Annotated in this window: 47 protein-coding genes (2 of these 47 cut by a window edge); 21 read left to right on the top strand and 26 right to left on the bottom strand. The window is 59.5% G+C overall.

What is annotated here, in order from left to right; translation table 11 throughout:
- From BGE01nite_RS09805 to BGE01nite_RS09795, 3 genes are all read left to right on the top strand, one after another.
- Positions 1-247 carry the 3' end of a 3-keto-disaccharide hydrolase gene (locus BGE01nite_RS09805; protein ID WP_146850270.1) on the top strand. 956 nt of this gene lie to the left of the window's left edge, so the window shows 247 of its 1,203 coding nt (coding positions 957-1,203); its start codon lies off the left edge, out of view; its stop codon occupies positions 245-247.
- Between the two features lie 608 nt (positions 248-855).
- Positions 856-1,986 carry a hypothetical protein gene (locus tag BGE01nite_RS09800; RefSeq protein ID WP_146850269.1) on the top strand — a complete coding sequence of 377 codons (1,131 nt, stop codon included), beginning with the start codon at positions 856-858 and terminating at the stop codon, positions 1,984-1,986.
- 131 nt (positions 1,987-2,117) lie between these two features.
- On the top strand, positions 2,118-3,083 hold the full coding sequence (locus BGE01nite_RS09795; RefSeq protein WP_218032947.1) for a TolB-like translocation protein: 966 nt from the start codon (positions 2,118-2,120) through the stop codon (positions 3,081-3,083).
- Between the two features lie 344 nt (positions 3,084-3,427).
- Here the strand turns inward: BGE01nite_RS09795 and BGE01nite_RS09790 are convergent, their stop codons facing one another.
- Entirely contained in the window at positions 3,428-3,850 is a 423-nt protein-coding gene (locus BGE01nite_RS09790) for a hypothetical protein (protein ID WP_146850268.1), read from the bottom strand.
- Between the two features lie 161 nt (positions 3,851-4,011).
- On the opposite strand from BGE01nite_RS09790, the gene BGE01nite_RS09785 reads away from it, so the two are divergent.
- The 4 genes from BGE01nite_RS09785 to BGE01nite_RS09770 all read left to right on the top strand — a co-directional run bounded on the left by BGE01nite_RS09785 (position 4,012) and on the right by BGE01nite_RS09770 (position 9,339).
- Positions 4,012-5,160, top strand: coding sequence for a vWA domain-containing protein (locus BGE01nite_RS09785; RefSeq protein ID WP_146850267.1), 1,149 nt, complete (start codon positions 4,012-4,014; stop codon positions 5,158-5,160).
- A 95-nt stretch (positions 5,161-5,255) separates the two neighbouring features.
- The gene (locus BGE01nite_RS09780) at positions 5,256-6,458 is read left to right on the top strand and encodes a hypothetical protein (protein ID WP_146850266.1); all 1,203 of its coding nucleotides are present in this window, start codon (positions 5,256-5,258) and stop codon (positions 6,456-6,458) included.
- A 47-nt stretch (positions 6,459-6,505) separates the two neighbouring features.
- Positions 6,506-7,186, top strand: a complete 681-nt coding sequence (locus tag BGE01nite_RS09775; protein WP_146850265.1) for a response regulator transcription factor — start codon at positions 6,506-6,508, stop codon at positions 7,184-7,186.
- A gap of 23 nt (positions 7,187-7,209) precedes the next feature.
- The gene (locus tag BGE01nite_RS09770) at positions 7,210-9,339 is read left to right on the top strand and encodes a sensor histidine kinase (RefSeq protein ID WP_146850264.1); all 2,130 of its coding nucleotides are present in this window, start codon (positions 7,210-7,212) and stop codon (positions 9,337-9,339) included.
- Positions 9,340-9,698: 359 nt separating this feature from the next.
- On the opposite strand, the gene BGE01nite_RS09765 is transcribed toward BGE01nite_RS09770, so the two are convergent.
- The 7 genes from BGE01nite_RS09765 to BGE01nite_RS09735 form a co-directional block, all read right to left on the bottom strand.
- Positions 9,699-10,436 carry an amino acid ABC transporter ATP-binding protein gene (locus BGE01nite_RS09765; protein ID WP_146850263.1) on the bottom strand — a complete coding sequence of 246 codons (738 nt, stop codon included), beginning with the start codon at positions 10,434-10,436 and terminating at the stop codon, positions 9,699-9,701.
- Complete coding sequence (locus tag BGE01nite_RS09760) at positions 10,426-11,178, bottom strand: amino acid ABC transporter permease (RefSeq protein WP_146850262.1); 753 nt, start codon at positions 11,176-11,178, stop codon at positions 10,426-10,428. The genes BGE01nite_RS09765 and BGE01nite_RS09760 overlap by 11 nt, the downstream gene beginning before the upstream one ends.
- Positions 11,179-11,198: 20 nt before the next feature.
- Positions 11,199-11,945 carry a sensor histidine kinase gene (locus BGE01nite_RS09755; protein ID WP_146850261.1) on the bottom strand — a complete coding sequence of 249 codons (747 nt, stop codon included), beginning with the start codon at positions 11,943-11,945 and terminating at the stop codon, positions 11,199-11,201.
- 155 nt (positions 11,946-12,100) lie between these two features.
- Entirely contained in the window at positions 12,101-13,159 is a 1,059-nt protein-coding gene (rlmN, locus tag BGE01nite_RS09750) for a dual-specificity RNA methyltransferase RlmN (RefSeq protein ID WP_218032946.1), read from the bottom strand.
- A gap of 78 nt (positions 13,160-13,237) precedes the next feature.
- A complete protein-coding gene (locus tag BGE01nite_RS09745; RefSeq protein WP_146850259.1) occupies positions 13,238-14,479 on the bottom strand; it encodes a NupC/NupG family nucleoside CNT transporter in 1,242 nt (413 codons plus the stop codon).
- 48 nt (positions 14,480-14,527) lie between these two features.
- Positions 14,528-14,890 (bottom strand): hypothetical protein, encoded by a 363-nt coding sequence (locus BGE01nite_RS09740; RefSeq protein ID WP_146850258.1) that lies wholly within the window; start codon positions 14,888-14,890, stop codon positions 14,528-14,530.
- A gap of 66 nt (positions 14,891-14,956) precedes the next feature.
- Positions 14,957-16,525 carry a glucose-6-phosphate isomerase gene (locus BGE01nite_RS09735; RefSeq protein ID WP_146850257.1) on the bottom strand — a complete coding sequence of 523 codons (1,569 nt, stop codon included), beginning with the start codon at positions 16,523-16,525 and terminating at the stop codon, positions 14,957-14,959.
- A gap of 138 nt (positions 16,526-16,663) precedes the next feature.
- Between BGE01nite_RS09735 and BGE01nite_RS09730 the strand changes: the two genes are divergently transcribed.
- Entirely contained in the window at positions 16,664-17,122 is a 459-nt protein-coding gene (locus BGE01nite_RS09730; RefSeq protein WP_146850256.1) for a hypothetical protein, read from the top strand.
- 18 nt (positions 17,123-17,140) lie between these two features.
- Here the strand turns inward: BGE01nite_RS09730 and murQ are convergent, their stop codons facing one another.
- A complete protein-coding gene (gene murQ, locus BGE01nite_RS09725; RefSeq protein ID WP_146850255.1) occupies positions 17,141-18,994 on the bottom strand; it encodes an N-acetylmuramic acid 6-phosphate etherase in 1,854 nt (617 codons plus the stop codon).
- Between the two features lie 79 nt (positions 18,995-19,073).
- Between murQ and BGE01nite_RS09720 the strand changes: the two genes are divergently transcribed.
- Genes BGE01nite_RS09720 through BGE01nite_RS09705 form a run of 4 tightly spaced genes read left to right on the top strand, consistent with a single transcriptional unit; the run spans position 19,074 to position 21,940 of the window.
- Complete coding sequence (locus tag BGE01nite_RS09720; protein WP_146850254.1) at positions 19,074-20,003, top strand: amidohydrolase family protein; 930 nt, start codon at positions 19,074-19,076, stop codon at positions 20,001-20,003.
- Positions 20,004-20,051: 48 nt separating this feature from the next.
- Entirely contained in the window at positions 20,052-20,549 is a 498-nt protein-coding gene (locus BGE01nite_RS09715) for an iron-sulfur cluster assembly scaffold protein (protein ID WP_246145693.1), read from the top strand.
- A gap of 10 nt (positions 20,550-20,559) precedes the next feature.
- Entirely contained in the window at positions 20,560-21,219 is a 660-nt protein-coding gene (locus BGE01nite_RS09710) for a hypothetical protein (RefSeq protein WP_146850253.1), read from the top strand.
- 34 nt (positions 21,220-21,253) lie between these two features.
- On the top strand, positions 21,254-21,940 hold the full coding sequence (locus BGE01nite_RS09705) for an SGNH/GDSL hydrolase family protein (protein ID WP_146850252.1): 687 nt from the start codon (positions 21,254-21,256) through the stop codon (positions 21,938-21,940).
- 233 nt (positions 21,941-22,173) lie between these two features.
- Here BGE01nite_RS09705 and BGE01nite_RS09700 read toward each other — a convergent pair whose 3' ends face one another.
- Positions 22,174-31,104, bottom strand: a complete 8,931-nt coding sequence (locus tag BGE01nite_RS09700; protein ID WP_146850251.1) for a Kelch repeat-containing protein — start codon at positions 31,102-31,104, stop codon at positions 22,174-22,176.
- Positions 31,105-31,440: 336 nt separating this feature from the next.
- Between BGE01nite_RS09700 and BGE01nite_RS09695 the strand changes: the two genes are divergently transcribed.
- A complete protein-coding gene (locus BGE01nite_RS09695) occupies positions 31,441-31,740 on the top strand; it encodes a DUF6916 family protein (RefSeq protein WP_146850250.1) in 300 nt (99 codons plus the stop codon).
- Positions 31,741-31,832: 92 nt separating this feature from the next.
- Here BGE01nite_RS09695 and BGE01nite_RS09690 read toward each other — a convergent pair whose 3' ends face one another.
- Genes BGE01nite_RS09690 through BGE01nite_RS09675 form a run of 4 tightly spaced genes read right to left on the bottom strand, consistent with a single transcriptional unit; the run spans position 31,833 to position 33,988 of the window.
- Positions 31,833-32,321, bottom strand: a complete 489-nt coding sequence (locus BGE01nite_RS09690; protein ID WP_146850249.1) for a GNAT family N-acetyltransferase — start codon at positions 32,319-32,321, stop codon at positions 31,833-31,835.
- 32 nt (positions 32,322-32,353) lie between these two features.
- A complete protein-coding gene (locus tag BGE01nite_RS09685) occupies positions 32,354-32,881 on the bottom strand; it encodes a phage tail protein (protein ID WP_146850248.1) in 528 nt (175 codons plus the stop codon).
- A 48-nt stretch (positions 32,882-32,929) separates the two neighbouring features.
- Positions 32,930-33,451, bottom strand: coding sequence for a phage tail protein (locus BGE01nite_RS09680; RefSeq protein WP_146850247.1), 522 nt, complete (start codon positions 33,449-33,451; stop codon positions 32,930-32,932).
- A gap of 21 nt (positions 33,452-33,472) precedes the next feature.
- Positions 33,473-33,988, bottom strand: coding sequence for a phage tail protein (locus BGE01nite_RS09675; protein WP_146850246.1), 516 nt, complete (start codon positions 33,986-33,988; stop codon positions 33,473-33,475).
- 277 nt (positions 33,989-34,265) lie between these two features.
- Between BGE01nite_RS09675 and BGE01nite_RS28940 the strand changes: the two genes are divergently transcribed.
- Positions 34,266-34,733: a DUF6916 family protein gene (locus BGE01nite_RS28940; RefSeq protein ID WP_170266699.1), complete on the top strand. Its 468-nt coding sequence runs from the start codon at positions 34,266-34,268 to the stop codon at positions 34,731-34,733.
- A 61-nt stretch (positions 34,734-34,794) separates the two neighbouring features.
- On the opposite strand, the gene BGE01nite_RS09665 is transcribed toward BGE01nite_RS28940, so the two are convergent.
- Entirely contained in the window at positions 34,795-35,850 is a 1,056-nt protein-coding gene (locus BGE01nite_RS09665) for a BPSS1187 family protein (protein WP_174770043.1), read from the bottom strand.
- Between the two features lie 146 nt (positions 35,851-35,996).
- On the opposite strand from BGE01nite_RS09665, the gene BGE01nite_RS09660 reads away from it, so the two are divergent.
- The 7 genes from BGE01nite_RS09660 (at position 35,997) to BGE01nite_RS09630 (ending at position 44,515) form a co-directional block, all read left to right on the top strand.
- A complete protein-coding gene (locus BGE01nite_RS09660) occupies positions 35,997-37,436 on the top strand; it encodes a sulfatase (protein WP_170266698.1) in 1,440 nt (479 codons plus the stop codon).
- Positions 37,437-37,482: 46 nt separating this feature from the next.
- Positions 37,483-38,742, top strand: a complete 1,260-nt coding sequence (locus tag BGE01nite_RS09655; protein WP_146850243.1) for an efflux RND transporter periplasmic adaptor subunit — start codon at positions 37,483-37,485, stop codon at positions 38,740-38,742.
- Between the two features lie 50 nt (positions 38,743-38,792).
- Positions 38,793-39,551 carry an orotidine-5'-phosphate decarboxylase gene (pyrF, locus tag BGE01nite_RS09650; protein ID WP_146850242.1) on the top strand — a complete coding sequence of 253 codons (759 nt, stop codon included), beginning with the start codon at positions 38,793-38,795 and terminating at the stop codon, positions 39,549-39,551.
- 101 nt (positions 39,552-39,652) lie between these two features.
- Positions 39,653-41,182 carry a replicative DNA helicase gene (gene dnaB, locus BGE01nite_RS09645; protein ID WP_146850241.1) on the top strand — a complete coding sequence of 510 codons (1,530 nt, stop codon included), beginning with the start codon at positions 39,653-39,655 and terminating at the stop codon, positions 41,180-41,182.
- Between the two features lie 64 nt (positions 41,183-41,246).
- A complete protein-coding gene (locus BGE01nite_RS09640; protein ID WP_170266697.1) occupies positions 41,247-42,005 on the top strand; it encodes a DUF2334 domain-containing protein in 759 nt (252 codons plus the stop codon).
- Complete coding sequence (locus tag BGE01nite_RS09635; protein ID WP_146850239.1) at positions 42,002-42,445, top strand: nuclear transport factor 2 family protein; 444 nt, start codon at positions 42,002-42,004, stop codon at positions 42,443-42,445. The genes BGE01nite_RS09640 and BGE01nite_RS09635 overlap by 4 nt, the downstream gene beginning before the upstream one ends.
- Before the next feature lie 132 nt (positions 42,446-42,577).
- Positions 42,578-44,515, top strand: coding sequence for an FG-GAP repeat domain-containing protein (locus BGE01nite_RS09630; RefSeq protein WP_146850238.1), 1,938 nt, complete (start codon positions 42,578-42,580; stop codon positions 44,513-44,515).
- A gap of 9 nt (positions 44,516-44,524) precedes the next feature.
- Here BGE01nite_RS09630 and BGE01nite_RS09625 read toward each other — a convergent pair whose 3' ends face one another.
- From BGE01nite_RS09625 to BGE01nite_RS09575, 11 genes are all read right to left on the bottom strand, one after another.
- Complete coding sequence (locus BGE01nite_RS09625; protein WP_146850237.1) at positions 44,525-45,895, bottom strand: neutral/alkaline non-lysosomal ceramidase N-terminal domain-containing protein; 1,371 nt, start codon at positions 45,893-45,895, stop codon at positions 44,525-44,527.
- A gap of 51 nt (positions 45,896-45,946) precedes the next feature.
- Complete coding sequence (locus tag BGE01nite_RS09620) at positions 45,947-46,381, bottom strand: hypothetical protein (RefSeq protein ID WP_146850236.1); 435 nt, start codon at positions 46,379-46,381, stop codon at positions 45,947-45,949.
- A 24-nt stretch (positions 46,382-46,405) separates the two neighbouring features.
- The gene (locus BGE01nite_RS09615) at positions 46,406-47,617 is read right to left on the bottom strand and encodes a right-handed parallel beta-helix repeat-containing protein (protein WP_146850235.1); all 1,212 of its coding nucleotides are present in this window, start codon (positions 47,615-47,617) and stop codon (positions 46,406-46,408) included.
- A gap of 60 nt (positions 47,618-47,677) precedes the next feature.
- Complete coding sequence (locus tag BGE01nite_RS09610; RefSeq protein WP_170266696.1) at positions 47,678-50,212, bottom strand: BatD family protein; 2,535 nt, start codon at positions 50,210-50,212, stop codon at positions 47,678-47,680.
- Between the two features lie 119 nt (positions 50,213-50,331).
- Positions 50,332-52,311, bottom strand: a complete 1,980-nt coding sequence (locus tag BGE01nite_RS09605; protein WP_146850233.1) for a vWA domain-containing protein — start codon at positions 52,309-52,311, stop codon at positions 50,332-50,334.
- Between the two features lie 35 nt (positions 52,312-52,346).
- Entirely contained in the window at positions 52,347-53,372 is a 1,026-nt protein-coding gene (locus BGE01nite_RS09600; RefSeq protein WP_146850232.1) for a VWA domain-containing protein, read from the bottom strand.
- The gene (locus BGE01nite_RS09595; protein WP_146850231.1) at positions 53,369-53,908 is read right to left on the bottom strand and encodes a hypothetical protein; all 540 of its coding nucleotides are present in this window, start codon (positions 53,906-53,908) and stop codon (positions 53,369-53,371) included. Before BGE01nite_RS09595 ends, BGE01nite_RS09600 begins: the two co-directional genes overlap by 4 nt.
- Positions 53,908-54,822 (bottom strand): DUF58 domain-containing protein, encoded by a 915-nt coding sequence (locus BGE01nite_RS09590; protein WP_174770042.1) that lies wholly within the window; start codon positions 54,820-54,822, stop codon positions 53,908-53,910. The genes BGE01nite_RS09595 and BGE01nite_RS09590 overlap by 1 nt, the downstream gene beginning before the upstream one ends.
- A complete protein-coding gene (locus tag BGE01nite_RS09585) occupies positions 54,819-55,247 on the bottom strand; it encodes a four helix bundle protein (protein WP_146850230.1) in 429 nt (142 codons plus the stop codon). Before BGE01nite_RS09585 ends, BGE01nite_RS09590 begins: the two co-directional genes overlap by 4 nt.
- Before the next feature lie 60 nt (positions 55,248-55,307).
- Complete coding sequence (locus tag BGE01nite_RS09580) at positions 55,308-56,318, bottom strand: AAA family ATPase (protein ID WP_146850229.1); 1,011 nt, start codon at positions 56,316-56,318, stop codon at positions 55,308-55,310.
- Positions 56,319-56,481: 163 nt separating this feature from the next.
- Positions 56,482-57,671 carry the 3' portion of a hypothetical protein gene (locus tag BGE01nite_RS09575; protein ID WP_146850228.1) on the bottom strand. 124 nt of this gene lie beyond the right edge of the window, so the window shows 1,190 of its 1,314 coding nt (coding positions 125-1,314); its start codon lies beyond the right edge, outside the window; its stop codon occupies positions 56,482-56,484.

Raw genomic sequence — 57,671 nt, 5'->3', positions numbered from 1 at the left:
GGTCATGTTCGGCGCGGGAGGCAAAGCCCCCATCATACTCGGGCCCGATAAGGTCCAGCCCGGCCGCTGGTATCGCATCAAAGCCACCCTCCAGGGCAAAAAAGCCAAGGTCCTCATCACCGAAGCCCAGGAGAAGAATCCACAAACCTTCGAAGCCGAGGTCGATATGAACCTCAAAGGCCGCATCGGCCTCAGCGATCTCACCCAGGCGGTGAACTACGCGAACATCTTCGTCCGCGATCTGTAAGCCAAGGTCGGATTCACCCGGAGCCTCAAGTGTAGCGGCAGCCCGCGATCTTCGAAGCCTTGGCGGAGGAGATGCGTCAGCCGGCCGGGAGCAGTGTGGTTTGATTACTCGTTAGGCCACTTCCCTTCACGACACGATCCATGTCACAAGCAACACGGCCAGGATGAGGACACCCCCCATCCCACACAGACGCAACAGCCTTCGTTCACGCTCTCTCGTTTTCTGAGCCTCATCCCTTGCCTCCTCATCCGTCCTGGGACGATCCCCAAGAACGCTAACCATGGGCAAATAACCAACAACGAGAACTAGGATGAGAGCACCTAGCAAATAGATCTCGATGGAGGGCTGCATCTCAAAGGGAGGGGTAAGTCACGTGGCTGGAAATAGGCGATGAAAGCGATGCCCATCAAGGGGCACTTTGATTCACAAGGCCCGGTTCACACCTCGGATGCGAGCCCCAGCATTGATTGCGGCAAGCATCGAACAAGCCCCTCCCCCGCAACCTTCCCTTCCCGCCTGGGTTAAAGCCTCGCCATCTCAGGACAAACCAGGGCGAAAGGCCACGTTCATCAGAGCTGGCAAGACCACGCAACACAGCCATCCCCCCAATGAACCTGCATCCTCTTTTTTGTTATGCCGTAATCACGCTTGCGCTGGCAGGTTCAGGGACAACACATGCCGCCGAGCGCACGCCGCCACTCGTTCCCGGCAAAACCTTCATCATCAAGTTTCCGGACATGCCGCCAACTTTCGCGGAGATGTACGACCCCAAAGGCATCCAGCCCATGATGAGCGTGTTTCTGCCGCAGAACTATGATCCGCAGCGCCAGCATCCGCTGCTGATCTTCCTGGGCGGTGGCAGCGGCACTCGTGGCTACGATCCTACCATGGCGCGCAAGATCACGGAAGAGACCGACTTCGTCTGCGTGGACCTCCCGCTGTTTAAAGAGAAGCTGGACCCACCTGCCGCCGGAAATGCCACGTCGCGTCTCATCATCCAGGCGAACGACGGCAAGCTCATGTGGTCTCTGTACAAGACCATGTTCGCCAGGCTGGAGGCGGCGGTGCCAAACATCGACCCGGCGCACCGCGTCATGGGAGGTTCCTCCAACGGCGCGCATGCCACGGCGGCTTTGATTGACCAGTCTGAGGGCGAGATCGCGCGACGCTTCTCGGCCTTCTTCTTCGTCGAAGGTGGCGGTCGCCTGCAGCACTATGAACTGCTGAAGGGAAAAGCGTTTCTCATGCTTTACGGCAGCGCGCAGTCCGGCAAACGAGCGGCTGAAATCCATGAAGCCGCCACGGCAGCCGGGGCGCAGGCCACCCTGCATGAGATGAAAGGTGTCGGGCACGGATTTCCAGAGTCGCAATATCCAGCGGTCAGGAAGTGGCTGGGGTTGGGTTCCCAGCCATCCAGTGAAGAGGAACACCCCGAAAAAACACAGCGCCTCAAGGAAGTCGGTCAGAACAAGACAGGCACTGTGAAGGAGGTCGATATCGCGAACAAACGTCTGGTCGTCTCAGCACCACGTGAACTGACGTTCTCGGTCACCGATACCACGCAGATCACACAGGGTGACATCGCCAGAAAACTGGCGGACATCAAGACGGGTGACAAGGTCTCTGTGGACTACCGCCGGGACGGTGAAGCGCGCATCGCGCACAGGATTGATCTTCAGAGCAGCTCATCCCCGCGCCCTCCCGCAGCCACTGACTCAGCGCCCACTTCATCGCGCTGAGGTGGAGTGGGTCGTCGTGGACAACTGCGGTCACAACTGGCCCACCCAGGTCAACGGATTCCCCGCCAGCGAGGCTCTGTGGGAATTCTTTTCAAAACACCCCCAAATGACTCGTTAAAGGAGTGAACACCATGAAACGAACCCTGATCCTCCTCAACCTGGGCACGCTGCTGTTGTCGACCTTAGCGGTCGCCGGAGGCGAACCAACAACGGGCATCCAAACAGCAGGACCTCGCTCCTCCTATTTCAAGGATGGCGAGATCCACATCACGGTGCTCGGCCAGCCGGAGACGAAGGCTGTCACCACGGGTCATTGGGATTTCAAACCTTCGTGGTCGATCACGGGTGACATGCTCGTGTTCTTCCGCCGCCTGAAAGACGATCCCGAGGTGAACAACTGGATCACCACCATGTGCATCATCAACACAGACGGCACCGGCTTCCACCAGCTCTCTGATGGCACCTTTACCGACTTCAATCCGACATGGACGCGCGATGGCACGAACACGCCCGTCTGGAACCGCAAAGTCCCCGGAAAGGTCAGCTACTACATCATGGCCAGCAAGGTGGGCGGCAAGCCCGGTGAGGAGATCGCACTCACCGACAAGAGCTACCACTCATGGGTCCACTCCGCCGTGCGTGATGGCAGGCTCTTCGTCTCATCCACACCTCCGAAGCTCGGTCGCGGCTACTACCTGATGACCCCCAAGCCAGGTGCCGAACCAACATTTGAGCGTGTCAAATGCGAGCTCGCGCCGAAAGGCATCCTCGACCGCATCAGCGTCTCCCCCAGCGAGACCAAGATCTGCTTCGAGTATCAAACCGGGTTTAAATATGAGTTCCCAGGGCGCACGCTTTACGTTGCCGACTTCGATGTGAAGCAGCGCACCATCACGAACCTGAAGCCCTTCGCCAATGCCGAGGCCAAGCGCGTCTGGTTTGCCTACCCGCGCTGGGTGAAGGACGAAAGCGCGATCGTCTATCACGCCGGCGGCAAACTGTTCCTCTACACCCTCGCCGATGGCAGCACAAAGCAGGTCTCTACCGACGACAAAGCCGACTACCGCTATCCGCACGGCGAAGCCACGCCGAACTGAACGGGCAACCTGGTTAACGCAGTCTTTTATATCCTGAGCAAATGGGGTCAGTGTGCAAAAAATTGATCGCTAAGCAAGCCGATCAACCAACTCGACGAGAGTTCGCGCCAGGAGGCGAAACTCGAATGAACCGCGCTGCTAATCCAAGGAGCCCCTCAAGCGGTCGAAGCCGAGGAAGCGCTGACTCCCCCCTCCAATCCCGCTGATAAACTGTGTGGAGACAGGACTCTCTTGATCATGAAATCTGTCAATTTTTTGCACACTGACCCTATTTCTCCTATTTCTCCATTTCTCGTTAGACCGCGATTTTCAAACAGGACACCGCAGTGTTGCCGTTGACTGCCTCATTTCTCCGGTAGAGAGAACAGCTCTTCGTGAGAAATATCGTCCTTAGTTAGCCATTTGCCATCAGGTCCTGACGAACAAACCTTGATTTGTAATTCTTCGTGGCGATTCGATGCATGAAAATAGAACTGATATGCCACCCCCCACCCATCCCCGTCCGCCAGCCACTCCAGGGATTCGATTCTAGTCGGCACAATTGGATTCAAAGCGGTGAGTATGATCCCGACAGGAACCTTACCGTCAGTTTGGCTTATGTTACTTTTCAGGTAGGCGACTTGTTTAGCATCTAGACCTTGAAGGAGCGAAACTACTGCATGCATTTCCATCCTCGTCTTGTTGGTCGATATCTCATCATGGCTGTGGCATGCACTAAAACCCAGCAAAAGAAGTACACAGGCTGTTCGATGGACAAGGCTATTCATTTAAAGGCAGAGTAAATTTCGACCCTGGTTTAATTACACCTTTTTGACTACCCGGGAAACGGGGGCAGTGTGCAAAAGATTGGCTATTTGAGCCATCCTTTTTGCGCTTTTACACCCCGTTTACAGACGCCTGACCATCCGCCGCGCAGGGTGGGGGTGCCATGAAAGCATACCCCCATTCAATTCGCCCTCTCTTCCTTAGTCTCATCGCCAGCGCTGGTCTGCTGACTGCGGCTGAGCCGGTGAAGGACACCAAACTCTCGGCGGACGAGTCTCTCGTCCAGCTTGCCATCCTGCTGGACACCAGCAACAGCATGGACGGCCTCATCGAGCAGGCCAAAAGCCAGCTCTGGAAAATCGTCAACGAGTTCAATGACTCCAAGCAGGGCGACAAGAAGCCCGTGGTCCAGGTCGCCCTCTACGAGTACGGCAATCAGAACCTCAGCGTCGGCACGAACTACATCCGCCAGGTCCTGCCCTTCACCCGTGACCTCGACAAAGTCTCCGAGCAGCTCTTCAAGCTCACCACCAATGGGGGTGATGAATACTGCGGCGCGGTGATTCGCGAGGCGCTGGACAAACTGGAGTGGGACAAAAGCGGCCAGACCTACAAAGCTGTTTTCATCGCTGGCAACGAGCCCTTCACCCAAGGTCCCATCAATCCCAATGACTCGTGCAAAGCCGCCATCCAGAAAGGCGTGGTGATCAACACCATCCATTGCGGCAATCGTTCCGAAGGTGAGAACGGCGGCTGGCGCACCGGCGCAGCCCTCGCGGAAGGCCGCTTCCTCACCATCGACCAGGACAAGGCTGTCGTACATATCGAAGCTCCGCAGGACAAGGAGATCACCCGCCTCAGCATCGAGCTGAACCGCACCTACGTCACCTATGGCAAGGACGGTGCTCGCGGTGTCGCGAACCAGGCCGCCCAGGATAGCAACGCCGCCAAGTATGAGGCCGCCGGAGCCCCTGTGCAGCGCGCCCTGACCAAGACCTCCAGCAACTACAAGAACAGCACCTGGGACCTTGTGGACGCTAACAAAAAGGATGGCGTGAAACTGGAGTCGATCAAAGAAGAAGATCTGCCAGCCGAACTCAAGCCCATGGCCCCCGGTGCCCGCCAGACCTACATCGACGAGAAGGCCGCCGAACGCACCAAGATCCAGGTCGAGATCAGCCGCCTGAACGAGGAGCGTAAAAAATACGTCGCTGAGAAAGCCAAGGAAAAAGGCGAGGAAGCCACCCTCGACAACGCCATCGGCAAAGCCGTCCGCGAGCAGGCCGCGAAGAAGGCCATTGAGTTCAAATGAGATAGTTCACCCTTCACCGGCCATGGCTGGCTGCCACTCCGCAGCCAGCCATTGGCCCCGTGTTGCAGAGGCTAGAAAACTCAACTCCACCACTCATGAAAAACCTGCTTCTCATCTCCTTGCTATGCTTCTCCGCCAGGGCGCTGCCAGCCCAGGACACACCCCTGAATGCCGTGCATGAGTGGGGCACCTTCACCTCCTTCTCGGGGAGTGACAGCATGCCGATCGCCTGGTGGACGACAGCGCTCACCGGCCCGGCTGAACTGCCCGAGTTCGTGAACGTCATCGGCAGCAAAGGCATCAGGCCTTACCCGCTGCGCATGGAGACCCCCGTGCTGTACTTTTATGCCAGCCAGCCCACCACGGTGAACGTGCGCGTGGACTACACACAAGGGATGATAACGGAAGTCTATCCTCCTGGTAAAATCGAAATCCCCAAGCAACTGATCCCGGATCAACTCTCCACAGCGCACTCATGGACCGTTGACCTTCAGCCGCCTGCCTCAGCCTTGATCAATCCACCGCGCAGCGTGGGAACGCGCGGTGCCCATTACCAGCATGCCCGCAACGTGCCGGATGCCTGGATGGTGCATCACAAGGTGCCTCTGAGCAATGCAGGTCAACCTTCCCTGACTACTGAAAAGTTCATCTTCTACCGGGGCGCAGGCAACGGTGCGCTGCCCATCCAGGCCAGCGTGCAAGAGGATGGCGCATTGACCATCGGCGCTTACGCACCCTTAGCCACTGAGGCCTTTTTCGTCCGCGTCCAAAAAGGCATCACTCACTGGCGGGGAGGCCAGATCGCTCTGAAGAAGAACTCTGAGGGTCATATCCAGGCCGTCAAGATGGAGGCCCCTGACTCGACAGGTTCCGCCGACACGCTGGCTGAGGCTCTGCGGAAATCACTGACGTCCGCAGGGCTGACCCCGGCGGAGGCCGCGGCCATGGTCGCCACCTGGCACGAGGCTTGGCTGGGCGAGGAAGGCACACGCCTGCTCTACCTGATTCCTGAAACCTGGGTGAACCAGCAGCTCCCTCTTCAGATCACTCCGGCTCCCCGCGAGCTGAAGCGTGTCTTCGTGGCTCGGAGCGAGCTCATCACACCCCAGCAGGAAAAGGCACTCGTGGCCGCTTTGTCTGGCAGCCATGACGATGCCCAGCGCTGGAAAATCATCCAGGAGCTCGGCCACGGCCGCTTCACCGAACCCGCCGTTGAGCGTGCTCTGAAGGTCAACGAGCAAGATCTGCGCAATACCTATTACCGGGCCGTGGCCCAAAAGCACAAAGATGTCCGCTGATGGATTTCAGCCTTGTTTGACCGCACCATCCTCACCTACCTTTTCCCATGCCAACCCTCCTCGTCGTCGAAGATGACAGCGCCATCCGGCGCGGTGTGTGTGATGCCTTGCGCTTCGCCGGCCATGACGTGCTAGAGGCCGCGGAAGGAAAGGCCGGCATGGAGCAGGCGCAGAAGGCCACCTTTGATCTCATCCTGCTGGACCTGGTCCTGCCAAACTACAGCGGCTTTGAGATCTTGAAAGCCGTGCAGGATCATCGCCCAGGCACACCCGTCATTATCCTCTCCGCTCGCGGCGAGGAGGCGGATCGAGTGAAGGGCCTGAAGCTCGGTGCCGACGACTACGTGGTGAAACCGTTCAGCGTGCGCGAACTGCTCGCCCGAGTCGATGCCGTGCTGCGCCGCTCTCCGGAGAGACCCAAGCCCGTGGCTCAACTCCCCTTCCCTGGCGGCATCGCCGATCTCGCGCGCATGGAACTGCGCTTTGAGGATGGCAGCCGCGCCGAACTCTCAGATCGTGAGGCCAGCCTGCTCGAGTATCTCAGCGCGCATCGAGGGCGGGCCATCGCGCGCGATGAACTGCTCCGCCGCGTCTGGCGCATCGAGCCACATCACACCGAGACCCGCACCATCGACATGCACATCGCCAATCTTCGCGCGAAGCTTCGGGATGGTGACGCCGTTTTCCTCCTCACGGTCCGCGGAAAAGGCTACATGCTTTCCACCTGACCGAGCTATTGGTTATTCCTGTCATGCGCCCTGCCCTCCGCTGGTTCCTGTTCATCGCCTGCCTCGCCGTCTTCGGCGCGGCCATGGCATGGATCAGTCTGCGCATGCTGGACCTGGATGAACAACGCAAGACCACCGCCAAGGATGCTCTGGTGCAGGAAAAGGTCCGCCTCGCCCTCTGGCGCATGGATTCACTGGCCAGTGCGCTGCTGATCCGTGAGAACTCGCGCCCAGCCTGGCACTACCAGGCCTTCTACGCACCAGATGATCTCTTTGCCAGCAGCACGCAGAGCATCCCGAAAGGCCAGGCGCTCATGCCATCCCCTTTGTTCGGCACCGTGCCGGACATGGTGAACCTGCACTTCGAGCTCGTCTCCGGAGTCACTTGCAGTCCGCAAGCTCCCGCCGGTTCGCAGAAGGATCTCGCGACGAACTGGTATGCCGCGAGCCCGCAGATGAACGTGGCATCGAGCAACCTGCAGAAGCTCAACGCCCTAATCCAACGGCATCCGGAAGTTCAGAAGCTGCCCTCGCTGAGTGACACGCGCATCATCGAGCGCAAACCCGCTCCCGCGGCCCGACAGGAAGAACTCCCCAAGACGACCGCCGCGCTCAATGATGATGTCACCAAGCCTGACATTCAGACGATGAACAACGTGATCGAGCAGGCGCAGCGTGCCCAGGTGTTTAACAAAAGCATGGCCACTGAGAAGGAGGAGAATTACAAGACTCCGCTCAAGAAAGAATCCAAGATCGCGCCGCCCTCCAAACCCGGCGGCAAGCTGGTCGCCACATCTTCAGCAGGTGTCTCAGCAGGTGCACCCCCCGGCGCGCCCGCTATGCCCGCTGCACCCGCAGCTGCTGTAGCCCCGGCTCCGGCCACAGCTTCCCGATCCGCCGATGCCGACACTGCGATGGCCACCGCCGCCCCCAAGCCTGCTGAAGAAGCCGCAGGATCTTCATCCCTGGATGCCGTGACACGTCGCTACCGCAGCACGGCTGAGACCACCGCTGCACCTGGAGCACGACCTGCACCTGTGGATGTCCTGGCTGCTGCTCCTGCGCCCGCGCAACGTCAGTCGCTCCCGGCACTCGCCGGGGATCTGCGTCCCGTATGGGTGGAGAACGAACTGCTGCTTGTTCGTCAGGCCGTGCTCGAAGGCCAGCCGCGGCTCCAAGGCGTGTGGCTGAACTGGTCCCAGCTTCAAGCCAGCCTCATGGAGAGCATTCGCGATCTCCTGCCTGAAGCACAGTTGATCACCATCGCTCCGGAAGCCGCGAAGACAGATGCCACGGCTCTTGTCACCCTTCCGGTGAAACTGCTCACGGGTCGTGTCCGGGTGGCTTTGCCAAAGGAGATCGATACCTTCCGCAGCGCCCTGCACATCGCCTGGGGCTGCCTCATCGCCGCCGCCCTGGCCATCGCTTACGTGCTGCATCGCGCCATGCAGTTGAGCGAGCGCCGCGGTGCCTTCGTCTCCGCCGTCACGCATGAGCTGCGCACACCTTTGACAACCTTCCGGTTATACTCGGAGATGCTCGCGGATGACATGGTGCCCGAGCCTCAGCAGCGGAAAGAGTATCTCAACACCTTGTGTGATGAGTCCACACGTCTCATGCACCTGGTGGAGAATGTGCTTTCCTATTCACGCATCGAGCGCGGTCGCACCGCAGGCCGCCTTGAGACCGTCAGCCTGGGTTCTCTCGTCCAGCGCATCGAGCCGCGCTTGCGCCAGCGTGCCGATATGTGCGGCCTAACCATCAAGGTGGATGTCGATGCCGCCGCTGAACCTGCCCAGGCTCACGTGGATGCCATGGCCGTCGAGCAGATCCTCTTCAATCTCACCGACAACGCCTGCAAATACGCCGCCCCAGACTCTGACCCGCGTGAGCTGCATCTGCGTGTGGAGGCGGAGGGCAGACACATCCGGATTTTGTTCCGAGACTTCGGCCCCGGCCTCTCCAAGCAAGCCTTGAAGAAACTCTTCCAGCCGTTCGCCAAATCCGCCACGGAGGCCGCGCACAGCGCCCCGGGCGTCGGCCTCGGCCTTGCCCTCTGCCGGAGACTCGCTGACGAACTCGGCGGCAAGCTCGAGCATCAGCCAGTCAACGGTCGCGGCGCCTGCTTCCGCCTCACCTTGCCACGCTTGTAGTTATGCCATTCATGAGATCGAAAACCTGTTAGAAGGATGGCCGACTGATATTACCGCCGAGAAAGAACTGCTTGAAGCCTCGAAGAGGCGACACTCCTCAGCCCAGGGCAACGCCCTGGGAACAGGTCAGACCACAAAGCTTCCATGACGCAGAGGCCTGAAAGGCCGACACTCGACGCCCGGGGTTATTTCGGCGCATGAATCCGAGGAGTCGAGTATCGCACCTTCGGCGCTCTGTCTGGGAGAAGGCTGACGACTTCGAGAATCCCAGGGCGTTGCCCTGGGCTGAGGAGTTTCGGGCCGTTGGCCCTCAAACCACGAGCATCCTGTATCGACTCGATCACTTGGCAGCATTCGGTTTACCGATACCTCGAAAGCCCCTCGAGATACTCACGCGCCAGAGGCGATGTAGGCTGCGCAAAAAACTGCTCCGCCGGACAAGACTCCACGACCTTGCCCTGAGCCAGAAAGACCACCCAGTCCGCCACCTTCTTGGCAAAGCTGATCTCATGCGTGGCCAGCACGATCTTCTGCCCGCCTTCCGCGAGTTCACGAATCACATCCAGCACCTCACCGGTCATCACCGGATCGAGCGCTGAGGTCGGTTCATCGAGCAGCAGCAAGGCCGGACGCGGTGCCAAAGCACGGGCGATGGCCGCGCGCTGCTGCTGGCCGCCAGAGAGCTCCGCCGGCCGCTTGTGCTGATGCTCGGCCAGGCCAAGACGAGTCAGCAGTTCCACCGCTCGTGCCTGCGCTTCCGCCGTCTTCAAACCATGAACCTCCTGCAAAGGCAGCACAATGTTCTGCAAGGCACTGAGATGCGGGAAGAGATTGTATCCCTGAAACACGAAGCCGTTTCGCCGCAGAGCCACCAGGGCTGCATCAGGATCATGCGGAAGCGGTTCACCATTCACCAGCACCTCGCCGGACTCTGGCAGCAGGAGACCGCCGAGCACGCGCAGCAGTGTGGACTTGCCGCCACCACTCGGGCCTAACAAAGCCACGACACGCGCTTCGGTGGTGGTTTGAAAGCTCGCCTCATTCAGCGCCATGAACTTGCCATAGCGCTTGGTCACTTGACGAGTCTCAAGTCTCATAGGCGAACCTCCTTTCCAGTCTCCGCGCCCACCAGGACAGCGGCAGCGTGACGATAAGATAGGCCACCGCCAGAGGCAGATAGCCTTCCAATGCGGTGTAGCTGGCGGAGTTCATCACCCGCACCTTTTGCACCAGTTCCTCAATGCCGATCACGGAGAGCAAGGATGACGATTTGATGAGCGAGACCAGCTCACCCGTCGTGCCAGGAAGCGCACGCCGCACTGCCTGAGGGATGATCACATGGCGGTAAGTCTGCTGCGTGTTGAAGCCCACCGCTCTCGCCGCTTCCCACTGCGAAGCGCCGATGCTCTCCACGGCCCCGCGGAAGATTTCCGCCAGATACGCCGCTTCAAAAAGCCCCAGCAGGATTGTCCCCACCAGAACGGGCGAGTTCACATGCAGGGCGGTGGCCACAATGTAGTAACCAATCAGGAGCTGCACCAGCAGCGGCGAGCCGCGCACGATCTCCACCGTGCCCGAACAAAAAAGACGTACAGGCTCCCAGGGCGAGCGACGACCCAGCATGAGCGCGAAACCGAGCAGCATGCTGATCACCATGGCGCCGAGAGAGATGACCATGGTGGCCACCCAGCCCCAGAGAAACTGGGCGCGATACCCCCAGACCACCGACCAGTGCCAGGAATAGTGAACCGTGGCAAAAGTACCGTAGAGGGCCAGCGACACTCCCAGCAGGAGCACGAGGCTCCAGAGCAGGCGGGAGAGAAGCGGTGATCCGGGCATGGCAGCCGGAGAAGCTCAAATCAGGCCATCGGGCAGCTCAGCCAGACAGTCGTGGTGTTGTTTTCAGAGGCGATGCCGATCTGCACGCCCATCTGATGGCAGAGCATGGAGGAGATCGTCAGGCCGAGGCCGAGATGATTGCTGGTCTTGGAGCCATAGAAGGCACGGAAGACCTGCTGGAGCTTCTCGGGAGTGATAGTGCTGCCGGTGTTGCTCACCAGGATGTCCACGCGGCGCTGCTCGGCAGGGGTGATGGCACCTGGACCCGCAATCTTCAGCATGGCGCGACCGCCCACAGGAGCAGCGGCTTCAGCGGCATTCTTGAGGATCTCCACCAGGATGTCCTTCAGCTTGCCCGGATCCACATTGATGGCAGGCAGGCTCTGCTGCACATCGGCATCAAGCTGCACATTGCTTTTCGTGAAGGGCTCCAGCAAGGCCGTCTGCACCACACCGAGATACTCGTTCAGGTTCAGCGCCTGCATCTGCAGCTTGGCACAGCCACCGGCACCGCGCACACGCTCGCTCAGATTGGAAACACCCACGGATGCCTCACGGATGTGCTGCATGTTCTCCGCGATGTTGGCATCCAGGTCATCCGTCATCAGGATGAGGCTGCTGAAGCCCTGGATGACGGCGAGGAGGTTGTTGAGCTTGTGAGTCAGGCCGCGCAGCAACTCCTGGTGAAAGCCATCACTTTGCTCATTGGCAAGCTGGAGATGTGTGGGGAAGACGAACTGCATGGGCGAAAAAAGGTGCGCAGTCATGCACGCTGGCAGGGAGCGAGGCAAGGCTATTTTGGTGCTGTCTTTCGAGGGAAAAGCTCCTCGGGAAGGCTCTCAAATATAATAGGCTGGTCAAACCGGAATTTCTCGCAACACCTCAGGATTTGACTCGCTTGGAGGTCTGACGTCACCCGCAGTCAGGAACGCTTGCGTCTAGCTGCCTTGAGCTGCCCGCAACCCGCCGCCACATCGATGCCACGCCGCTGGCGGATCGTGCAGGGAATGCCCGCTTCCTGAATGATGCGGTGGAACTCATTTCCGGACGATTCAGCGCTCTCATGGCCCTCATAGCCGGAGGTCTCGTTCAGCGGGATCAGGTTCACATGCGCATCCACACCTTCCAGCAGCGTGATTACCCGGCGAGCATGATCCGGAGTATCGTTCACCCCCTCAATGAGGGTCCAGGCAAAGAAGATGCGGCGGCCAGTCTTCTCACCATAAGTCCGGCAGGCAGCCATGAGCTGGCTCAGCGGCCAGCGCTGGTTTGCCGGGATCAGGGCAGCGCGCTCCTCCTCCGTGCTGCCATGCAGGCTCACGGCCAGATTGCAGGGGCGGTTCTCCTCCGCCAGGCGCAGGATGCCCGGCACCACACCGACCGTGCTCACAGAAACCTTGCTCGGGCCGATGTTTGCCCCGCGCGTGTCACTGATGATCTCCAGCGCCTTCATGACAGACTCATAGTTATGCAGCGGCTCGCCCATGCCCATGAGCACCAGATTGCGCAGCCGCTCGCCACGGTGCTTCAGCACACGCCGCGCATGATGCACCTGGGCCACGATCTCCCCCGGCCTGAGGTGCCGCACGAATCCCATCTGGCCCGTGGCGCAAAAGACACAGCCCATGGCGCATCCGGCCTGGGTGCTGATGCAGGCGGTGTGGCGACCCGTGTAACTCATGACCACGGTCTCGATCTCCTGCCCATCCTGAAGCCGCAGCAGGAACTTGTGCGTCAGGCCATCACCGCTCGGGATGTCAGACGAGACCGGCGGCACATCCACCTGGTGCTGCCCCGGTTCCGTGCCCACGCGTTCCGCCACCCAGCGCTTCAAAGGAGGCAGGAAATGCTCACACGCCGCCAGATCCGTGACCGCCCGAAAATGCAGTGCATTCCAAAGCGTGGCCCCATGCGCCGGACGCAGCCCTTCCTGCACCAGCAGGGCTTGCAGTTCATCAAAGGTCAGGTCGAGCAGGAACATGGGGGATGCGCAGCCTCTCATCAGTGACCGGGTGATGCAAGTGGCGCGATGATTGAGGGCGCTCAATCCCTCTCATTCTTACCTGACCAGCAATCCCGCCACGCAGGCCGTGCAGTAGCAGGAGAGCAGTCCGGCCAGCATGGCCTTGAATCCGATCTGTGCCAGATCAGCACGGCGGCTCTCCGCCAGGGCGCCGATGCCTCCGATCTGGATGGCAATGCTGGCGAAGTTGGCAAAACCGCACAAGGCATAGGTGGCGATGACCACACTGCCGGGCTGCACGCCCTGCACCTTGCTGAGATTGAGGTAGCCGATGAACTCATTGAGCACGATGCGCTCCCCCAGAATGCTGCCGATGGTCTTGCAGTCCTGCCAGGGGATGCCCATGAGCCAGGCAAAGGGCGCGTTGGCCCAACCAAGAATGGTTTGAAGAGGCTTGGGATCCACATAACCAGCAAACGCCAGGGTGTAGGAGAGCAGGTAGTTTGCCATGGCCACCACGGCCACGAAGGCGATGAGCATGGCCATCACATTCATGGAGAGCTTGATGCCATCACTGGCACCCTGGCAGATCGCATCCAGACCATTCACGGTCTCGCGCGGGATCTCGCGGACGGAGCCGTCCGCCGTGTCACTCACCCCGGTTTCCGGGATGATGATCTTGGCAAACATCAAGGAAGCCGGAGCGCTGATGACAGACGCGGTCAGCAGGTGCCCGGCCGAGATGCCGAACTGAATGTAAGCCGCCATCACACCTCCCGCGATCGTGGCCATGCCGCCGACCATGAGCGCCATGAGCTCGCTGCGTGTCATGGTGGGCAGATAGGGCTTGATGACCAAGGGCGCCTCCGTCTGGCCCATGAAGATGTTTGCCGCGGCGGCCAGGGTTTCACTGCCGCTGGTGCCCATGACACCACGCATCCCCCAGGCCACACCGCGCACCACGAGCTGAAGAATGCCGTAGTGATAGAACAGCGAAGAGAGAGCCGAGACGAGCACGATCGTGCCCGTCACCAGCACCACGAAGAGAAAGGCATTTTGCTCGCCAAAGGTCCGCGAGAGCAGGTCCTTGCTCGCCAGGGGTCCAAAGACCATGGACACCCCTTCCAGGGAGAATCCGAGGAGGCGGTTAAAGGCAGCGTCCAGACGCCCGAAGAACCACGCACCTGCCTCCGTCCGCAGGATGGACCAGCCTAACAAAAACTGCAGCAACAACCCCGAGATGACCACCCTCCAGGGAAACTTGCGCCGGTTCTCGGAAAGCACCCAGGCCAGAGTGACAAAAGTCAGGATGCCAAGGAGACCGATGCCGTGATTCATGAAGGAGGTGGGAGAGAAAACCTTCGGGAATCAGGGAGGTTTCCCTCCTCAGTTGATGCCCGCCCGGCCCTGAGCAGGGGACGCGCTTTGGATCTTGTTCTGCTCTTGCAAACGATTCCAGTCCTCAGCGGACATCTGCTTGGCATGCATGCGCTCCTTGTAAGTCACCATGGCCACAAAGCAGCCCACGTCTGCCACGAGAATGATCATCGCAATAACGATGCCATATCGCTTCAGCGTTTCGTCGATGACCTTGTTTTTATTGACGGAGAACTGCTCGCCCTTCGAAAACATGGACTGAAAGAGCCTCCTCCACTGCCGCGGCTCGCGCGCGATGCTGAACGACCACACAAAGAGTGCGGTGAGCACGATGCAGGCGATCTGGTAATGTAGGGGGAAACGCTCGTCCATGAGGGTGCCGCATAGCGACGACCTACGAGATAGAGTGCTCCGCCAAGGATGGCAATAGCGATTCGATCAGACCTTGGCAAAAGAATCTGCCGCCGGGGTGGCCCCGAGGGTCACCTTAGCGCGACCGTTCGCCGCCAGATGGCTCAGCATCTGCCAGGCGTCCTCAGCATCGATACCCACCTGGGCCGCGAGAGCCTCGGCAGTGGCACCACCTGCAGGCAGTGCGCCGATGACGGAGGCCATCTGCTTGAGGAAGTCGGTGGCGGCCTTCTTGCCAGCCTCCACACCGGGCTGATGATAGGCGTTCACGTTTACCAGGGTGGCGTAGAAGCTGACCGTGCGCTCGAAGAGACCGATGAGCAGGCCCAGCGTGAAGGCGCTGACCTCAGGAATGGTGAGAGTCACGGACTCACGACCGCTGCCAGCCAGCGCCTTGCGTGTGCCACGCAGGAAGCCCTGGAGGTAGTCGCCACTGGTAAAGCCAGGCTCGACCTCGAAACCAGCGGTGTCGCGGGCCTTGGCCACCTCGATGAAGGTGACGAAGAAATTGTTCACGCCATCACGAAGCTGCTGCACATAGGCGTGCTGGTCCGTGGAGCCTTTGTTGCCGTAAACGGCGATGCCCTGGTTCACGATCTTGCCATCGAGATCATGCTCCTTGCCGAGCGACTCCATGACGAGCTGCTGGAGATACTTGGAGAAGAGCACGAGGCGATCCTTATAAGGCAACACCACCATGTCCTTCAGGCCCTTGCCCTTGCCGGCGCTATACCACATCAGGGCCAGCAGCATGGCGGCGTTTTCCTTGGCCGGACGGGTGCGCGTCTCCGCATCCATGGCGGCAGCGCCAGCCAGGAAGCGGCGCACATCCACGCCCTGAAGCGCTGCGGCGATGGTGCCCACGGCGCTCATCACGCTTGTGCGTCCACCCACCCAGTCCCACATCGGGAAACGGGTCATCCAGCCTTGAGCGATGGCATATTTGTCCAGCTCACTGCCGACACCTGTGACGGCCACGGCATGCTTGGCGAAGTCGAGGCCCTGCGCCTTGTAGGCTGCGGCAGCTTCCAGCATGCCATTGCGGGTTTCCTTGGTGCCGCCGGACTTGGAGATGACCAAAGTCACAGTAGTAGCCAGTTCAGCACCGATCTGCTCCACAATGCGGTCCATGCCATCCGGGTCGGTGTTGTCGAAGAAATCAATGGCCAGCGGTGGATTCGCCGGGGTGATGGCCTGCGCCACCAGCTGAGGTCCGAGCGCCGAACCACCGATGCCGACGACCAGCACGCGGGTGAACTTCTGACCGTTCGGAGCCTTGATGGCACCGCTGTGGACGTCTTCGGCGAACTTCAAGGTGGAGTCCAGAGTGCCATCGATCTCGGCACGCAGCTCAGTCGGAGCCAGGGAGGAATCACGCAGCCAGTAGTGGCCCACCATGCGGCCTTCATCCGGGTTGGCAATGGCACCCGCTTCCAGTTCCTTCATGGCGGCGAAAGCCTTCTCAATCGAAGGAGCCATGGAGTCGATGAAACCGTCCTCAAAAGCCATGCGGCTGATGTCGATGCTGAAGCCAAGCTTCGGATAGCGGACGAAATACTGCTGAAAACGATTCCAAAGGGAGGAGGAGGTGCTCATGAGATGGATGCCGGAAGAAGCACACCCCCTGCCAGGACGCAACCCGCGTTTGCCGGGAGCGTCTCAACCATCCATGAAAAAACTGAATGGTCGTGATGAGCCGGGAGCGCCTACAATGCGAGGGCAAAAATAAGCGATATGAAAATCAGACTCTTATCTCTCGGTGTAATCCTGCTGAGCCTGGGCTCCCTTTTCTCCCAAGGAAAGGACCACCTGAAATTCAGCTCGTATTTTGGCAAAGGCTTTGGCGTCATGATTGCCGAGGAAGTGATCATCCGAAAGCTGGTGCCGCCGCCGGACGTGAAAAAGCAGGACCCAAGCTGGCGGGCCTACAAGGTAGCAGGCAGTGGTAGCCCCCAAGAGGGTCCTGGGATTGAAGTCGTCTTTTTCACGACCGAGGTGAAGCAAGAGTATGAAGACCTGGCCAAGACGGCACCAGCGGGCCGCCTCAAGGTGATCGGCTACGAAAGCATCCTTGCCGATGGTGAGGCATCCCTCACCCCGGAGGTTGACCATGAGGACGTCGAGCTCATTACTTCCACAGGATGGAATGCACAGCGTGTTTTTGTTTTGAGAAGGACACTTCTGCCGAAGTAGTTTCCCACTCCGTCAGGCTCAGTTTTTCTTCAGTTTTAGATAGGCGGCCTTCACCACCCAGCCGCATTCGACCAACGCATCCCGGGCGGCTTCGCGCGAAGCCCCGGTCAGTTCACTAATGATGCGCACCGCCCGGTCCTGCAGCTTCACGTTGGAGGGATTCAGGTCCACCATGAGGTTGCCGATCACCTTGCCCACCTTCGTCATGGCCAGCGTCGTGATCATGTTCAGGATCAGCTTCGTCGCCGTGCCTGACTTGAGGCGAGTGGAACCTGTGAGAATCTCAGGGCCGGCATCGGGAGTGATCATGACCTGGGGCTTCCAGGCTTTGTCACGTAGTTTGTTAACCGCCTGGCGCATCGCCGGATTGAAGCAAAGCAGCACCGTGAAGGCACCGCGCTTGTTCGCCTCATGCAGAGCTCCCCAAACAAACGGCGTGCGTCCGCTCGCCGCGATGCCGATGACCACATCCTTGGAGTTCACCGCACGATTGCGAATGGCCACTGCCCCTGCCTGCACATCATCTTCCGCGCCTTCCACCGCGCTCCACAGTGCTTGGCGACCACCGGCGATGATGCCTTGCACCTGCTCACGCGGAGCACGAAACGTCGGCGGAATCTCGCTCGCATCAAGCACACCGAGACGACCGCTCGTACCTGCACCGACATAGAACAAGCGGCCACCGCTTTTAAAGGCCTTCACCACCTGCGTGATAACCGTGGCGAGATGTTTCCGCTCCGTGCGGATGGCCAATGAGATGGCCGCGTCCTCGCAGATCATGAGGTCGATGCCCTGAGCGATGGGCATCTGATCGAGCTTCAAGCTTCCCGGGTTACGCTTTTCGGTAGGCGACTTCGCCAACACGGCGAGATCCGCAATCTCCGCCGGCAGCACGAAGTCAGAAGCCGAATGCACAGGCCTCGAAACGGCAAAGGTCCCAGCCTCACGAGCCAGTGCCACGGCGCCCCACACGGACGAGCCTTTCAAAGGAGTCACCTTGGCGCCTGCCCAACCTTCGCGAATGCGTCGCGAGATATCCCGCATGAAACCGAGGTTCTTCAAAATCACCCCGCCATTCAAAACGAACTCCACCGGCCCAGCGTGAGCACCCGTAAGCTGGTGCGCGCACACGATGGCATCTTCCGCCAGCATGGCCGCGGAGTCTGAGAGGATTTTCTTCGCCAGCTTGTCGCCCTTTGCCGCGATGGCAAAGACTGTGACCGCGAGACTGGCGATCTCCGTCTTCCCGGCATGCACAGACCAGGGGATGAGCTGCTCGACATCATTGAAGGCCAGCGCATTCAACATGGCCACACCTAGCGGGCCCATCTTCCCATGATGATCCATGTCCGCGATCACGGCGCGCAAGGCCCGCAGGCCGATCTCACAAGCTCCTGCGCGATCCCCGATCACATGTCCACGGCCACCCACCTTCGCCGTGCGACCATCCGGTGCGCGACCAAAGCAGCAGGAGCCTGTGCCACTGAGCACAAGGACACGCGGCAGCGGCGGCTGAGGCGCAGGCGTGGTCGCGAGCGCTGTCTCCAGATCATTCGTGGCCACACAAGGCACCGCGGGCCAGATGCGCGATGCTGCACGATGCAGGCGATCCTTGTCCATGTCACTGCGCGCGCCAGCCATGCCGATGCCAATTGCGGAGGGACGATAAGGAAGCCGCGCGGCGATATCCCGCAGGTGCCATTGCAACTCACGATCGGACAGCAGCGGCAGCACGGCTGGGTCCGCGCTAAAAGAAATGAGCTCGGTGTTCTTGTCATCCACCAGCAGGACACTGGTCCTGGTGCCGCCGGCCTCGATGCCGAGAACGCAGGTTGGATTTGAGGTGACCTTGGACGCGCGACGCTGTTTCATCGGAGGGAAGCTAGAGTGTATTACGCCGCTGCTCAATGCACGATCTTACTCTCGTTTGCGTTCTGAACCTAGGATCATCATGAATCGCCGCCACTTCCTGCAAACCGCTGCCGCCACAGTGCCAGCTGCCTTCGCCACACCTTCTCAGGCAGCACCTGTCGCCACACGCATCATCGACACGCATACCCACTTCTATGATCCGACACGCCCGCAAGGCGTGCCGTGGCCGACCAAGAACACACCTCTCTACCGCAAGGTCATGCCCAGTGACTGGCGCGCTCTTGCCGAGCCTCATGGCATCAAGGAAACCGTCATCGTTGAGGCCAGCCAATGGGTGGAGGACAACCAGTGGATCCTGGATCTCGCCTCCCAGGAAAAGTGCATCGTCGGCTTCGTGGGAAACCTGGATCCCACCACACCGGAGTTTGCCGCGAATGTGAAGAGGTTCGCCGCCAATCCCATCTTTCGAGGCGTGCGCTGGCGTGCTGATCTGGTGAGGATCGATGCCAACAAAGAGGCAGCTTTGGCCGGAGCCAAAGTGCTGGCCGATCACGGTCTGGAGCTCGACCTCAATGGTGGTCCTGATTTGCTTCCTCATGCGGCCAAACTCGCCGCCGAGGTGCCGGACCTGCGCATCGTCATCGACCACCTCGGTGCGAGCGGTGATCCCAAGAGCCTGAAGCCCGAGTGGAAGGATAACATCAAGGAAGTGGCGAAGCCCAAGAACGTCTGGATGAAGGTCTCCGCCCTCGTCGAGCAGGTGAAGGGCGCCGAGGGCCAGGCTCCTCGGGACGTCAGCTACTACCTGCCGATCCTGGATCACCTGTGGGAGAGCTTTGGCCCGGACCGCCTCGTCTACGGCAGCAACTGGCCAGTCAGCGACCGTGGTGCCCCCTACGAAGTCGTCTTCGGGCTGGTGCGGGACTACTTTAGCACCAAGGGCAGCGATGCCTGCGAGAAGTACTTCTGGAAGAACTCCAAGGATGTCTACCGCTGGATCGAGCGCTGATCTCCGGAGGAATCGAGTCCCGTCCTTGCAGGCAGGCGTATTCTCCGCATGTCTGACACCATGGACGAAGCCACCCTCCAATCCGCCCTTTCCAACCCGCAGAATCTCGGGGAAATGCCCGATGCCGACGCCGTTGGCACCGTGGGATCACCCGACTGTGGCGACATGGTGCGCATGTGGCTGAAGTATAAGGAGAAGGATGGCCGCAAGGTGATCGACAAAGCCAGCTTCCAGTCCTTCGGATGCCAGACCGCCATCGCCGTGGCATCCCTGGCCACCGAACTGATCCGCGGCAAGACCAAGGAGGAAGCCCTGCAACTGAGTGCCGCCGAACTCAGCGCTCCTCTGGGTCCCCTGCCCCCCATGAAAATCCACTGCGGCCAGATGGTGGAAGGTGCGCTCAAAGCTGCCCTGGAAGCCGAGCAAGGCGCACCTGCCCCTACGGCTCCGGCATCAGCTCCCGTCGCCACCGGCCCCACGCTCGCCGATGCGCTGAACGCTTCCGGCAAGAGCGCTGGCAAGATCAAGATCGTCCTTCAGTCCTAACCTCCCCTTCATGGCCCGCGTCGAAAAAGTCCCCGTCTCAGGTTTCAGTCCGTTTTATGGCTGCCTCATCATGGTCATGGCCGCCCTTGTTTTTGGCGGCATCATCGCTTGGAGCGCCTACTCACTCTTCCAGCAGGACAAGGCCATCGCCGTCTTCGCCTCTGACCAGCCGCAGAAGTTTGCGCCCATCGAACTGAGCGCGGAGGCCCGTGCTGCCTTGGAAAAGAAGCTGGCGGATTTCAAAGCAGGACAAACGACCGAGCTCACGCTGAGCATCGCCGAGCTCAACGGACTGCTGCTCATCGCGCCAGACACCGGCTACGGCACCTACACCGAGATGCTCCGTTTCGAGCGCACAGAGCCGGAGAAGAACCGCCTCATCGCCCAAGTCTGCCTGCCGATGAATCACATCAAGTTCTGGGAGGACAAGAAGCGCTATCTCAATGGCGAGGCCGCCTACGAGGTCCTGGTGCATGAAGCCGGTGTGGATGCTCAGGTCGCCGATGTGAAGGTGCCGGGCAAGGTCGTGGCTGAAGGCTTCGTCACAGGCATGGCCACCTGGACACTGCTGGCCCCTTATGCAAAACTCGATGCTATCGGCCCTTCGCTGAAGCTGGTGAAGAAGGCCACGGTCACGGCTGATGGCGTGACGCTGAGCACAAAGGGATGAAAGGCCGCGAGGGCGCAGGCGTTCCCTGCCCCTCATGAAGCGCTCCACCTTTCTCACCAGTCTCCTCGGCCTCGCCACCGTTCCAACCTTCGCGGCTGATGCCGCCGCGAAGAAACGCCTGCTCATTCTAGGAGATTCCATCTCCATCGGCTACACGCCCTATGTGCAGAAGATGCTGGCGAACGAGATGGTGGTGATCCGCCCAACAAAAGATGGTAAACCGGAGAACTGCAGCGGCACCACCTCAGGCGTGGCGAACATCGACCGCTGGCTGCAGCTCGATGGCGGCAAGTGGGATGTCATCCATTTCAACTGGGGCCTGCATGACCTCAAGCATGTGAAGGCTGGCGATGCCAAGGGAGCGGCCTCAGACCTCGCCACCGATCCACCTCAAGCCACCGTGGAAGTATATGAGAAGAACCTCCGCGAGATCGTGGCCAAGCTCAAGGCCACCGGCGCAAAGCTCGTCTTCGCCGCCACGACTCCCGTGACCGACGAGCCGATGAAGGTCTACCGCAACAACGCCGATGTCATCCGCTATAACGAAGCCGCGCTGCGCGTGATGAAGGACAACAACATCCCCGTCAATGACCTCTACACCTTCGTGAAACCACGCATGAAGGAACTGCAGATCCAGCCTGCCAACGTTCATTTCGTTCCCGCAGGTTCAGAAGCTCTGGCCGCTGAAGTGGTGAAGACGGTCAAAGCCGCTTTGCAGTAACTCAATCAGGGCAAGAGGGTCAAGCCTCCGTCAATTCAGGATACACCAAAGGGTCAAGACAAGGCGCTCAGCCTCATCTTGACCCTTTGACGGCTTGATCGCAGCCCTCGGCATGACAGGCGACAGAGAACCCAATAACTTTTGGTTAGGCTAACCATCCTCCCGCCAAATCAAAAGGGTCAAGACAAGGCATTCAGCCTCATCTTGACCCTTTTTGATTATATAACCGCTGTTTACGGCACCACCAGTGCCGGAGTCGCCTCCAGGCTCATGCGATAGAACCTCGGCGCTCCTGTGGCAGGCGTCGGATCTTCCACCGTGGCGCTGCCAGACACATCGAAGGTGAAGGTGCCGATGCGAGTCCAGGCATCCAGATCGGAGCTGGTTTCGAGATGGTAGTTCACCCCTGGGCGGACATGGTTGAGATTCAGCAGGACATGGCCGTTCGTGCTCGTCGTGCCGCTGACCGTCGGTGCGGTGACGAGGGTCTCGTTACCATCCAGCGGGTTGGTGCCGGCGAGGAACTCGAAGTAGTTGCTCTGACCATCGAGGTCGGCGTCACCGTCACCATCAGCAGCAGCGAGGCTGCCCCAGATGCTCTGCTCGTAGCTGTCAGCGATACCATCGCCATCGCTGTCCGCAGGGTTCGAGCTCACACTGATCACCAGGGTCTTCACGGCGCTTTCACCACCGTAGTTGTCAGCCGCCTTGAACTTAAAGCTGGCCACGCCGGTGAATCCATACGCAGGTGTGTAGGTCCAGGTGCCATCCAGGTTCAGGGTCAGAGTGCCCTGGCTGATGGTGCTGCCAGCCGCACTGAACAGGAGACGGTCACCATCAGGATCAGAGCCGGTGAGCTTGCCGCTCACAGGGACGTAGGCCATCGTGCCAGCGGTCGCATCGCTCGCGCTTGGTGCGTCGTTCACGATCAGTTCGCTTGGGAACGGATCTGGGAAGAGCTCATCATACGGAGCAGTGGCTGGCTTCGGAATTCCGTAGCTCCAGAGGTCACTCAGACGCCCGGTGTTGCCGAAGGCATCTGCGCCACCGCCACCGAAGATATACAGGTTGCCATTGAGCGTGACCCAGGTGCTCGGTGTGAAGCGACCACCAGGCTTGTTGGCCGCATTGATCTGGCCCTGATTGCCATAAACTCCAGACTGACCCAGGAGGCCCTGGCTGCCGAGCCTATGAGTCCACTGCTGACTGCCGACGTCAAAGACCCAGACATCGTCAAAGGTCAGGTTGCTGTCCTTGAAGCCACCCACCAGCCACAGGTCGCCATCCACAGTGACCCAGCCGCCGCCGGCACTGCGTGCTCCAGGTGTGTTCCCAGCGGCAAAGGTCCCCTGCGTGCCATAGGTGGCCGTGCCGTTGACAGTGCTCGCCCCCTTGATCCAGGTCCAGTCGCCTGTGGCCGGGTTATAGCGCCACAGGTCGTTCATGTCACCTGCGGTTGCACCGCTGGCGGGCAGGCCCAGACCACCGAAGAACCAGAGGGTGCCGTTGTCAGCAGCCCAGCCGGTCGCATCACGGCGGGAGCCGGGGACGTTGGCGGCATTCGGCGTGCCCTGCACTCCGTAGACGCCATTTTGGTTAGGCACATTGCTGCCCTCTACCCAGGCCCAGTTGCCGGTGGCGATCTCGAACCTCCAGAGGTCGTTGTAGTAGTTGGTGCCGCTGTAGCCGCCGAAGAGCCACAGGTTGCCATTGCGGAAGACACCGGTGGCGCTGCTGCGCGCACCAGGGGTGTTACCCGCGGCTGGAGTGTCCAGCACACCATAGGTAGCGGCTCCGCCCGTGGCGGTGCTGCCCTTCATGTGGGTCCACTGCCCGTTGGTGCGGTTGAAGCGCCACAGGTCGTTCAGCCAGGCAGGAGCGCCGCTGGCACCGATGCCATAGCCACCGAAGAGCCACAGGTTGCCATCCGCATCCGTCCAGGTCGTGCCAGTGTGACGTGCACCAGGTGCGTTGCCTGGGGCCTCCACGCCGATGGCTCCATAGGTTCCCGGAGAGTTAAAGGTATTGGCACCACCGCGCCAGACCCACTGGCCGATGTCGCGACGATACTGCCAGATGTCGTTCAGGTAGCGCGGAGGATTCGTCACCGCAGTGGCATAGCCATAACCACCGAACATCCACAGACTGCCATCTGGCGCCTGCCAGTTCATGGCACCCTGGCGGGCGCCTGGATTGTTGGTCGGCGCTGCGACTCCGAGGTTGCCATAAACACCCACGCCGTTGCGTGAGTTCGGACCAGAGACCCACGTCCAGGCTGGAAGACCATCTGGCGTGAAGGACGTCAGGAAGACATCATTCGGACCATAGGTCGCCTGGAAGTAGTAGATGACTCCGTTGATCGAGAGAGCGATGACGCCATTCGGTGGCAGGTCATTGAAGTTGCCGGTCACACCGCCATCAGCATGAACAAGGGTGTATTGCTGCGGGATGGCTGGCACGAAGCCCAGATCGATATCCAGCGTCAGGCCCGTGCAATTAAAGGAGCCAGCCGTGGTGATCAGCGGCGCGCCCGTCCAGGTGCCGGTGATGATGGTGCCAGAGTAGATGGTGACGGTCGCTGAGGTCGGGGCACCCAGAGTGATGTCAGCATCGTGGGCACCGAAGCTCGAGAAGGTGATGATGACAGTCTCCGGCGGCTCGCTGCCGACATCGGCCTGAACGATGACATCAACATCCACGAAGGTATTGCCCGCCAGGATGGTGGCTGTGCCAGACAGGGTGGCGTAGTCATTGCCTGGGCCCGGGACAGCAGAGCCGCTCACAGTGTAGTTCACCACGGTATTGGTGGAGGATTGCGCCGTCTGGGTGATGCGGAACTTGCCGTTCACGATCGGAGGACCTTCGGAGCCGTCAATGATCTTGGAGAAGCTGACTGTGGCTGTGTCGTCGTCGAGGATCGTGGTCGTGTGGGCATTGGCAGCGCCAATGGTCACCAGAGCCGTCGGATCGGTGTTGATAACCAGACCGAGGTTCACGGTCTCGCTAGCTTCCACGATGGCGTCATTGGTGATGCCCAGGGAAGCTGCCTGAGTGGCGGCATTCAAAGAGTTTGCCGGGAAGGTGACCAAGGCTGGCAGAGTGTAGTCCACACCTGCGCCAGTCGCCGTGCTGCCGCCAGTACCGGTGACATTCACAGACACCGCCGAGGCAAGCTGAGCGGTGCCGGTGCCACTGCCGGTGATGGTGAGCACCAAGTTGATCAGATCAGGACCTGCATTCTCCGCCACGTTGCTGGTGGCTGCTGCAAAGGTGATGGTCGCCGCCTCGTTGTCAGTGATGGTCGTGGTATGGGCATTGCCCGCACCCACCGTGACCTGACCACCAGTATTGTCGGTGTTCAGTGTCAAACCGAGGATGGCCGTTTCCGAACCTTCCAACAACTGATCATTGGTGATGGCCAGATTGAAGTTCGTCACAGCCGCACTGAGCGTGGTGGCGGGGATGCTGACAGCTCCAGGCAGGGTGTAATCCGTGGTGCCATTGGTGGCTGAGCCACCCGTGGTAGTGATGTTAAAGGAAGCAGAGCGCTCCAGCACCAGAGGTCCGGCGCCGTTGCCCGTCACCGTCAGTGTCAGGCCAATCGAATCATTGCCGGCGGCTTCACCAATGCTGCTGGTGCTCGCCGCATAACTGACGGTGGCCGTGTCGTTGTCCGTGATCGTGGTGGTGTGGGTGGCGGCTGCACCGACGGCGATGGTGACTGCGCCACCCGTGCCGTCCGTGTTGATCGCAAGGCCGAGGCCAGCGGTTTCACTGCCTTCAACCGCGCGATCATTGGTGATTGCGATGCTGGCAGCCACCTGGGCCGCATTGAGCGAGTTGGCCGCGAAGGTCACACCTGTAGGTGGCGTGTAATCCGTTCCGTTGGTGGCTGTGCCGCTAGGTCCCGTGACATTCACACTCACAGCATAAGCCAGGGTGGGTGTGCCAGCGCCGGTGGTGGTAAGGGTAAGCACCAACTGCTGCACATCGTTTGCCGTGGCTTCACCGACCGTGCTGGTCGTGGTGACAAAGCCGATGGTGGCGGTGTCGTTGTCCGTGATGGTGCCTGTGGCAGGAGAGCCTGTGGCGCCATAGCCAGAACCCGCGGCCACCGTGAGGATGGCCGTCTCGGAGCCTTCCACCATCGCGTCTTCCAACGGTGTCAGGGTGATGGTGACTGTGGAGGATCCGATCGGAATGGTCACGGTGCCCGCCGCAAAGTTCATCCCGCCGTCAGAGGAAGCAGCGCTAAAGTCGCTGGTGGCAATGGAGGCCGTGCCGCCCTTGGTGAAGTTGATCGGCAGAGCCGCCGTGGTGGGGCCTGTGCGGCTGAAGGTGTAGACCATGCCCGTGCCGCTCGCTTCGCCCACAGGTGTCGGGGCGACAGTCACGCTGACCTGCGTGTCGTCATTCAGGATCGTGCCGGTGCCTGAGGGCGTTCCGCCCACGGTGTAACCACCGGTGACGTCTGGTGTGCCATTCGCCGCGACGGTGAGGATCACGGTCTCGTCAGGCTCATTGGTGACATCGCTGCTCGGAGTGATGGTCACAGTCTTGGTCGCGGAACCACCCGCGAAGGTGATCGTGGCCACACCGGCGAGGTTGGTGGCGAATCCGCTGGTGGTGTAATCACCCGTGAAGCCAGCAGTACCGCTGACCGTGACATTCACCGTCAGCGCGTTGGCCGTGGAGCCACCACTGCGGGTGAAGGTATAGACCATGCCCACGCCGCTGTCTTCCACCGAGGTGGCGGGCACGACGCTGGTGAGGGAGACATTCACGTCATCATCGACGATGGTCGCGGTCTGCAGAGCCGTGCCTAGCACGCTGTAGCCGGTGCCCGTGCCGAGGGTGAGCGCGACGGTTTCATTGCCTTCCACGAGGTTATCCGCCGTTGGATCGATGGTCACGATCTTCGTGATATCTCCAGGAGCGAAGACTACCGTGCCGACGCCGACACTGAACGTTGCCGCACCGGAACGGCTGTAATCAGTGCCTTCCACGGCCGAACCTGTCGTATAGGTAAAGTTCGCCGTGGTGCCGCCGCTGACGTTGCCGGTGCGGGTGAAGGTGAAGGCAAAGGTGTTCGTCTGGTCTTCAAACAGTGAAGTGTCTGGCAAGGTCAACTCGATGCCCGTGTCATCATTGGTGATCGTGCCCGTGGCAGAGACGGGAGCGACGATGTCATAAAAACCACTGGTGATGCTGACGATGACGGTTTCGTCCGGTTCGACAGTTGCATCCACTGATGGGTCAACGATGGCAGTCGCGGTGGACGAACCAATCGGGATCACGATGCTGCCAAGGCCGGTGCCTGCGGTGAAGTTCACAACACCTGTGCCGTTGGTGACGGAGTAGTCGGTGGTGGTGGAGGCCGTGCCAGTGGCGGCAAAGTTGACGGTCATGGCCGCTGTCGTGGCACCCGTGCGGGTAAAGGTGTAGACGAGATTGCCAGCACCATCTTCAGCGGTCGAGGCAGGAGCGACGGTCACAGACACATCAGGCAGGTCAATCTGGGTCACGGTCGGATCAGCAGCACCAGGAAGAAGAGGATCACCGCCGGTGACAAGGTCATCCGTCAGCACGTTGGAGAAATTGCTGCCTGAGACTGTGGCCTGGCTGCTCAGAGTGGAGGTGGTGGCCGGGTTGTTGATGATCACGTCATAGGTGATGGTGATCGACTTGCCTGGAGGCAGAACGCCGATGCTGACAGCACCGGTGAGGAAGTGAGTTTCACCATGCTTATGGTCATGGGAACGGGCTCCAAAGGCCTGACGCTTGGCGGGAAGGCGGCGCTCACCCAAGGTGAGGAAGCCATACATGAGGCTGTCACGGTCTTTTTCCAGATAGGAGTCTTCAAGCCCCAGGGTGTGTCCCATTTCATGCAAGAGGGCAGTCAGCAAGTCCAGACGGCCTGCCGGAGCAGCGCTGGGGCTGGTGGAGAAACGTGTGGCCGATGAGGCGGTGAAATGCTTGTCGCTGGCGTCAACATACCAGCCGCTGCCACCAGCATCCGCATCGATGCGGATGATGTGACCATCTGCCTCACCCAGACGGATGCCGTCCAGGCTGGAAACCTCAAAGGTCAGGCTGCGCAGATGCTCTTCCTGCTCAGGGGTAAGGCCGGAGGCTTTCCAGAGAGCCAAGGCGGAGGAGACCATCGAATCGAGGTCCGTCTGGGCCAGCCTGGCGATTTCAGCAGAAGGAGCACGCGAGGCAACTTGAGTGACCGCTTCCAGGCTGGAGGAGGCTGGATTGGGTCGGATCTTGCTGGATTTAACTGGAGCAACCGGGAGAGCGGAGGTGAAAACGGAAGCGATGGAGGCAGCAGCCTTCTCAACGCCGCCAGGAGCAAAGAGCAGGGGTGGCGCGGTCGGCAAGCCCTGGTTGTAAGTGATGGTGCCAGAGATGGAGAGGTCAGCGAGTGTCAGACCGTTCACCGTCGCAAGATTGGTGTCGGCGGTTTGGTTGAGCCTAAAGACACCGCCGTTCGCCGCGAGCTGCCGGAGCCGGATCTCAGTGCCATCGGCCGCCTGACCAATAATACCACTGAAGGTGTTGGAGGCAATATGGGCGTGAATCGTGCCTGCGGAAGTGCCGTTGGTATTGTTGTTCTGCTGGATGGTGATCGCACGGGCGGCGCTGTTCTTGAAGTTGTTGTTCTGAATCGTCAGGTTGGTTGTCTTGGTTGACGGGATTGTGTTCAAGCCCGCGTTCACGTTGAACGAGTTGAAATTGAGGGTTTCCTGCACGGTATTGCCGCTGACCAGGAAGTTGGCGGCATTCGCACTCCCGACAGCTTCATTCTGAATACGGATGCCGAAGCCAAGCTCCGAACCCGACCCGGCTGTACCCAGCGTGCCAACGACGTTGTTGCGGAATTTTCCATTGACCAGCCCAGTGGCGTCCGCAGCGAGGAAGCAGTTCAAGCCATGCGAGCGGTTGAGGGTGACGGAAGGATTGTCATGCACGTCAAAGGTCAGCGTGCCGGCCCCTGAGGCGGAGACGTTGACCGCCGCATTGTTGTTGTTGAACGTGGAGGTGCTGATATTTGCCGTCATCACGCCGCTGCCGCTAACATCACAATGGGCGCCAGTGGCGGTGGTGCCGCCGGGGGCTTGGGCATTGCCCGTGAAGGTGCTGCCCACTACATTCGTGGTCATGATCGCCGTGCCGGAGGCCAGGAAGCTGAACAGATTGCCATGTGGGGCGACCAGGCTCGCATTATTGCTGGACATGGTGCAGCTATTGACCTGGAAGTCAGTCAGAGTGCCGCTCGAATTATTGATCTGCAGTTCAAACTCCATGTTGTTCTGAATCACACAGAAGTTGATAGCGGTGGGGTTGGCACCAGCGATAGCAGTGCCGGTGAGATTCGTGATGTCCACACCCGTTTCATCCGGGTTGGACACAAGTTCATTGCCATTGGTGTTGATGTTGCAACGTGACAGGACAAAGCCGTTGACGGTGCTGCCGTAGATACCGCTGTGGTTGCAGCCGGTGATGTTCATGTAACCCAGCCTGAGGTTGGCGGTGCTGATCGCCACGACACCTGGCGTGCCGGTGGTAAGAGTCGAGCCTGTTTTGTTGGTGATCGAACCACCGGAGGCGTTGTTCGTGCCACCGCTGTCGCCGGTGACAAACAGGCCGCCACTGTTGCCAGTCGTGTTCAAATTGATGCCCGGGGAAGTGCCCCCGGTTGAGGTCAGGCTGCGGATGATGAAATTGGAGGCACCAATGTTAGTGCTGGCAATATTGACACCGGTGCCGCCTGTGACGTTGTTGATGATGTTGGCTTCGTCGGCTTCGTCGGTGCTGGTATCGCCATCGTTATCAATGCCATCAGACTCCCCTTGCGTGGCATTCACCGTGCCGCCGCCGGTAGCGGAGAAGGCTGTGTTGGCCCCTGTGGCCAGCGCGAAGCTGCGGAAGTTAAACGTAGCGCCGGCGTTGCCGCTCAGCGAAACGCCTGCTCCCGTGTCCGTGAGCTTGCCGATCACACTTGTCGTGCCACCCGTGCGGCCTGAAACAGTCAGCGAGCGGCCGGCGGAGGCGGAGTTGGCCAGCAGGGCCAGGACATTCACCGAACCATTGCCGCCACCCGAAAGATTCAGACAGCCCGAACTGGCGGACGAAGCAGTGACGCTGGTATCCGAGGCCGTGCTGCCGCCGCTGCTGCCGAGTTGCAGGCTATTGATCGCGCTGCCTGTCACTGCATAACCCGCAACCGTGCTGTTGATGGAGACACCACGGATCGTGTTGTTTTCAGCCAGTGTGATCACACTGCCGGACGCTGCGGTGATCGTCGGCAGAGTTCCATTGATCAAAGGACGAGCTACAGAGTCCGCACCTGCGGTTACACCCGCGACGACCAAATCAAAACTCACCCCCCGAACGCCCTGGCCGATGATCTGCTCGTTCGCTTCCATTGTCATCCCGGCGCTGTAGGCACCCGCGAGGACAAAGATGCGCTGGCTGGTGTTGGCGTCCAAAGTCGCCACTTTGGTGAGGGTCTTGTAAGGAGAGGCAAGCGTGCCCTTGCCATTCGTGTCATCGCCCGTCGAATCACTGACGAAAAATATGCCCGGGCCGCTCACGGTGACAATGACCGTGGCAGTGGAAGTAAATCCGGTGTTGCTGATAGTGTAGGTGAAGCTGTCGACACCCGTAAAGCCTGCAGCAGAAGTGTAAATAAACTTGCCGATGTTTGCCCCACTGGTGGTCATGGACACCGTGCCTCCATTGGCGCTGGTGGCGTCGAAAGCCGTGATCGTTAGCACTCCAGCAGCATTGTTGTAAATGCCGACATAGTCGTTGGCTGTTACGCTGAAGTTGGTGGCGGTCGCTGTATTAACGGTTACGCCAGAGAGGATGGTGCCTGAGTAGTTATCATCGAAGGCCAGGGGTGAAACCTTCAAGGTGCTCATCTGCACGGCAGAACCATTGACATCAGGATCCGTGAAAGTGACACCCGTGGCATTTGCAGTCCCCGTGTTGGAGATGGTGTTGGTATAAGTGACAGTATCGCCCGGATTTTTCTTCGTCGCGGCTGGCGTGCCGTCCGACTTAGTAGCGGTAATATTGGGTGCCTGGGCTGACAGACTGCCGCTGATGGCCAGCGCGGCGAAAGAAAGGGCCATCGGGATAAGACGAGTCATCATAACTTCTTTAGGGGAGCTGGGGACTTGAGAGAGAAAGCAGAAAGGCTGCAAAGGCTACTTATCGTCAACAAAGGCAGTCATCACGTAGCGGACACCGTGGCGAACTCATGTAGCAACCGACTACTCGTTTTAGACGCACCCACACATTGTTCAATATTAATCAGAGACTAAAACACCATTTTTCAAAAAACATCGTCACTCGTTTTCATCTTAGGCCTGACCGGGACCAACAAGGAGTTCGTGCACAGGAGTTCATGCCTGTAATACCAGAAAAATCTATGGTTGTGACAATATATTTCGCTGGCATTCCCGGCCACCTCATGACAAGACCAGTCCATGATTGATTTGGCCACTCTTGAGAGCAGCGTCTTCACCCCGCTCGTAGGACAGTCCATGATCATCCGTAGCGGTGACAAAAGCGCCACACTTGAGGTGGTAGACGTGAGCATCCATCACCATAAGTTTCCAGGCTCCACGCGTGAAGGTTTCACCATCTCTTTTCGGGGGCAGCAGGGGTTAAGAATCCCGCAGGCCATCTACTCGCTGGAACATCCCGGGGTGGGGGTGATGGATGTTTTTATTACTCAGACAGGAGACGGGCCAAAAGGATCAGAGTTTGAGTCGGTTTTCACCTAAGATCGAAGGCAGCACGAGACGCCAAACTGGCATGTTGTAGACGCATCAATCGGGCCCCTAATAAGGGTAAGAACGCGCACCAAAAACCATTGCTACCTGGCTGGAAGCCACTCCATGAGGTAATAAACTCCGAGCTCCTCCACATGCCGGTAGCCGAGACGCTGATAAAGCTTCAAGGCAGGATTAAACTTCTCCACATAAATGGTGACCTTTTTGCCCTCTGCAGCCGCCTCATCCATCAGTTCCTTGAGCAGGTAAGTCCCGAAACCTGACCTCTGATGCTCAGGTAGCAGAGCAATATCTATGACATGAATTTCCGCATCCCGCCGCTCCATGTAAAGGCGGCCGGCCGGAACGCTCTCCCGCTCAATCACCCAATATTCTGCCTGCGTGAAATTGGCCCGGTAATGGGTGTCTTGCGCGGTAAACTGCATATCACAAAAAGCAGCTTTTTGCTCAGCAGACCACGGCACCTGCGCCAGCTCGGTGGCCCGTGTGCTGGCATAGACTTTCCGGAGAAAGGCTTCGTCTTCGGCGGCCACAGGACGCAGGCGCAACACCTCAGCAGGAGCTTTTGTCATGAACAAAGGTGTTCCACGAAAATCCAAGAACCTCAAGGACGAGCCGGGAAGACTCCTTGCATCGCGATGCAGAAGTTCACGACGAGCGTGGGCTGCATATTGTTGTGAGGAAGGCTGCTTCCCTGCACCGAAAGCGCCTGGAAGTTCATGGGGGCAAGATTCGCGGACGTGTTGGCTTGATAGAGTTTTCCACCGACGGATCCAGCCAGCGCTGTGCCCTGCGTGAAAGAACCCGCCTCACCATTTTCCGTGGTGCATTTCATGACGTGTGTGTGCACCGGCATCTCACTAGTCAGCAGAGTGACAGTTTGGGACCCTGACATTTCCCCCAAAAAGCGCTGAGAGAGACCGTTGCCCTGCCCCCATTGCATGGGAGCGTTGCCCTGCAGATCTGGCAGGGCGAAGGTGGACTTGCCATCTCCGCCGTAGGTGGTCCCCAGCAGCGAGAAGAGCGCGGTATTCTGCGAAATGGGCAGCAACTGGCCATTGCAGAATGCCCACCCAGTGGGGGCAAAATTGAATCCAAACATGCGAATTTCAGCAACGAACGGAGAAGACATAAGACAGGAAGATCTCGGGGTTGATTTGTAAACTAGGTCTGGCTCGGATCAGGTCTGGCTCGGGAAGACGCCAAACAAGGAAATAATGAAACTGATGCAGAGAAAAGGCTGCATGTTCTCATGAGGCTGGCTGCCCCCGACCTGCTGAATCGCCGACGCAGCCATGTTAGTCCCCGGTGTCTCCAGAGAGTTATAAGGGGTAACGAGCGTTGATGTAGCCAGGATATTGCCAGAGGGTCCGGCGTTGTTGCCAGCCGCCGTCGAACCCAGGAAGGCGTGCGTGTGCACAGGAATTTGCTGGGTGTTCAGCGTTACCGACTCCACCCCGGCAGACTCACCAATGACGTAGGTTTGCAAACCGCCGCCGGTGCCTTGATGAATCGGCACGCGGCCCTGGAGATTGGGGAGGTTGAAAGTCTCCTGGCCATCACCGCCATAGGTGGTGCCAATCAAATTGAAAAGCACCTCATTCTCAGAAATTGGCAGCGTCTGGCCATCACAGAACGCCCAACCATTCGGGGGAAAGTTGCCGCCGAACATCCGAATTTCACCAACATAAGGATTAGACATAAGTGTTCGAGAGAGAGAGAGTTAGTTTCTAGAAGGAAAGATACCCTGGAGTGCCACAATGAAATTCAGCACTAGGAACGGCATGAGGTTGGTGTGAGGCTGACTGCCCCCGACGTTACTCACTTCCGCAGGACTAAAGGTACCCAGCGCTGCAAAGTTCGAAGTATAGCAGTTACCAGGATCAGAGGCTAGGATATTGCCTACCCCTCCAAAATTCGGGTTTACCTGATTGCCCACTGAGTTACTACCCATGGCGACATGATTGTGCGCAGGCATCTCAGAAAGCGTGATCGTATGGGCCTCCTGGCCGATCCTCTCGCCCTGGGACAAACCGCCGCCCATGTGAGCTGCCGTTCGGCTCCTGAAGTCTGGAAGAGCGAACGTAGTCTGCCCGTTGCCACCATAGGTCGTCCCGAAAAGAGAAAACAGGGCCTGATTTTGGTTAATCGGCAGGAACTGACCATTACATTGAGCCCAGCCTTTGGGCGCGAAGTTGAACGATACAATCTTAATTTCGCCAAGGAAAGGATCTGCCATAATAGAAAAGAGATAGAAGGTTAACGGTTTAGACTCCAGGCAAGGTGAGTAAAATTAGATAAGGAACTAATTTAGCAAATTATTTTTTTACCTATTTCCATTTTATTTTTATGCCTTCTCATAGAGATTTGAAAGAAAATTTCAGCAACGAAATCTTGTCACTTCGTGATGGCAATGAAGTGCCAGCCATGACATAAATGCAGCGGTGATCCTCTCATCATGATCATCACACCGTGTTATGGATTCTTCATCTTCCCAGGCGTGTTCTCGTCGCCGCATGATTTTAGCCGGCCTCGGAGTCGGTCTTGGTGGCACTCTCGCTGGCGTACTGGGCTGGCAGTGGGCCAAGGGCAGAACTTTTTTTGCGAAAGCTCCCCTATCCTCCCGCCACACTTCTCCGGTCGCTCCTGCGGAGGATCTTGATCCAGCCAAGCCCGCGCATTACATCCGGGAGTGGTTTGAACCCCATCTCAACACCCATTTCCAACTCAAAGTCGGCGCATTGACAGCCGCAACCATGAAGCTCACTGAGATTAGCCCGGCAAAGGTGGTCAACAATCATGACAAGCTTGTGAGTTATACGACATTCTCGCTGACTTTCACGGGACCCAAGAGCCTGCCAGAAGACTCCCAGATCTACCGCGTGGAGCATCCTGAACTGGGAGCCATGGATTTGTTCCTGACGTCTGTTGGCAGATATCCCACAGAAAGACACCTGGAGGCCATCTTCACACAGCGCATTTAGTTAGGCCGTCGGTTCGGCATGAAAAAAGGCGGCTTTAAAAGCCGCCTTTTTTATTGTTCATTCACTTCTTCAGATCCATCTCGCAGTTCGCATCAGCGGGAACAGGTGAGCCGACCTCTTCAATCGGATGCGTGTAGAGGTAGCGCCACACGTCCTCATAGAGCAACGCGCCGCTCGCATTCTTCGGAGAAGCACTGCCCGGTGACACGCTGGAGTGCGCGCGCTTGGCATCGCCCTTCACATCCGCAGCACTGATGAGCCGGCGTGTGTTGCCATAAGGTGGCTTGGCCTCATCCACATTCACGATCGGGCCAAACTCAGCCAGGCCCAGCAACTGCCAGGAGCGGCAGTAGTGATCACCACTCCAGCCGCTGTCCAGCACATGACTGAAGCCAAAGTAGCGGTTCGCCGGTGTGGCAGAGGGCAGGCCCTGCCACTTCTCCATCTGATCACGCGGTCCGCAGAGCATCACCACACGATCCACTTTTTGCTGCTTCGCAAAACGCGCCGCGGTGGTGCTGCCATGAGAGGAGCCTGAGAGGATCACACGATCCCAGCGCAGCGCCGAACCATCCTCCGTGAGGAAGTAGCTCCAGCCACCCTGGGGATTCTCCTTCGCCAGATGCTTGACGAACTGATACGCACGCTCGGCGATGCCATCCGGCTTTGGAATGCTGACGTCAGGACTCACATCTTCTCCCGTGGCTGCTTCCAGACGAATCTTGCCCAGCAGCATGCCATCATCACCTGGTGATTGATTGCCAAACTTGCCGAACCAACTATTCGCATAATGCACCTGGATGGCGTGGATGCCGTAGCTGTTCAGCCGCTCGAAGAGTCCGCCGCTGTAACCCATGAGCCAGATCACCAGACGTCCGCGCGGAGCCACGCGAGTGTCCACAGAGGCATTCTCCTCATCAGAAGGCTTGCCCTTCTTCTCAAACATGAACTCAAGCTCGGGATGCTCCTTCGCACGTGGATCAATGACACTGGAGCGAGCCTTGAGCTGGTAACGCTGCGGATTCGGGTCCGAAAATGTGAGCGGTGCATCTGCGGCATGAGTGAAGGCAGACCATGTGCCGAAGACGAAGAGAGCTGGAACGAGAGAACGGTGCATGAGAGAAAATGAACGAGTGAGCTAAACACGCGCAAGCCCGCCGATTCTTCATGTTTCGTCATGGCTGGCAAACTTTCTCCGCCTTCGTTTCCACGCTAAAATGAATGATAGTTCACCGGCTGCGGCATCGTGATGAGCACACTTCCATGTTCCGCAGCCTTTCCCTCCTTTTCCTTGGCGCCGCATCACTCTCCGCCGCCAAGCCCAACGTGCTCTTCATCATGGCAGATGACTTTCGTCCCGAGATGGGCTGCTATGGCTCTTCAGCGCTGACACCGAACCTCGACAAACTCGCGAAGCGCAGCGTGCAGTTTGACCGTGCCTACTGCCAGCAGGCGGTGTGCAACCCCTCTCGCTCCTCCTTGCTCACAGGGCGACGTCCGGACACCCTGAAGCTTTGGAACAACGGCACGCATTTTCGCGAGCTCAATCCTGACGTCACCACCCTGCCCCTCTGGTTCAAAGAACATGGTTATACCACACGTGGCGTGGGCAAGATCTTCCACAACTGGCACACGAAGGAAAAGGGTGACCGCCGATCCTGGAGCGCAGACGAGTTTCTGCACTATGAGAGCCATGGTCATGATGCTCCGAAGGTGTCTGGCGAACTCCCACCTAACCTCGCCACCACGACCACGGGCCGCACCTACACCGATGTCCCGCTCGTTGAATGCCGTGACGTGCCGGATGAAGCTTACTTCGATGGTCGCGTGGCTGCGGAAGCCGTGCGAACACTTGCCCAGGTGAAGGATGAAGCGTTCTTCCTCGCCGTCGGATTTTGGAAGCCTCATGCGCCCTTCAATGCACCGAAGAAATACTGGGACCTCTATGATCGAGCCAAGCTTCCCGCGCTGAATCCAGCCAGGCCCGAAGGCGCTCCAGACATCGCCTTTCATCAGAGCACAGAGATCCTCGGTCCGCCCGCGAAACAGCAACCGCTGACCGCCGAGCAGAGTGCCGAGATGCGCCACGGCTACTTTGCCAACATCAGCTACATGGATGCCCAAGTCGGCAAAGTGCTCGCTGCGCTTGAAGCAAGTGGCGCCGCCAAAAACACCGTCATCATCTTCTTCGCTGATCACGGTTACCACATCGGCGAACACTCGCTCTGGGGTAAAACCTCCGACTTTGAGTTCGATGCGCATGTGCCGCTGCTGATCAGTGATCTGCGTCCTGAGAACCATGGCAGGAAGACCAGCGCGCTAGCCGAGCTCGTGGACATCTTCCCCACCCTCGTGGACCTCTGCGGACTGCCGAAGCCCGACGGTCTGGACGGCAAAAGCCTCGTCCCCGTGCTGGCGGATCCAGCAAGGAAGCTCAAACTCGCCGCCTTCACCCAGCATCCACGTCCTGCCTACTATGATCGCGAGCCTGACAAGCAACCCAAAGTCATGGGTTACAGTGTGCGCACCGCCGATGCCCGCTATACCGAGTGGCGTGACTGGAAGACCAAGGCCGTGACAGCTCGCGAGCTGTATTTGACCGAACAAGATCCCGCCGAGCTGAAGAACCATGCGGACGATCCAGCGCAGGCGGCTACGCTCGCCACCGCTGAGCGGTTGCTACTAGAGAAGTATCCGCGATGAAGGCTCGGGGTTGAGATCGTGGCAGGCTGCGTTAGGGGGTGTCCCCATGGAAAGCACTGCGACTCCCCCCTGGGAGAATACGAAAAAGAAGCCGACACGCGGCTTGCTGCGAAAGCTCGTCTTATGGGGACTCGGGCTCGGTCTGGTGACCTTGGTGGCCTCAGGATTGCGCACCAAGCCCATCCCGGTGGAAACGGCGAAGATCAGCCGTGGACCGCTGACCGTGCATGTGGTGGAGGAAGGCAAGACCCGGATCCGCAATCGCTACATCGTGGCCGCTCCAGTCACCGGCAACATGCGTCGCGTGTCTTTGAAAGCAGGCGATGAAGTGAAGGCCAATGAAACGGTGCTCACGGTCATCGAACCTGGCATCTCTCCCCTTCTGGATGCCCGTGCTCAAGCCCAGGCCGAGGCTCGTGTGCAAGCCGCTGAGGCGGGTCAACTCCGTGCCCAGGAAGCCGTGGCCATGGCGCGCACATCGGCCCAGTTTGCCACGGCGAACTGGGATCGCGTGAAGAAGAATGTCGCCGAAGGCAGCATCTCCACCACGGATCGCGAGCGCATCGAGCTCGAAGCGCAGACTCGCGCACGTGAAGTCCGGGCCAGCGAGTTCGCCATGAAGGTGGCCGAGTATGAGGTCACCACGGCCAAGGCTGCGCTGCTGCAGATCACCGCCCCAGGCGCTGGTTCAGGTGCCACCATGGACGTGAAGAGCCCGGTGAATGGCCGCGTGCTCAAGGTGCAGCAGGAAAGCGCCATGATGGTCACCGCAGGCACTGCTTTGGTGGAGGTCGGGGATCCCGCAGACCTGGAGATCGAGGCCGAGATCCTCTCCCGTGACGTCGTCGGCATGAAGCCGGGCGCTGAGGTGCTGGTGGATCAGTGGGGCGGCGACACCGCGCTGAAGGCCCGCGTGCGCCGCGTGGAGCCTGCTGCCTTCACCAAGGTCTCCGCGCTTGGCGTGGAAGAGCAGCGGGTCATCGTGCTGAGCGACCTCGAGCCCCTGCCTCCCGAGGCCAAAGGACTCGGCGACCGCTATCGCGTGGAGGTCCGCGTGGCCGTATGGCATCAGGAGGACGTCCTGCTCGTTCCCGGCGGCGGCCTTTTCCGTGAAGGCACAGAGTGGATGACCTTTGTCAAAGATGGCAACCACGCCAAGAAAGTCAAAGTGCAGGTCGGCCGCACAGACGGCAAGATGTCCCAGGTGCTCGGCGGTATCGAAGCAGGAGCCGAGGTGCTCATGCATCCCCCGGACTCCGTGGTGGATGGCGCTGAGATCGCCCTCAAAGATGTAAAAGTTCCGTGATGAGGGTTGAATGGAAGGCTTTGCCGTCCAGTCTCCCCTCCCCCCGAACCATGACTTTCCGCGACAAACTCGAACAACGCATCGCTGCCACCGGCTCCAACCTCTGTGTCGGCCTGGACATCCGTGCGGACAATGCGCTCGAATCCACCAAGAAGCACATCCTTCAGATCATTGAGGAAACCCTGCCCTATGCGGCTGCCTTCAAGCCCAACTCGGCCTACTTTGAAGCCCTCGGCTGGCGTGGCATGCGCCTGCTTTCCATGATCCTGAAACAGATCCCGAAGGAGATCCCCATCGTGCTGGACGTGAAGCGCGGAGACATTGGCGAGACCCAGGGTTACTACGCCAAGGCCGCCTACGATGAGCTGGATGTGGATGCTGTGACGCTGAATCCCTACATGGGCCGCGACACGCTGGAACCCTTCCTCAAATACGCGGACAAAGGCATCTACCTGCTCGGCGTGACCTCGAACAAAGGCGCTGCCGACATCGAGCTGCAAAAGCTCGCCGGTGGTGACAGGCAGGTCTTCGAAATCGTCGCTGACATGACCCAGGCCAGCCCGCAGGTCGGCCTCGTCATCGGCCTAACCAATGCCGCTCAAGAAGTGCTCTCCCGCACCCCGGACGTGCCTCTGCTCATCCCAGGTCTCGGCGCCCAGGGTGGGGATCTCGCCGCACTCAAAGGCGCAGGCCGCAAGGCCCCGCTGCTCGTGAATGTCTCCCGCGGCATCCTCTATCAGGACGACGGCAAGACCTACGCCGAGCGCGCCGCCCACTGGGACCAGAGCATCCGCGCCGCACTGGCTTAAGACCAGCTTCACGATGAAGGGCCGAGACCGCTTATTCACAAGAATGAGCGGTTCTTCAGATTGTTTTAACAATCGTTCCAGGCCCTACTCCGCTGCCCATCATGGCCGAGTCCGCTTCCACTCTCATTCCAGCCGCTGCCGCCTCGGGCGATCTACCCGCGCGTGACGCGGCCAAGCCTGCCCAGGCGAATCCGTTTGGAAAGAAGAAGGGAGAGCCAACGGCCGAGGAGTTGCTGGCGAACATCAACCGTGCTCTGCCCTTCTCGGATGAGGCGGAGAAGAGCGTGCTTTCCAGCCTGCTGCAGGATCCAAATGAGCGCTTGAGCGAAAGCCGCGTGAACCTGCCTATCGCGGCCTTTTATCACGAGGCGAACCGCACCATCTACGAGAAGCTTCTCGAGTTCTACGACAAGAACATCCCCATCGACCCCGTGATGGTCACGAACGTTCTTCGTGATCAAAATATGTTAGACCGCGTGGGCGGACCAGCGGCCATCACCGAGCTTTTCACCTTCGTCCCCAGCCCGGCGCACTATCTTCACTACAAGAAGATCGTTCTCGACAAATACCTGCTGCGCCAGCTCATCCACGCCTGCTCCATCAACATCCACACGGCCTACGAGTTCGGCAAGGAGCAGATCGATGGCGATGTCGGCACGCTCGTGGACCAGGCAGAGCAGCGCATGCTCGCCGTGCGTGAATCCACCGGCAAGGAGGACAACATGAAGTCCCTTTCCTCCCATGTGGCGGAGGCCATCGACTCCATCCAGTACATGCTGGAGCATCCCGGGCAGCTTCGTGGTCTGTCCACCGGTTACAGCGTGCTGGACAAGCTCAGCAGTGGCTTGCAGGGTTCTGAAATGTTCGTCATCGCAGCCCGTCCTTCGATGGGTAAGACCTCCTTCGCGATGAACCTCATTGAGCACATCTCCGTGGACTGCAACCATGCGGCGGCGGTGTTCAGCCTGGAAATGAGTGCCACCATGCTGGTGCGTCGTCTCCTCGTCTCCCGCGCGCAGCTTTCCATGCAGGACCTCTCCCGCGGCCTGCTCTCCCGTGCCCAACAAGAAGCGTTGGCGAAAGCCACACGCGATCTTCAGAAGGCGCAGATCTTCATTGATGACACGCCAGGCCTGGATGTGCTGGAGATGCGCGCCAAGGCGCGACGTCTGAAGAAGCAGCACAACATCCAGGTCATCATGATCGACTACTTGCAGCTTGTGACCAGCAGCAGCCGTCGAGCCAAGGACAACCGCCAGATCGAAATCGCGGAAATCTCCGCCGGCATCAAGGGCATCGCCAAGGAGCTGAACATCCCGGTCATCGTGCTGGCCCAGCTCAACCGAGCGGTGGAAGGCCGTAAAGGCCAGCGCCCCGTGCTCTCTGACCTGCGTGAGTCTGGCTCCATCGAGCAGGACGCTGACATGGTGGGTCTGCTGACTCGTGAAGACTATGCCGGTGGCAAAATGGAAGTCGGTGACGAGGAAGAGGAAGCCAGGAAGAAGGGCCAGGCCCTGCTCATTCTCGCCAAAAATCGTAACGGCCCCACTGATGACGTGCCGCTGCGCTTCATCGACTACGCCATGCGCTTCGTGGAGCGTTCGCCGGAAGCGGAGCCTGATTCGCCATAATGCTTCGCCATTTGGAGCTTCACTCTTGAATGAAGGCGCGGCAAGATGCGGGAAATTCTTCCCCATGAAACGCCTTCTTTGCGCTCTGTTCCTTTCCATTGTCGGCTCTGCTCTCGCGGAGCCTCAGGTCATTCTCCTGAAGCTCGATGACGTGGTGGCCCGGAAGATTGGCAGCAGCCCGGTCTCGCTCCGCTGGCAGAAGGTGCATGACTATCTCATCGAGCAGAAGATCAAAGGCTCCTTTGGCATCATCACGGAATCCTTGGAGAAGGACAACCCAACCTACTTTCAATGGCTCAAGGACGTGCAGGCGGCAGGTCAGATCGAGTTCTGGATGCATGGCTACCACATGAAAAAAGCCAGCGAGCCCGGGGAGTTCGAGCAAGGCACCGCAGCCGAGCAGCAGGCCATCTTGGAGAAAGGCGCCAAACTCGCCCAGGAGAAGCTTGGCTTTCCTCTCGTCGCCTTTGGCCCTCATTGGAGCGGCACCACCGAGGCCACGGATGAGGCCCTTCAAGCCGTGCCGAGCGTGAAGATCTGGCTCTATGGACCGAAGCAGCCGAAGCACTTCAAACGCCTCAGCATCGAGCGTGTTCTCGCTTTGGAGAACCCGACCTTTGTGCCCGATCCGGAGAAGTTTAAAACCGTCTACGAGAAGAATGCTGCCACACGCGAGGTGCTGGTTTTACAAGGCCATCCTGATCAGTGGGATGACAAGCGCTGGGCAGGCTTCGTGGAGATCATCGAGTTCCTGAAGTCCAAAAATGTGGTCTTCATGACGCCTTCTGAATACCTCAAGAAAGTCCAGCCTAACCAACCATGAAACTCCTCTCCATCCTCCTCATCTGCCTTGCCACCGTTTTCACCGCCCACGCGGATGATGCCCAGCTTGCGGCGGTGAAAGCAGCGGACAAAGCCCGTGTTGCGGCCATGCAGTCAGCAGACAAAGACAAGCTCAGTGCCATCTTTTCAGATGAACTGCGCTATGCGCACTCCAGCGGTGTGGTGGACACAAAGCCCTCCTTCATTGACATCCTCACCTCCGGAAAGACCAAGTATGTGGGCTACGACTACGAGGAGCAGAACTTCACCTTCCCTGCCCCTGGCATCGCCCTGATGACAGGCCGCGCGCACATCAAGGCCGTGACGGCCACCGGCGAGATGGACAGTGTGCTGAGCTTCCTGGCGGTGTGGCGTCAGGAGAACGGCGAATGGCGCTTCCTTGCCTGGCAGTCCTGCAAGCTGCCGCCAGCGACCAAGTAGGCCCACATCAAGAAGCCTCATGCGGGTTCAAGATTTGGCATCAAGTGATGGCCAAAGCCGGATAGATCGTGACCTGCCTGCCACGTTTGCGGTTCATTCCAGTCACCTCATCTGACCATCGACTGCTCCTGCATGAAGCCGCTTCTCTTTCTCCTTTTCCTCGTCACAGCTTGCAACGCGGAACCGCATCTACCGCCCGGTACCAAGGCGCTTCCGTCCGCCGCCGAGAAAGGCCGGGGACCTCTCGCCTTGGTGAACTTGACTCATCATGTGCTGGGACATGCGAAGGTGTTTGGCGGCAAGCAGCCCGACCTCTTCGTCGCCGGCTATGGCGGGCCTAAGGCGGTGCATCTCTTCCGCTGGGTGGACACGGCGGAATCAGGAGCGCCAGTGTTTGCGCAACCTGCGGAGGTGAAATGTTCCTTCACAGAAAAGGGCGCGGTCTTTCAGGCCGAGGACGGCAGTGTCACCGGCCTTTGGATCGACAAGGCAGATCTGGTCACGACCCATTTTGACACGAAGAAAATGGAGTTCCGCGAGACGAAGCGCGAGAAGCTCCCAACCGAGGTCAAATCAGCATCCAGCCTCGGCGTGTGGATGAATGAGGATGGCAGCCATGACCTAGCCTTTGAGGTCTCCAATGGAGCCAAGAGTCTCGAGGGTCATCCGTGGACTGAAGAGTGGCGGCCCTACAACTCATCCGGCATCTCCAACGGGGAAATGCGCTATCGCTACCTCATGGGTGTCACGGCCAAAGGCGAGGTGAAGCAGATCACGGCCACCAAGAACGAGGTGTATTTCACCATGCACAACGTCACGGCGGTGAATCTCGGCAAGGAGCATGAACGCGATGTCATGACGGGTTCACGCCAGGGAAACCTCGTCTTCTACCACAACAAAGCCTCCGCCGGCTTTGACCTGGAAAAAAGACGTCTGACCGCTGGCCCGGATGGCAATGCGCTGAGGCACCCGAGCATCAGCCCGAGTGTCTGCGCCTATCCAAATGTGCAGAATGGACTGTCGGACATCATCGCCTGCGGTGAGGGCTCGCTCTACTTCTACCGCTTCACCGGAGAGTTCACTCCGGCTGGAGCGCCGGTGTATGAGGACCCCGTTTCCGTGCTTCAGGAGAATGCCGATCTCTATGCTGGCACACTGCCATCGCCGACGACTGTGGATTGGAATGGTGATGGGGTGCTGGACATCCTCGCCGGCAATTCGGAGGGCTTTGTCCTGTTCTTCCAGAACATCGGCAGCAATGACGAACCTAAGTTCCTCCCCGCCACGCGCGTGCAGGCAGGCGGACGTGACATCCAAGTCCAGGCCGGTTATGCCGGAAGCTTGCAGGGACTTCAGGAAGCACGCTGGGGCTACCTCTCGCCCAACGCCATCGACTGGAATGGCGACTCGCTGCTCGATCTTGTCACCGGTGACATCACGGGCGACTACATGATCTACATCAACCGGGGCACCTCCAAGGAGGCAAAGCTTGATCCGGCGCATCCGATCTACTGCGATGGCATCGACCTGCACGGCATGTGGCGCTGCCGCCCTGCCCTGGCGAAGATCGGCGAACGAACCGCGCTCGCCATCATGGACGGCGACGACCGCATGCATCTCTACTGGCGCATCGATGACTACAACGTCGAGGATGGCGGCTTGCTGAAACTCGCGGATGGTAAGCCCATCGGTGCGAGCGGCGGCGTCGGCGGCATGAGCGGACGCTGCAAACTGGACTTCTTCGACTGGAATCAGGACGGGCACCTCGACCTCGTCATCGGCACGGGCCGTGTGAACTCCATCCCCGATCGCGAGAACGGCTCGCCCATGCCGAAGATCGGCAAGAAAACGCTCGGCACCCCATTGCTGATGCTGAACACTGGCAAGAACAGCTACGCCATGCCGGTGCCATTCCGCGACAAGGACGACAAGATCGTCCAGCCTGGCGGCGCGCATGAAACGGGAGCCGTCGGCACCATGCTCGGCGGAGACGGGCCTAACCTTTTAATCTGCAATGAAGCTGGCCGGATGTTCCTGCTTCCCGGGAAAGAGCTGCGGACAACACCGTGACCGGAGTGCTCAGTTCCCAGCCTTGGCCTTGCCCAGGAGCTTGATCGCGACCTCGACCAGCTTCTCTCCGCTGCCCGCTTCACCGCGAGCACTCACCACCTCATAGTTGCCCTGCGGATAGGCTTCGCGGTTCGGCACGTAGCCGATGCTGCCATTGGCTAGCTCAGCAATGAAAGTGTGCTTGAAGGGTGAAGCCTTTTTGATGGCCAGCCCCAACTCCACAAAGATCTCTCCAGGCATCGAGAGGATGGCGACCTCATCACTGAAGCAGATGACCTGCACTTCAGCGATCAGCGGCACGTCCTTCTTGGCCACCGTTTCCAGCGTGGAGACAGCCTCCGCCATCGGCACTGTGCCCAGTTTTTCTGTCATCATGCGCGAGGCCACCTCCTTGGCCTTGGCAATCTGCGCCTCCGTGAACTTGCGACGCTCCAGGGTGACCTTCTCGGCGTAGATGCGCGGGGAATGTGTCGTGACCTTGCTGAGGTTTGGCCATACCGCTGTGGCGGCATCGGCAAGAGCCGTGCCGAGTTCGAGAGTGGTCCTGCGCTTCCCGGAGATATAGTCACCGTGATTGATGTTCCCGCAGCAGCCGTTGGCAAAGAGACAGACCATGCCAGGAGCATGACGCTCGCTCACCAAGCGGGAGAACACGCCAGGATAGTCTGCGGAGATCTTCAAGCCGCCGCCCACGCTCGTAGGATGCATGGCGAAGTTTAGGTAACCCGCCACCGGCTTGCCTTCGGCTTGAAAAACCAGCACACCGAGCTCGGGATCAATCGGGCCCGCAGGCTTCTCTCGGGTTAGGTCAATGCTCTTCGGCTGCCAGATGGCCTCGCTCTGACCTTCACGAAGCACACGACGGTTGAAGCTGATACCTTCGCATTGGCCCCTCGCCACAGTCGGGCTGGCTGGTGCAAGCCTGGCTTTCGCCTCTTTGACGGACTGAGCGATCAGTCCGGGCAGCGCCTGCATGTATTCCAGGCCCGGACCCGAGTTTGCCTTGGTGATCTCGTCAATCAATGAGCCGCGGGCCAGCTGCGGCCCGGTGTGCGTATGTGTGGCCGAGATCATCACATGATCGCCTTCGATCCCGCACTGCTCCTGCACGGCCTTTCTGGCGGCTTCCACGATTGGCTTGGTCGTGCCTGAGAGATCAATCACCACCATGGCCGCGTGCGTTCCGTCCTGCTCGACCACGATGGCCTTCGAGAAGATAGGATCCAGCACACCGCCGACCGCGCGAAAGGCATAGTAGCCGGCCATGGGCGTGCCATTCTTGGGAGTGATCTCCACCTGGGCGGCTCCGACGCGGAACTCACCGGCGCGGGAAGAGGCAAAGGAGAGCAACAGTAAGGCGAAAGAGAGGCTGAGGCGCATCCCTTTGATACGCGATGACAAGCCCTGCTCCGTCAGCGAAGATGGCTACGCCTACCGGAGCTTGAAGCCAATGCCCGCCGCCTTGCGAATACGCACACTGCCCAGCATCAAGATGCCCCCGGCCGCATAGGCCAGATTCGCCAGCCCCAACCAAATACGTAGAACTGAATGGGGGAGAAGTGGAGGATGCTCAGGCTTCAGGCCTGGCATGACCTGGCTGAGAAAAAAGACACCGGTCACCGCAAACAGCAGGAAGCAGACGCCCAGGGCCCAGCGGCAGGCTGAGTGGCCCGTGATCAGGCCTCCGACCAGCATCACCGTGACGAAATACCACCCCGCCGCGATGGCGGCCCAGCCGAACACCTCATGCAACAGCAGCAGCAGGACGACGAGAGTGCCTAACGCCAGATGCGTCCACAAAACAACCCGGGTGAAGTGGACCTCCAGCCTGAGGGTGTTGCCTTTGTAACGTTGCGCGTCGAGCATTTGACGAGCGCAGACTGCGGCAAATCACCTGCGGGTCAAATTATCTTTAACCAAGGATTCGATGCTGGAGTTCACGTCAATCCACAGGCTGTCCTTCGGCAGTTTGCGACCACAGTCATGGCACATGTTGTTAGTCACCAGCAGACCGGCGCTGCCCTGCGTGCTCCAGACGGCCATGGCGCTGAGTCCGGTAAAAGTGTTCCCCGTGATAGCGCAGTCCTGCCCGCCGTCCACAAAGATTCCGGCTCCCTCGTCGATGTGCATCGGGGTCGGGCCTTCCTTCGGGCGCTTGTCCACCCCCGCACCGATGTAGGTGTTGGTAAAACTGTTGGCAGAAATCGAGTTCCGGCCGCTGTCCTTGCTGACCCGGACACCGAACTTGTGCGCGATGACAAAGGTGTTCGCGCTCACCGCGCAGCCATGGGCATCCCGCAGGTCGATGCCGCCATCCAGGTGATGGGCGATCACGTTGGCACTGAGGGTGATGCCATAGCAGTCGCGGTCCAGAATGACGGCGATTCCATTGCACTCCTCGATCATGTTGCCACTGACCACTGAGCCATAGGTGTTCTCGATCACCACACCATGGCGGAGGTGGTCGTCCACATTGTTGCCATTCATGCAGAGATTGAAGCTGTCGATGCAGTGCAGCGCATCCAGGTTCTCCTCGAAGTGATTCGCGTTCACCACGATGTCGTGACAGTCAAAAATCTCGACACCACACTTTTTGTTATAAGTGAGGATGCAGTCCGCGATGCGCGGATCCTCAAAGCAACCCACCAGATGAATACCGCTGGCACCATGATGATCGATGCTCATGCCCTCGAAATAGATCTCCTGGATGTACTCTGCCAGGACACCATCACCACTCTTCTCCTGACCTTCGATGCGAAAATCCGCAAGCTGCACGCGCCAGAGGCGGGCCTTCTTGTCTTTATCCAGTGTCGGCGGGCGGATGATGATGGCAGGCTTGCCCTCTTCGTTGAGGTTTTTGATCCAGGTGGAGGCACCGGCACCGATGACACGGGTGTCCTCCGTCTTGATGACCAGCGGCTCGCTGATCTCCACCTTTCCAGGTGGCAGTTTCACCACCCCACCCGTGACAGGCACCGCATCGAATGCCGCTTGGATCGAGGGGAACTTCGCCGCGTCGATCTCGACGGGAAGTGGAGCCGGGTCAGCGGCATGAAGGGAAAGAGCAGCAACGACGAGGCAGCCAAGGAAGAGAGTGCGCATGCCTTACCAACGGACAGCCATCGGCCTTTTTCCGCACTCTCGGGATGGTCACCTATACTCTTATGGCACAAGGCTCGCATCCCAGGCCCACAGCGGGGTGATGGATCCTGACTCCACCCAGCCGCGCAGATTCTCGGGGCTGCTCGGAATCTCGACGTAGAACCAGGCGCCGCGCTTCTCCAAAGTGCGCACCTGAGTGCCGGGAGGCAGGGCGATGACACTGCCGCTGGTGACCGTGGCGGAGGTGTAGGAATTCACATCCGGAAGAGTCACCACGCTGATGTCCTTCACACGCTCAGGTCCCAGCGGGCGCAAGGCCGCGAAGGCACCGGCTGGCAGGGCCACCATGATGCTGACCACGCAGACCACCACCGCCCAGGGAGAGGAGCGGAACACGCGCCAGGTCAGCGCCAGCAGAAACAGCCACGCACCGGCAGCGGCGAGGATGAGCCACTCATTCGTGGTGAGCCAAAGGCTGGCCAGACGCAGCGGCGAGCTCTCTCCAAAGGTCAGATAGCGGGTGCGCTCAAAGATATGACGCAGGTTCTGCTTCAGCTCAGGATTGCGACCGTCCAGCAACTGTGCGCGCTGATACCACAGCGCCGCACGCCCCATGTCTCCCTGACGATAACGGGCATGACCGATGACTTGAAACAGCTCCGCGCTGAGCTGCGGCGGTGTCTTCTTGGTCAGCGACTCAGCCAGATACTGCGCGCGGGAGAAGTTGCCCTTGTCCAGTTCAGTGACGGCATCGCGATACACATCATCCGGTGACGCCGCCACGGCTTTGGGAGCCTCAGCGCCTTGCAAGACTGAAGCAGAGAGGACAAAGGCCAACGCGATGACACTCAGCTTCGCCAAGGTCTGGCGCATGAGCGCAGCGAGGGTGCTGTGAATCTCACGACGTGCCGCAGGCTCCAGGGAAGGCGTGTTGGATGCAGTGAAATTGGTCGCCTCATAGCGGTCCAGAATCGCCTGTACAGGTCCGGTGGCGCGCTGGCTGCCATTCACCTGCTGGATGAACTGGGCGGCTTCACGCAGGAATTCTTTGTCACTCGTTCCAGAGCGGTTGCTGGCCGCCTCAAACTCCTCCCAAGCCAGACGCAGGCTGCCCGCGTTTCCGGCGAGAGCCTCAGCGCGGCGGCGACGAGCCACGGCGAGCAGACAGGCAAGCACGAGCAAGCTCACGGGCACAGCCTGCAGAGACCAGAAGGCGCGGCTATGAAGCAGCAGCACACTGGTCGGAGCCAGCCAGTTCGAGCGATCCGGTGGCCTAACCAGAATGTCCGTGATGTCCGCCTGCGGATCCGCGACCGGCGGTGGTGCCTGCACATCGGTGACTGTTGTCGCGGTTCCCGCACCTGCGGATTCCACGCCAGCAGTCGCTGGTGCAGGCTTCATGTTCAGCGGGATAGGCTCGGTGCGCAGAACCACATACTGCTTCTGGGAAGGACTGAAGTAATTCAACTCAAAGGCCGGCAGAACGGGATGCACCGCCTCAGGCACCAGCACCTGAGTATAACCAATCTTACGTTCAAGGGTGGGTGTCTGGTTTTGATCCATCGGCCCTTCGATCACATAACGCTTGGCGGGATATAGCTTCCAGCCGCCATTGGACACAAGCGAAGGCGTAGTCAGCGCATCAAAGTTCCCTGCCCCGGCAACGGCGATCTCAGCGGAGATGGGATCACCCACCGTCAGGTCGGTTGGAGAAGCTGACGCAGTCATCTGGAACTCACCCACGGCGCCGCTAAAGTTCGCGGGCTTGCCCTCCGCTGGCAGAGGCAGGACCTTCAGTGTGACTTGCTGGCTCTTGACCTCCAGCTTGCGGGGTTCTGACATGCCCGGGAAGAATCCGGGCGGGAAGTTTTGCCCGAAGCCTGGCGGGAAGTTGCCGCGCTGCTGCTGCCCTTCCATAGGCACTTCCACCAGGAGTTCCAGATTGGCCGGACCCACCTTCAAATCTCCAGTGCGCAGCGAGGAAAGAGTGCTGCGGAAGGTCAGCACGTAGTAGCCAACGCCATCAATGATGGTGCTGCTCTGCTCATTCGTCTGAGGGAAGCGGGCGATGGCGAAGTCACTCTTCTCCATCTCAATGAGTCCGAGACGGCGAAGCTGCACCACGCGTGGCATGTATAGACTGACGTTCACCGGCACGACCTCGCCCTGATAGATCTCCTTCTTCCCGAGCTCGATCTGGAGGATGGGCTTGTTCGGGTCATCTCCGGCATCCTGGCGGAAATCGCCGCCGCCATTCTCGACCGTGAGCTTGACCTCGTTCGTGGTCAGATTCTGCCCGTCCACCACCAGGGTCTGGGTGGGAATCACGAACTCCCCAGGCTCGCTAGCCACGATGCCCCAGGACAACTGCAGAGAGACTGACTGGCGGCCGTTGACGATCTGGATCTGCTGGGAGCTGCTCACACCGCTCTGCTGCTGGATCTGCAGAGGGAAACGGAGATTGGGCAGGCTCTGCGCCTGACCGTCCTGCACGGTGATCACGTAGTTAATCACTTGGTTGGGCCTGGCGGTGGCCGGCTGCACGTAGGCACGGACTGTGGCGGCATGCCCCGCGACGGCGGAAAACAGCGCCATGGCCGCGGCGAGGAGACCAAAGAGTGATGTAGATCTGGGAGTTAAAAAATGCATGAAACTTGGACGCTTGGATGCCGGTGGTGCGACGTGAGGAAGCTGGAAACTCATGAGCATCAGATTCACCAGTCCTTGCCTTTCACGGGTTGATCTCGGGGACGGACAATCATGGCCTTCTTCTGATCGTCAGCATAAGTGCGCAGGAAGGACCGGGCCTCATTGCGGCTGAAACCAGTGGCTTCATTCTCCTGGTTTTCCGCCATCTCGGCCTCACGGCGTTCACGGGACTCCCGAGCTTCCGGACTCTCGTCCTTGCCCTGCTCACCTGCCTGGAGCTGGCCTTCTTTTTCCTTCTCTTTGTCACCAGCGCCTTTGCCCTCTTCTTCACCTTCTTTTTTGCCGAGGCTCTCCTTGCGCGACTTGTCTTCATCGCCTTCGCCCTCGCCTTCTTGCTCGCCGTTTTCGCCCTTCTCGCCGTCCTGGTCCTCACCGTTTTCGCCCTTTTCCCCCTTCTCGCCTTTCTGGCCCTTCTTCTTGTCGCCTTTGTTGCCCTTGCCGCCCTTTTGCTGCTGCTGGTTCAACTGCTGCTGGAGCTGGTCCAGGCGCTTCTGCACGAACTCGCGGTTCTCCTTCACCTCTTTGTTAGCCGGATCGATGGCGAGGGAGGCATCAAAATGCTTCACGCTGTCACGCCAGGCTTTGAGGCTGAACTTGGGCTGCTTGGCCAGGGCTTTGTCCCCCTGGTCATAGAGACTGTGCGCCAGACCGCGGTGGGCGTGGTTTTGAATCGTCGAGTCCGTGCTCTCCAAAGCCTGGCTGAAACCTCCGACCGCACGATCATAGTCCTTCAACTGGTGCGCGGAGGCTCCCAAGCCAAACGCATACTGCTCATGCTGGCGGGCGGGCCCCTTTCCCTTGAGCAGCTCGTCGTAAAGCTTCGCGGCGTCCTCGAAATCACCTTTCTCAAAGGCTTGGTGAGCGGCGGCAGGCTCAGTCTTCTTTGAGGAAAAGATGGCGCTCAGCCAGGAGCCTTCGGCGGCCTGGGCATCAGGCCCGAGGGCCATCGTGACCAGAAGGGCAAACACGGGGGCGGAGGAGGTGGTTTTCATACGAGCGGAGGGGCGGATGAACCAGGCGAGGAGAAGTAACAATACACCAATAGACAACGGCCAGTAAAAACGCTCAATCGGTTTAACCAATTCACGGGCGGCATTGGTCTGCGCCTGGAGAGAGGTCACCAGATCACGCACCACCCCCTCGGCCAGGGGCTGGGAACCCAGCTTCAGATACCGTCCGCGAGTGACCGTGGCGATCTCCTGGAGCGCGCCGGGTTCGAGCTTGGTCTTGACCACATTTCCCTCGTTATCGCGGACGAAATCCCCTGTGCGCTCGGGATCAGGGTCAGGAATCAAGGCTCCTCCCTCCGTGCCCACGCCGACGGTCAGCACCAGGATGTTCTTCTTGGCGGCCATCTGGGCGTAAGCAGCAATCTCGGCATCAGGCTCGCCACCATCGCTGAAGAGAATGAGGCCGTGATTGCGGGCCGGGCTTTTCTCAAAGGTGTCGATGGCCAGTTTGAGAGCACGGCCAAGCTCGCTGCCCCCACGTGGCACGGAGGTGAAGTCCAGAGATTGCACCGCTTCAATGACGGCGTCATGATCCGTGGTCAGCGGCGCCTGGAGGTAGGCATTGCCAGCGAAAGCGATCAAACCCACGCGATCGTTCTTCAAAGCGGGAAGCAGGTCCTGGATGGCCAGCTTGGCGCGAGTCAGGCGGTCAGGCACCACATCGTTCGCCAGCATGGAGCGGGAAGTGTCGATGGCGATGATGATGTTCCTGCCGGACTCCTGCTGGACCACCTTGTCCTCGCCCCAAACAGGCCGCGCCAGGGCCACGATGAAGGCCGCCAGGGAGAGAAGCTGAAGCGCGAAGATGAACCAGGTCCTGCCACTGGACACACCCGTGATCAACTCAGCGCGGAGTCGCGGCGCGGCAAACATCTCCTGCACCCGGCGGGCACGCCAGTCTGCCCACAGCTTCAGCGCCACAAGAGCGGGCAGCAGCAGGAGAAAGTAGAGAAACTTGATGGCGAGAAAGGACATGAAAAACGAGGCAGGAAAACGAACAGGATGGCGACTCACGTGGTGACCGTCATCGGCGCGGCGTTCAGGAAGGTCAGGCGCAGCAGCAGCGCGAGAGCCAGCAGCGCAGCGGCGAGTGTCAGGGGATAGAAGAACAGCTCCTCCGTCTCAGAAACGGTGCGCTTCTTGATCTCCTTCTTCTCGAGCTTGTCGATGGTGTCGAAGATGTCCTGCAGGGCACCGAGATCCTGGGCCATGTAGAAGCTGCCGCCGCCGATGTTCGCCACAGCCTGAAGAGTGGCCTCGTCAAACTCCTGACGACCACTGGTGATGACGCGGCCGTTTGGCAGCGGGATCATGTGCACGCCCGGTGTGCCGATGGCGATGGTGTAGATCTTGACGCCCAGCGTGGCCGCGAGCTTGGCCGCATCCTGAGGACTGAGCTTGCCGCTGTTGTTCGCGCCGTCCGTAAGGAGGATGATGACTTTGCTCGGAATGGTCTCTTTATCCAGACGACGAGCCGCCGCCGCGAGACCTGAGCCGATGGCCGTGCCATCCTCCATGATGCCGGTTTGCACGCGGTCGAGGTTCGACTCCAGCCACTCGCGATCGAGAGTCATCGGACATGGATAGTAGGGCGCTCCAGCAAAGGCGACGATGCCGATGCGGTCAGATTTGCGACCACGGATGAAGTCACGCATCACGCGCTTGGCCGCGGTGAGGCGGTTCACCGGGCTGCCGCCGATGTAGAAGTCCTCGATGAGCATGGAGAGCGAAACGTCCACCGTGAGACAGATGGCGATGCCTTCCGTGTTTTCCTCATCATGGGAGATCACTTTCTGCGGGCGAGCCAGGGCGATGATGGCCGCAGTCAGGCTGATCAGCACCAAACCAAAAGTGAAACCACCACGTGCGCTGCGTGTCCTGACGCCCATCTCTCGCAAAACAAAGGCGGTGGAGAAGGCGATGGTCGGCGCCTTGCCCGTGCGGCCGCGCCACCAGGCCATGAGAGGCAGCAGAAGGAGCAGCAGCAGCCACTCAGGACGGCCAAAGATCGTGTTAGGCAGAAACGGGATGCTCATGAGCGATCCTCCTCCAGGTGAGCGATGGCTTTTTGCACAAGCGAGCTGGCTTCATCTACATCCGCAGGCACCGGGGCGAAGGCCAGGTGGTCCCACAGCTCGGCGAGAGAGGCATACTTCTGCAAACGTGACGTGGTGTTGGGAGCACTCTTCGTCTCAAACAACTCATGCGTGGTCCGGAATGGTGCCGGGATCTTGTAGCGATCCAGGAAGTAGACACGCAAAGTCTCCGAGACATCTGCCGCGGTCTTGGCCGGCGGTTGCGAGGAGCTCTGCCCCAGGATCTCACGCAGCCGGTTCATGGCCACGCTCCAGGGGCGCTTCAGAGGGATGGGCTTCATCTTCGCCGGACGCACCAGCAAGAAGACCACCAGCGCCAGCATGATGAGCACTAGAGCCGCTCCCGCCGCATAGACCCACCATTCAGGCCCTGGTTTGACCAGGCTCGGGTCCGGCAGTTTCGGATGAGGCAGTGGCTGCAGCGGCGGTGCCTGCTGGGCCTGCTGCGCGAGGAAAGCGTAAATGAAGGCCAGCATCAGCGTTTCCTCCTTTTGCGTGAACGGAAATAGGATTTGAGCGCCGGGACATAGTCCTCGTCCAGACGCACATGGAGCTTCTCCACGCCATATTTGCGCAGAGTGCGGGAGAGACTTTCCTGCCGCTCACCGACACGCTCTGCATACAGTCGGCGGACGGCAGGATTGGAGGTGTTCACCACATACTGCTCCCCGGTTTCAGGATCCTGAAGACAGACACGGCCTGCCTTGGGAAGTTCCCATTCATGGGGATCGGTGATCTGCGCGGCCACGACATCATGCTTCGCCGCAACAGAGCGGAGGCTGTGCTCCCAGGCCTGATCCTGCGTGAGGAAGTCAGACACCACCAGGACCAGGGCCCGGTGCGGAATGCGCTCCATGGCCAGATCAAGCGCGGGTGTGAGATTGGTGCGCCGGCTCTTGGGTGTGAGATTCAGAATATCGCGAAGGCAGCGAAGAGCGTGCGAACTCCCCTTCTGGGCTGGCAGATAGTGCTCGATCTGATCTGAGACGAGAATGAGGCCGACCTTGTCCTGATTCTGGACGGCACTGAAGGCAAAGACTGCGGCCACCTCGGCGGCCCGCTCACGCTTGCTATCCTCGCCGCTGCCATAGTCACCGGAACCGCTGACATCGACGACCAGCATGACGGTCAGCTCACGCTCCTCGATGTACTTCCTAACAAAAGGTTCGTTCATGCGCGCCGTGACGTTCCAGTCGAGAAAACGCACATCATCGCCAGGCTGGTACTCGCGGAAGTCATCAAACTCGATCCCCTGCCCTTTGAACCGGGAGTGATAGGCACCCCCGAGGGTCTCCTTCACGATTCCTCGTGTGATGAGCTCGATCTTCCTCACACGCTTTAAAATGCGCGTGAGGCGTTCGTCTTCCGTTTCAGGTTTCGCGCGGTTCACAGTTCTCGGTTCTCGGTTCTCGGTTTCTGAGCATGACGCGCTTTCATAGTGCTCACAGGCCGGGGATTGCTGGAAAGATATTGGATAAATGCTCCAATCTTACCACGCGTGGAAGCTGCTGAAGCATACAAGGGATCAAAGGTCTCTACCGTAATATGTCCGCGATCAAGGCAGCGATAGAGTTGGCTTTGAAGTTCGGAGCATGAGCGTTTCGAGTATTGAAGAAAACGGATAAACTCAGGGTTGGTGCCCGAATCAAAACCTTCTGCAATATTGTCCATGATGGAACCCGACGAACCAGACATCTGATCTTTCAGACCATAATCACGATCCAAAGTCGTTTGGGACGAGATACGAAAGATCTCCTGGCACAGGTTTCGTGCCATCTGCCAGCCTTCGATGTCTTCAAATCTCTTTATTGTCATAGTCGCGAGGATGCGCCTTTCACAGCCAACTGTGAACCGAGAACAGCGAACTGAGAACTTTTAGGGGACGGGAAGTTTATCGAGCAGTTGCTTGATCACATCTTCGGCGGTCACGCCCTCGGCCTCGGCTTCGTAGCTCAGGAGAATACGATGGCGGAGGATGTCCGGGGCGAGGTCCTTGATGTCCTGCGGAGTGACGTAGTTACGTCCGGCGAGGAAGGCGAGGGCCTTCGCGGCGAGGGCGAGGTTGATGGTGCCACGCGGAGAGGCACCGCAGCGGATGAGCAGCTTCAGATGCGGGGCCACGGAGCCTGGATCGCGTGTGGCATGGATGATGGAGACGATATAGTCACGGATCTTCTCGTCCACGTAGAGGCTGTTCACGATGGTACGGCTGGCCACGATGTCCTTGGCCTCGATGATCTGGTTCACATCCAGCTTGGGAGCACTGGTAGCCATGGCATCCAGCACCTGGCGTTCTTCAGCAGGAGTCGGATACACCACGCGCACTTTGAGAAGGAAACGGTCAAGCTGCGCTTCAGGCAGCGTGTAAGTACCTTCCTGGTCGATCGGGTTCTGCGTGGCGAGCACCATGAAGGGATCCGGCAGCTTGTAGCTGGATTCACCGATGGTGACCTGACGCTCCTGCATGGCTTCCAGCAGCGCGCTCTGCACCTTCGCAGGAGCACGGTTGATTTCGTCCGCGAGCACGAGGTTCGCAAAGATCGGCCCGAGACGTGGCGAGAAGGTGCCGTCCTTCGGATGATAGACCATGGTGCCGACCACGTCTGCTGGCAGAAGGTCAGGCGTGAACTGGATGCGCTTGAAGGTCGTGTGCAGAGCGCTGGACAGAGTGCGCACGGCGAGAGTCTTGGCCAAACCGGGCACACCTTCGAGCAGCACGTGACCATTGGTCAGCAGGGCGACGAGGAGGCGGTCCACCAGATGTGTCTGGCCAATAAGCACCCGGGCAATCTCCGCACGCAACGGCGGCACCCACGAGGCAGATTTGGCGATGGTTTCCTGATCAGGGATCGAAGCGGCAGGTGAGGAGGCGGTCGTGTCAGACATGCGAGCGTAAACGGTCAATGGGGGCTGGTTCAGAGTCAAGGCAGGAGACTCATGTTCAAAACGTTGCCGGAGGGATATTTTTGATCCTCAACGCGGCCTTTGCGAGGCAACTTCCACAAGAAATCAGCCTAGCTGTCTAGATAGGAATGAAGACTGGGACGTTTTAGCGCCCGACAGGCACGGCCTTTTGGGTCTCCGTGGGCACCTGAGCATCATCCGCGACCGGGGATCCCGGCGTGGCGCGCTGGGCTTTGGGAGCCGAGGGCACGGAGTACCAGTTGAGCTGCGGCACTGCGGAAAGCTGGACCCAGTTCTGTGAGCCGAGCTTCATCCACTCAAGCTCGACGATGGCCCAGACCTGTGAGCCCCATGGAATCTTGTCACGCAGTTCGCGGCCAAGATCAGAGTCCTTGTCGATGAAGATCACGCTGGCGAAAGGGTTCGGCGGAGCCGGGCTGATGCGGAACACATCCTTGTTGGAGACATTCGGCACCTTGTCCTCAAAGTAATGCGTGCGGGTGATGCCCACATGGAAACGCGCAGGACCTTCCTGGTAACCCGCGAGGAATTTTTCCAGGAGGCGGTCTTTGAACTCTACGAAGCTGAGCCAGTCGACCTTGAAGCGGCCCTGGCTCATCTCCAGCATCACAGGCACAGGAAATTCCCAGGTTTTGCTTTCCAGACCAAAGACAGCGTGGGGACCGCCACCCATCTGCGGCTTCGGATCGAAACGCACCAATCCGATGGAATCGACGGTGATCGGACCATCGGGATTCGATGAATAGTAGCGCTCCATGATCGGGCGCATGACATCCGCACCGAGAGTGAACTCCAGGCGCTCCTTCAGATTGGCGGCCAGGAGGAACTTTTGCAGCGCCTCAGCAGCCGGAAGAGCTTCCTTGGTGATGTCGTCCAAACGCACGCCAGAACCGGCGGACATCTCACCTGACGGGGGAGCAGGAGCATCCAAAGGACTCATGCCATTCTTCCCCTTCGGAGCTGTCAGTGCGGTCTGCATATCCGCCAGTCCGCCCTTCGGAACGTCCAGAGTCGGCGGGGTCGAGGCAGACACCACGGGCTCAGCCTTGAGGATGGTCGGGTTATCCAGAGGTGCTGTTGCGGTGGCGGGAGGTGGCACAACGGCAGACAAACCCTGCGGCGGAGCCTCGTCAGGATCAAAGGTGGCCGGAGACTTGGCAGGAGCCGCGTCTGCTAGTTTTGGAAGGGTGCCTTGGGCTGGCTCACCCGCAGGTGACTTGGCAGCCTTGGGCGATGGCTTCTCCGTGGAAGGCGCAGGTGATGGGACATCCGCCACTTCGGCAGAGGCTACAGCACCTGGGATCATGGCCTTCA

The organism is Prosthecobacter gellanilyticus (genome assembly GCF_007992435.1).
Taxonomy (GTDB): Bacteria; Verrucomicrobiota; Verrucomicrobiia; order Verrucomicrobiales; family Verrucomicrobiaceae; genus Prosthecobacter; species Prosthecobacter gellanilyticus.
Note: the sequence above shows the minus strand (reverse complement) of the source record. Positions and strands in the feature narration are given on the sequence as shown.

What these genes read in the sequence shown, in the direction of transcription:
- BGE01nite_RS09800 (WP_146850269.1), top strand. Translation starts at nt 856, where the DNA reads ATGAACCTGCATCCTCTTTTTTGTTATGCCGTAATCACGCTTGCGCTG.
- BGE01nite_RS09795 (WP_218032947.1), top strand. Translation starts at nt 2,118, where the DNA reads ATGAAACGAACCCTGATCCTCCTCAACCTGGGCACGCTGCTGTTGTCG.
- BGE01nite_RS09790 (WP_146850268.1), bottom strand. Translation starts at nt 3,850, where the DNA reads ATGAATAGCCTTGTCCATCGAACAGCCTGTGTACTTCTTTTGCTGGGT.
- BGE01nite_RS09785 (WP_146850267.1), top strand. Translation starts at nt 4,012, where the DNA reads ATGAAAGCATACCCCCATTCAATTCGCCCTCTCTTCCTTAGTCTCATC.
- BGE01nite_RS09780 (WP_146850266.1), top strand. Translation starts at nt 5,256, where the DNA reads ATGAAAAACCTGCTTCTCATCTCCTTGCTATGCTTCTCCGCCAGGGCG.
- BGE01nite_RS09775 (WP_146850265.1), top strand. Translation starts at nt 6,506, where the DNA reads ATGCCAACCCTCCTCGTCGTCGAAGATGACAGCGCCATCCGGCGCGGT.
- BGE01nite_RS09770 (WP_146850264.1), top strand. Translation starts at nt 7,210, where the DNA reads ATGCGCCCTGCCCTCCGCTGGTTCCTGTTCATCGCCTGCCTCGCCGTC.
- BGE01nite_RS09765 (WP_146850263.1), bottom strand. Translation starts at nt 10,436, where the DNA reads ATGAGACTTGAGACTCGTCAAGTGACCAAGCGCTATGGCAAGTTCATG.
- BGE01nite_RS09760 (WP_146850262.1), bottom strand. Translation starts at nt 11,178, where the DNA reads ATGCCCGGATCACCGCTTCTCTCCCGCCTGCTCTGGAGCCTCGTGCTC.
- BGE01nite_RS09755 (WP_146850261.1), bottom strand. Translation starts at nt 11,945, where the DNA reads ATGACTGCGCACCTTTTTTCGCCCATGCAGTTCGTCTTCCCCACACAT.
- rlmN (WP_218032946.1), bottom strand. Translation starts at nt 13,159, where the DNA reads ATGTTCCTGCTCGACCTGACCTTTGATGAACTGCAAGCCCTGCTGGTG.
- BGE01nite_RS09745 (WP_146850259.1), bottom strand. Translation starts at nt 14,479, where the DNA reads ATGAATCACGGCATCGGTCTCCTTGGCATCCTGACTTTTGTCACTCTG.
- BGE01nite_RS09740 (WP_146850258.1), bottom strand. Translation starts at nt 14,890, where the DNA reads ATGGACGAGCGTTTCCCCCTACATTACCAGATCGCCTGCATCGTGCTC.
- BGE01nite_RS09735 (WP_146850257.1), bottom strand. Translation starts at nt 16,525, where the DNA reads ATGAGCACCTCCTCCTCCCTTTGGAATCGTTTTCAGCAGTATTTCGTC.
- BGE01nite_RS09730 (WP_146850256.1), top strand. Translation starts at nt 16,664, where the DNA reads ATGAAAATCAGACTCTTATCTCTCGGTGTAATCCTGCTGAGCCTGGGC.
- murQ (WP_146850255.1), bottom strand. Translation starts at nt 18,994, where the DNA reads ATGAAACAGCGTCGCGCGTCCAAGGTCACCTCAAATCCAACCTGCGTT.
- BGE01nite_RS09720 (WP_146850254.1), top strand. Translation starts at nt 19,074, where the DNA reads ATGAATCGCCGCCACTTCCTGCAAACCGCTGCCGCCACAGTGCCAGCT.
- BGE01nite_RS09715 (WP_246145693.1), top strand. Translation starts at nt 20,052, where the DNA reads ATGTCTGACACCATGGACGAAGCCACCCTCCAATCCGCCCTTTCCAAC.
- BGE01nite_RS09710 (WP_146850253.1), top strand. Translation starts at nt 20,560, where the DNA reads ATGGCCCGCGTCGAAAAAGTCCCCGTCTCAGGTTTCAGTCCGTTTTAT.
- BGE01nite_RS09705 (WP_146850252.1), top strand. Translation starts at nt 21,254, where the DNA reads ATGAAGCGCTCCACCTTTCTCACCAGTCTCCTCGGCCTCGCCACCGTT.
- BGE01nite_RS09700 (WP_146850251.1), bottom strand. Translation starts at nt 31,104, where the DNA reads ATGATGACTCGTCTTATCCCGATGGCCCTTTCTTTCGCCGCGCTGGCC.
- BGE01nite_RS09695 (WP_146850250.1), top strand. Translation starts at nt 31,441, where the DNA reads ATGATTGATTTGGCCACTCTTGAGAGCAGCGTCTTCACCCCGCTCGTA.
- BGE01nite_RS09690 (WP_146850249.1), bottom strand. Translation starts at nt 32,321, where the DNA reads ATGACAAAAGCTCCTGCTGAGGTGTTGCGCCTGCGTCCTGTGGCCGCC.
- BGE01nite_RS09685 (WP_146850248.1), bottom strand. Translation starts at nt 32,881, where the DNA reads ATGTCTTCTCCGTTCGTTGCTGAAATTCGCATGTTTGGATTCAATTTT.
- BGE01nite_RS09680 (WP_146850247.1), bottom strand. Translation starts at nt 33,451, where the DNA reads ATGTCTAATCCTTATGTTGGTGAAATTCGGATGTTCGGCGGCAACTTT.
- BGE01nite_RS09675 (WP_146850246.1), bottom strand. Translation starts at nt 33,988, where the DNA reads ATGGCAGATCCTTTCCTTGGCGAAATTAAGATTGTATCGTTCAACTTC.
- BGE01nite_RS28940 (WP_170266699.1), top strand. Translation starts at nt 34,266, where the DNA reads ATGATTTTAGCCGGCCTCGGAGTCGGTCTTGGTGGCACTCTCGCTGGC.
- BGE01nite_RS09665 (WP_174770043.1), bottom strand. Translation starts at nt 35,850, where the DNA reads ATGCACCGTTCTCTCGTTCCAGCTCTCTTCGTCTTCGGCACATGGTCT.
- BGE01nite_RS09660 (WP_170266698.1), top strand. Translation starts at nt 35,997, where the DNA reads ATGTTCCGCAGCCTTTCCCTCCTTTTCCTTGGCGCCGCATCACTCTCC.
- BGE01nite_RS09655 (WP_146850243.1), top strand. Translation starts at nt 37,483, where the DNA reads ATGGAAAGCACTGCGACTCCCCCCTGGGAGAATACGAAAAAGAAGCCG.
- pyrF (WP_146850242.1), top strand. Translation starts at nt 38,793, where the DNA reads ATGACTTTCCGCGACAAACTCGAACAACGCATCGCTGCCACCGGCTCC.
- dnaB (WP_146850241.1), top strand. Translation starts at nt 39,653, where the DNA reads ATGGCCGAGTCCGCTTCCACTCTCATTCCAGCCGCTGCCGCCTCGGGC.
- BGE01nite_RS09640 (WP_170266697.1), top strand. Translation starts at nt 41,247, where the DNA reads ATGAAACGCCTTCTTTGCGCTCTGTTCCTTTCCATTGTCGGCTCTGCT.
- BGE01nite_RS09635 (WP_146850239.1), top strand. Translation starts at nt 42,002, where the DNA reads ATGAAACTCCTCTCCATCCTCCTCATCTGCCTTGCCACCGTTTTCACC.
- BGE01nite_RS09630 (WP_146850238.1), top strand. Translation starts at nt 42,578, where the DNA reads ATGAAGCCGCTTCTCTTTCTCCTTTTCCTCGTCACAGCTTGCAACGCG.
- BGE01nite_RS09625 (WP_146850237.1), bottom strand. Translation starts at nt 45,895, where the DNA reads ATGCGCCTCAGCCTCTCTTTCGCCTTACTGTTGCTCTCCTTTGCCTCT.
- BGE01nite_RS09620 (WP_146850236.1), bottom strand. Translation starts at nt 46,381, where the DNA reads ATGCTCGACGCGCAACGTTACAAAGGCAACACCCTCAGGCTGGAGGTC.
- BGE01nite_RS09615 (WP_146850235.1), bottom strand. Translation starts at nt 47,617, where the DNA reads ATGCGCACTCTCTTCCTTGGCTGCCTCGTCGTTGCTGCTCTTTCCCTT.
- BGE01nite_RS09610 (WP_170266696.1), bottom strand. Translation starts at nt 50,212, where the DNA reads ATGGCGCTGTTTTCCGCCGTCGCGGGGCATGCCGCCACAGTCCGTGCC.
- BGE01nite_RS09605 (WP_146850233.1), bottom strand. Translation starts at nt 52,311, where the DNA reads ATGTCCTTTCTCGCCATCAAGTTTCTCTACTTTCTCCTGCTGCTGCCC.
- BGE01nite_RS09600 (WP_146850232.1), bottom strand. Translation starts at nt 53,372, where the DNA reads ATGAGCATCCCGTTTCTGCCTAACACGATCTTTGGCCGTCCTGAGTGG.
- BGE01nite_RS09595 (WP_146850231.1), bottom strand. Translation starts at nt 53,908, where the DNA reads ATGCTGGCCTTCATTTACGCTTTCCTCGCGCAGCAGGCCCAGCAGGCA.
- BGE01nite_RS09585 (WP_146850230.1), bottom strand. Translation starts at nt 55,247, where the DNA reads ATGACAATAAAGAGATTTGAAGACATCGAAGGCTGGCAGATGGCACGA.
- BGE01nite_RS09580 (WP_146850229.1), bottom strand. Translation starts at nt 56,318, where the DNA reads ATGTCTGACACGACCGCCTCCTCACCTGCCGCTTCGATCCCTGATCAG.